The 56,956-nt window shown below is 44.9% G+C and carries 57 protein-coding genes (2 of these 57 cut by a window edge); 19 read left to right on the forward strand and 38 right to left on the reverse strand.

Annotated elements, in window-relative coordinates; translation table 11 throughout:
- Nucleotides 1–589, reverse strand: partial view of a 2-vinyl bacteriochlorophyllide hydratase gene (gene bchF, locus ICN21_RS04085; protein WP_255534197.1) — the 5' portion only. It extends 86 nt beyond the left edge of the window; only the first 589 of its 675 coding nucleotides appear in the window; the start codon lies at nucleotides 587–589; the stop codon falls past the left edge of the window.
- Between the two features lie 295 nt (nucleotides 590–884).
- Between bchF and ICN21_RS04090 the strand changes: the two genes are divergently transcribed.
- The 5 genes from ICN21_RS04090 to ICN21_RS04110 all read left to right on the forward strand — a co-directional run bounded on the left by ICN21_RS04090 (nucleotide 885) and on the right by ICN21_RS04110 (nucleotide 6,265).
- Nucleotides 885–1,724: a B12-binding domain-containing protein gene (locus tag ICN21_RS04090; RefSeq protein WP_215318442.1), complete on the forward strand. Its 840-nt coding sequence runs from the start codon at nucleotides 885–887 to the stop codon at nucleotides 1,722–1,724.
- Nucleotide 1,725: 1 nt separating this feature from the next.
- The gene (gene ppsR, locus ICN21_RS04095; protein WP_216176893.1) at nucleotides 1,726–3,138 is read left to right on the forward strand and encodes a transcriptional regulator PpsR; all 1,413 of its coding nucleotides are present in this window, start codon (nucleotides 1,726–1,728) and stop codon (nucleotides 3,136–3,138) included.
- A gap of 10 nt (nucleotides 3,139–3,148) precedes the next feature.
- Nucleotides 3,149–3,835 carry a spheroidene monooxygenase gene (locus ICN21_RS04100; protein WP_216176895.1) on the forward strand — a complete coding sequence of 229 codons (687 nt, stop codon included), beginning with the start codon at nucleotides 3,149–3,151 and terminating at the stop codon, nucleotides 3,833–3,835.
- Entirely contained in the window at nucleotides 3,798–5,393 is a 1,596-nt protein-coding gene (gene crtD / locus ICN21_RS04105) for a 1-hydroxycarotenoid 3,4-desaturase CrtD (protein ID WP_216176897.1), read from the forward strand. The genes ICN21_RS04100 and crtD overlap by 38 nt, the downstream gene beginning before the upstream one ends.
- A 158-nt stretch (nucleotides 5,394–5,551) precedes the next feature.
- Complete coding sequence (locus tag ICN21_RS04110; protein ID WP_255534198.1) at nucleotides 5,552–6,265, forward strand: carotenoid 1,2-hydratase; 714 nt, start codon at nucleotides 5,552–5,554, stop codon at nucleotides 6,263–6,265.
- Nucleotides 6,266–6,287: 22 nt separating this feature from the next.
- On the opposite strand, the gene ICN21_RS04115 is transcribed toward ICN21_RS04110, so the two are convergent.
- The 15 genes from ICN21_RS04115 to ICN21_RS04185 form a co-directional block, all read right to left on the reverse strand.
- Nucleotides 6,288–7,322 carry a phytoene/squalene synthase family protein gene (locus ICN21_RS04115; RefSeq protein WP_216176899.1) on the reverse strand — a complete coding sequence of 345 codons (1,035 nt, stop codon included), beginning with the start codon at nucleotides 7,320–7,322 and terminating at the stop codon, nucleotides 6,288–6,290.
- Nucleotides 7,319–8,836, reverse strand: a complete 1,518-nt coding sequence (locus tag ICN21_RS04120) for a phytoene desaturase (RefSeq protein ID WP_216176901.1) — start codon at nucleotides 8,834–8,836, stop codon at nucleotides 7,319–7,321. The genes ICN21_RS04115 and ICN21_RS04120 overlap by 4 nt, the downstream gene beginning before the upstream one ends.
- 77 nt (nucleotides 8,837–8,913) lie before the next feature.
- Nucleotides 8,914–9,981 (reverse strand): photosynthetic reaction center cytochrome PufC, encoded by a 1,068-nt coding sequence (gene pufC, locus ICN21_RS04125; protein ID WP_216176903.1) that lies wholly within the window; start codon nucleotides 9,979–9,981, stop codon nucleotides 8,914–8,916.
- A complete protein-coding gene (gene pufM / locus ICN21_RS04130) occupies nucleotides 9,978–11,000 on the reverse strand; it encodes a photosynthetic reaction center subunit M (RefSeq protein ID WP_216861642.1) in 1,023 nt (340 codons plus the stop codon). Before pufM ends, pufC begins: the two co-directional genes overlap by 4 nt.
- Before the next feature lie 18 nt (nucleotides 11,001–11,018).
- Nucleotides 11,019–11,843 (reverse strand): photosynthetic reaction center subunit L, encoded by an 825-nt coding sequence (gene pufL, locus ICN21_RS04135; RefSeq protein ID WP_215295324.1) that lies wholly within the window; start codon nucleotides 11,841–11,843, stop codon nucleotides 11,019–11,021.
- An 83-nt stretch (nucleotides 11,844–11,926) separates the two neighbouring features.
- The gene (gene pufA, locus ICN21_RS04140) at nucleotides 11,927–12,133 is read right to left on the reverse strand and encodes a light-harvesting antenna LH1, alpha subunit (protein ID WP_088524712.1); all 207 of its coding nucleotides are present in this window, start codon (nucleotides 12,131–12,133) and stop codon (nucleotides 11,927–11,929) included.
- Nucleotides 12,134–12,142: 9 nt separating this feature from the next.
- Entirely contained in the window at nucleotides 12,143–12,367 is a 225-nt protein-coding gene (locus ICN21_RS04145) for a hypothetical protein (protein WP_215295326.1), read from the reverse strand.
- A 27-nt stretch (nucleotides 12,368–12,394) separates the two neighbouring features.
- On the reverse strand, nucleotides 12,395–12,547 hold the full coding sequence (pufB, locus tag ICN21_RS04150; protein ID WP_215295328.1) for a light-harvesting antenna LH1, beta subunit: 153 nt from the start codon (nucleotides 12,545–12,547) through the stop codon (nucleotides 12,395–12,397).
- 142 nt (nucleotides 12,548–12,689) lie between these two features.
- Nucleotides 12,690–14,147 (reverse strand): chlorophyllide a reductase subunit Z, encoded by a 1,458-nt coding sequence (gene bchZ / locus ICN21_RS04155; RefSeq protein ID WP_215318457.1) that lies wholly within the window; start codon nucleotides 14,145–14,147, stop codon nucleotides 12,690–12,692.
- Nucleotides 14,147–15,685, reverse strand: a complete 1,539-nt coding sequence (gene bchY, locus ICN21_RS04160; protein ID WP_216176905.1) for a chlorophyllide a reductase subunit Y — start codon at nucleotides 15,683–15,685, stop codon at nucleotides 14,147–14,149. Before bchY ends, bchZ begins: the two co-directional genes overlap by 1 nt.
- A 24-nt stretch (nucleotides 15,686–15,709) precedes the next feature.
- Complete coding sequence (locus ICN21_RS04165; RefSeq protein ID WP_215295333.1) at nucleotides 15,710–16,717, reverse strand: chlorophyllide a reductase iron protein subunit X; 1,008 nt, start codon at nucleotides 16,715–16,717, stop codon at nucleotides 15,710–15,712.
- Nucleotides 16,714–17,679: a chlorophyll synthesis pathway protein BchC gene (bchC, locus tag ICN21_RS04170; protein ID WP_255534199.1), complete on the reverse strand. Its 966-nt coding sequence runs from the start codon at nucleotides 17,677–17,679 to the stop codon at nucleotides 16,714–16,716. Before bchC ends, ICN21_RS04165 begins: the two co-directional genes overlap by 4 nt.
- A 143-nt stretch (nucleotides 17,680–17,822) precedes the next feature.
- Complete coding sequence (locus tag ICN21_RS04175) at nucleotides 17,823–18,941, reverse strand: methyltransferase (RefSeq protein WP_216176906.1); 1,119 nt, start codon at nucleotides 18,939–18,941, stop codon at nucleotides 17,823–17,825.
- A 39-nt stretch (nucleotides 18,942–18,980) separates the two neighbouring features.
- Nucleotides 18,981–19,883: a polyprenyl synthetase family protein gene (locus tag ICN21_RS04180; RefSeq protein ID WP_216176908.1), complete on the reverse strand. Its 903-nt coding sequence runs from the start codon at nucleotides 19,881–19,883 to the stop codon at nucleotides 18,981–18,983.
- A gap of 57 nt (nucleotides 19,884–19,940) precedes the next feature.
- On the reverse strand, nucleotides 19,941–23,759 hold the full coding sequence (locus tag ICN21_RS04185) for a magnesium chelatase subunit H (RefSeq protein WP_216176910.1): 3,819 nt from the start codon (nucleotides 23,757–23,759) through the stop codon (nucleotides 19,941–19,943).
- A 264-nt stretch (nucleotides 23,760–24,023) separates the two neighbouring features.
- Here ICN21_RS04185 and bchI point away from each other — a divergent pair, with 264 nt between their 5' ends.
- Together bchI and ICN21_RS04195 are read left to right on the forward strand one after the other, a co-directional pair.
- Nucleotides 24,024–25,070, forward strand: coding sequence for a magnesium chelatase ATPase subunit I (gene bchI, locus ICN21_RS04190; RefSeq protein WP_215295341.1), 1,047 nt, complete (start codon nucleotides 24,024–24,026; stop codon nucleotides 25,068–25,070).
- A gap of 27 nt (nucleotides 25,071–25,097) precedes the next feature.
- Entirely contained in the window at nucleotides 25,098–27,014 is a 1,917-nt protein-coding gene (locus ICN21_RS04195; protein WP_216176912.1) for a VWA domain-containing protein, read from the forward strand.
- Here ICN21_RS04195 and bchO read toward each other — a convergent pair.
- The gene (bchO, locus tag ICN21_RS04200; protein ID WP_216176914.1) at nucleotides 27,011–27,877 is read right to left on the reverse strand and encodes an alpha/beta fold hydrolase BchO; all 867 of its coding nucleotides are present in this window, start codon (nucleotides 27,875–27,877) and stop codon (nucleotides 27,011–27,013) included. The genes ICN21_RS04195 and bchO overlap by 4 nt on opposite strands.
- 3 nt (nucleotides 27,878–27,880) lie before the next feature.
- A complete protein-coding gene (locus ICN21_RS04205) occupies nucleotides 27,881–28,807 on the reverse strand; it encodes an alpha/beta fold hydrolase (RefSeq protein ID WP_216176916.1) in 927 nt (308 codons plus the stop codon).
- A 62-nt stretch (nucleotides 28,808–28,869) separates the two neighbouring features.
- On the opposite strand from ICN21_RS04205, the gene ICN21_RS04210 reads away from it, so the two are divergent.
- Nucleotides 28,870–29,853, forward strand: a complete 984-nt coding sequence (locus tag ICN21_RS04210) for a protochlorophyllide reductase (RefSeq protein WP_216176918.1) — start codon at nucleotides 28,870–28,872, stop codon at nucleotides 29,851–29,853.
- Nucleotides 29,854–29,862: 9 nt separating this feature from the next.
- Here the strand turns inward: ICN21_RS04210 and bchL are convergent, their stop codons facing one another.
- From bchL to ICN21_RS04235, 5 genes are all read right to left on the reverse strand, one after another.
- Nucleotides 29,863–30,768, reverse strand: a complete 906-nt coding sequence (gene bchL / locus ICN21_RS04215) for a ferredoxin:protochlorophyllide reductase (ATP-dependent) iron-sulfur ATP-binding protein (RefSeq protein WP_215295351.1) — start codon at nucleotides 30,766–30,768, stop codon at nucleotides 29,863–29,865.
- Nucleotides 30,769–30,807: 39 nt separating this feature from the next.
- A complete protein-coding gene (gene bchB, locus ICN21_RS04220) occupies nucleotides 30,808–32,373 on the reverse strand; it encodes a ferredoxin:protochlorophyllide reductase (ATP-dependent) subunit B (protein WP_216176920.1) in 1,566 nt (521 codons plus the stop codon).
- On the reverse strand, nucleotides 32,370–33,653 hold the full coding sequence (locus ICN21_RS04225) for a ferredoxin:protochlorophyllide reductase (ATP-dependent) subunit N (RefSeq protein ID WP_255534200.1): 1,284 nt from the start codon (nucleotides 33,651–33,653) through the stop codon (nucleotides 32,370–32,372). Before ICN21_RS04225 ends, bchB begins: the two co-directional genes overlap by 4 nt.
- 260 nt (nucleotides 33,654–33,913) lie before the next feature.
- Nucleotides 33,914–34,117, reverse strand: coding sequence for a hypothetical protein (locus tag ICN21_RS04230; RefSeq protein ID WP_215295355.1), 204 nt, complete (start codon nucleotides 34,115–34,117; stop codon nucleotides 33,914–33,916).
- 121 nt (nucleotides 34,118–34,238) lie between these two features.
- Nucleotides 34,239–35,216 (reverse strand): NAD(P)-dependent oxidoreductase, encoded by a 978-nt coding sequence (locus ICN21_RS04235; RefSeq protein WP_216176922.1) that lies wholly within the window; start codon nucleotides 35,214–35,216, stop codon nucleotides 34,239–34,241.
- 339 nt (nucleotides 35,217–35,555) lie between these two features.
- Here ICN21_RS04235 and ICN21_RS04240 point away from each other — a divergent pair, with 339 nt between their 5' ends.
- A complete protein-coding gene (locus tag ICN21_RS04240; RefSeq protein WP_216176923.1) occupies nucleotides 35,556–37,328 on the forward strand; it encodes an ABC transporter transmembrane domain-containing protein in 1,773 nt (590 codons plus the stop codon).
- A 35-nt stretch (nucleotides 37,329–37,363) separates the two neighbouring features.
- On the opposite strand, the gene ICN21_RS04245 is transcribed toward ICN21_RS04240, so the two are convergent.
- Nucleotides 37,364–37,897 (reverse strand): Rrf2 family transcriptional regulator, encoded by a 534-nt coding sequence (locus tag ICN21_RS04245; RefSeq protein WP_216176925.1) that lies wholly within the window; start codon nucleotides 37,895–37,897, stop codon nucleotides 37,364–37,366.
- 182 nt (nucleotides 37,898–38,079) lie between these two features.
- Between ICN21_RS04245 and ICN21_RS04250 the strand changes: the two genes are divergently transcribed.
- The 4 genes from ICN21_RS04250 to ICN21_RS04265 are packed head-to-tail and all read left to right on the forward strand — an operon-like array spanning nucleotide 38,080 to nucleotide 41,684.
- Nucleotides 38,080–38,688 carry a hypothetical protein gene (locus ICN21_RS04250; protein ID WP_216125023.1) on the forward strand — a complete coding sequence of 203 codons (609 nt, stop codon included), beginning with the start codon at nucleotides 38,080–38,082 and terminating at the stop codon, nucleotides 38,686–38,688.
- A 10-nt stretch (nucleotides 38,689–38,698) separates the two neighbouring features.
- Nucleotides 38,699–39,790: a two-component regulator propeller domain-containing protein gene (locus tag ICN21_RS04255; protein ID WP_216176927.1), complete on the forward strand. Its 1,092-nt coding sequence runs from the start codon at nucleotides 38,699–38,701 to the stop codon at nucleotides 39,788–39,790.
- Between the two features lie 26 nt (nucleotides 39,791–39,816).
- The gene (locus ICN21_RS04260) at nucleotides 39,817–40,569 is read left to right on the forward strand and encodes a substrate-binding domain-containing protein (protein WP_216176929.1); all 753 of its coding nucleotides are present in this window, start codon (nucleotides 39,817–39,819) and stop codon (nucleotides 40,567–40,569) included.
- 23 nt (nucleotides 40,570–40,592) lie between these two features.
- The gene (locus ICN21_RS04265) at nucleotides 40,593–41,684 is read left to right on the forward strand and encodes an amidohydrolase family protein (protein WP_216176931.1); all 1,092 of its coding nucleotides are present in this window, start codon (nucleotides 40,593–40,595) and stop codon (nucleotides 41,682–41,684) included.
- Here ICN21_RS04265 and ICN21_RS04270 read toward each other — a convergent pair.
- Nucleotides 41,681–42,370, reverse strand: a complete 690-nt coding sequence (locus ICN21_RS04270; protein WP_216176933.1) for a nitroreductase — start codon at nucleotides 42,368–42,370, stop codon at nucleotides 41,681–41,683. The genes ICN21_RS04265 and ICN21_RS04270 overlap by 4 nt on opposite strands.
- A 248-nt stretch (nucleotides 42,371–42,618) precedes the next feature.
- Between ICN21_RS04270 and ICN21_RS04275 the strand changes: the two genes are divergently transcribed.
- Nucleotides 42,619–42,837: a hypothetical protein gene (locus ICN21_RS04275; protein ID WP_215318496.1), complete on the forward strand. Its 219-nt coding sequence runs from the start codon at nucleotides 42,619–42,621 to the stop codon at nucleotides 42,835–42,837.
- A 5-nt stretch (nucleotides 42,838–42,842) separates the two neighbouring features.
- Here the strand turns inward: ICN21_RS04275 and ICN21_RS04280 are convergent, their stop codons facing one another.
- A complete protein-coding gene (locus ICN21_RS04280) occupies nucleotides 42,843–43,226 on the reverse strand; it encodes a hypothetical protein (protein WP_216176935.1) in 384 nt (127 codons plus the stop codon).
- Nucleotides 43,227–43,454 (reverse strand): hypothetical protein, encoded by a 228-nt coding sequence (locus ICN21_RS04285; protein ID WP_215318498.1) that lies wholly within the window; start codon nucleotides 43,452–43,454, stop codon nucleotides 43,227–43,229.
- 140 nt (nucleotides 43,455–43,594) lie between these two features.
- Here ICN21_RS04285 and ICN21_RS04290 point away from each other — a divergent pair, with 140 nt between their 5' ends.
- Nucleotides 43,595–44,266 carry an alpha/beta hydrolase gene (locus ICN21_RS04290; RefSeq protein ID WP_216176937.1) on the forward strand — a complete coding sequence of 224 codons (672 nt, stop codon included), beginning with the start codon at nucleotides 43,595–43,597 and terminating at the stop codon, nucleotides 44,264–44,266.
- On the opposite strand, the gene ICN21_RS04295 is transcribed toward ICN21_RS04290, so the two are convergent.
- From ICN21_RS04295 to pmbA, 4 genes are all read right to left on the reverse strand, one after another.
- Entirely contained in the window at nucleotides 44,263–45,048 is a 786-nt protein-coding gene (locus tag ICN21_RS04295; RefSeq protein WP_216176939.1) for a sulfite exporter TauE/SafE family protein, read from the reverse strand. The two genes, ICN21_RS04290 and ICN21_RS04295, sit on opposite strands and share 4 nt — an antisense overlap.
- Before the next feature lie 28 nt (nucleotides 45,049–45,076).
- Nucleotides 45,077–46,363: an NRAMP family divalent metal transporter gene (locus tag ICN21_RS04300; RefSeq protein ID WP_216176941.1), complete on the reverse strand. Its 1,287-nt coding sequence runs from the start codon at nucleotides 46,361–46,363 to the stop codon at nucleotides 45,077–45,079.
- Nucleotides 46,364–46,465: 102 nt separating this feature from the next.
- On the reverse strand, nucleotides 46,466–47,548 hold the full coding sequence (locus ICN21_RS04305) for a TRAP transporter substrate-binding protein (RefSeq protein WP_216176943.1): 1,083 nt from the start codon (nucleotides 47,546–47,548) through the stop codon (nucleotides 46,466–46,468).
- A 65-nt stretch (nucleotides 47,549–47,613) separates the two neighbouring features.
- The gene (gene pmbA / locus ICN21_RS04310; RefSeq protein WP_216176945.1) at nucleotides 47,614–48,960 is read right to left on the reverse strand and encodes a metalloprotease PmbA; all 1,347 of its coding nucleotides are present in this window, start codon (nucleotides 48,958–48,960) and stop codon (nucleotides 47,614–47,616) included.
- Nucleotides 48,961–48,986: 26 nt separating this feature from the next.
- Between pmbA and mog the strand changes: the two genes are divergently transcribed.
- Nucleotides 48,987–49,610, forward strand: coding sequence for a molybdopterin adenylyltransferase (gene mog / locus ICN21_RS04315; RefSeq protein ID WP_215318512.1), 624 nt, complete (start codon nucleotides 48,987–48,989; stop codon nucleotides 49,608–49,610).
- 5 nt (nucleotides 49,611–49,615) lie between these two features.
- Here the strand turns inward: mog and orn are convergent, their stop codons facing one another.
- Nucleotides 49,616–50,200 carry an oligoribonuclease gene (orn, locus tag ICN21_RS04320; RefSeq protein WP_215295381.1) on the reverse strand — a complete coding sequence of 195 codons (585 nt, stop codon included), beginning with the start codon at nucleotides 50,198–50,200 and terminating at the stop codon, nucleotides 49,616–49,618.
- Nucleotides 50,201–50,215: 15 nt separating this feature from the next.
- On the opposite strand from orn, the gene ICN21_RS04325 reads away from it, so the two are divergent.
- Nucleotides 50,216–51,466, forward strand: a complete 1,251-nt coding sequence (locus ICN21_RS04325; RefSeq protein WP_216176947.1) for a M48 family metallopeptidase — start codon at nucleotides 50,216–50,218, stop codon at nucleotides 51,464–51,466.
- 14 nt (nucleotides 51,467–51,480) lie between these two features.
- The gene (gene rsgA, locus ICN21_RS04330; protein ID WP_216124974.1) at nucleotides 51,481–52,494 is read left to right on the forward strand and encodes a ribosome small subunit-dependent GTPase A; all 1,014 of its coding nucleotides are present in this window, start codon (nucleotides 51,481–51,483) and stop codon (nucleotides 52,492–52,494) included.
- Here rsgA and ICN21_RS04335 read toward each other — a convergent pair.
- From ICN21_RS04335 to rpsP, 6 genes are all read right to left on the reverse strand, one after another.
- Entirely contained in the window at nucleotides 52,439–53,395 is a 957-nt protein-coding gene (locus tag ICN21_RS04335) for a CobD/CbiB family protein (protein WP_215295435.1), read from the reverse strand. The two genes, rsgA and ICN21_RS04335, sit on opposite strands and share 56 nt — an antisense overlap.
- A complete protein-coding gene (locus ICN21_RS04340) occupies nucleotides 53,392–54,129 on the reverse strand; it encodes a CoA pyrophosphatase (protein ID WP_216176949.1) in 738 nt (245 codons plus the stop codon). The genes ICN21_RS04335 and ICN21_RS04340 overlap by 4 nt, the downstream gene beginning before the upstream one ends.
- Before the next feature lie 65 nt (nucleotides 54,130–54,194).
- Nucleotides 54,195–54,590: a 50S ribosomal protein L19 gene (gene rplS / locus ICN21_RS04345; protein WP_215318522.1), complete on the reverse strand. Its 396-nt coding sequence runs from the start codon at nucleotides 54,588–54,590 to the stop codon at nucleotides 54,195–54,197.
- A 136-nt stretch (nucleotides 54,591–54,726) separates the two neighbouring features.
- Nucleotides 54,727–55,473 (reverse strand): tRNA (guanosine(37)-N1)-methyltransferase TrmD, encoded by a 747-nt coding sequence (trmD, locus tag ICN21_RS04350; RefSeq protein ID WP_216176951.1) that lies wholly within the window; start codon nucleotides 55,471–55,473, stop codon nucleotides 54,727–54,729.
- Between the two features lie 27 nt (nucleotides 55,474–55,500).
- Complete coding sequence (rimM, locus tag ICN21_RS04355) at nucleotides 55,501–56,067, reverse strand: ribosome maturation factor RimM (RefSeq protein ID WP_216176953.1); 567 nt, start codon at nucleotides 56,065–56,067, stop codon at nucleotides 55,501–55,503.
- 91 nt (nucleotides 56,068–56,158) lie between these two features.
- The gene (gene rpsP / locus ICN21_RS04360) at nucleotides 56,159–56,404 is read right to left on the reverse strand and encodes a 30S ribosomal protein S16 (protein ID WP_068948964.1); all 246 of its coding nucleotides are present in this window, start codon (nucleotides 56,402–56,404) and stop codon (nucleotides 56,159–56,161) included.
- 224 nt (nucleotides 56,405–56,628) lie between these two features.
- Between rpsP and ICN21_RS04365 the strand changes: the two genes are divergently transcribed.
- Nucleotides 56,629–56,956: the 5' portion of an META domain-containing protein gene (locus tag ICN21_RS04365; protein ID WP_216176955.1), read on the forward strand. It continues 203 nt past the right edge of the window; 328 of the gene's 531 nt are visible here — the first part of the coding sequence; the start codon lies at nucleotides 56,629–56,631; its stop codon lies beyond the right edge, outside the window.

The raw sequence follows: 56,956 nt of genomic DNA on the forward strand, positions 1-56,956 counted from the left end.
TGCGATGCAATTCTTCTGCCTCTGCAATGCTTAAGCCAGTTAACGCTGTCTGAGCACTACTAAGACTTGCTGCTTGTGCAGCTTGTAATTGAATAGTCTGCGCGCCAAGCATAGACTCGCGCGTCTTCTTTTCTTGATCTAGGCGAGCCATCCGTAGCTTCCAGATAAATTGACCTGCATTGATCACATAGGTTGCATAGGCCGCTAAAGCCAATAGCATCAGTTGAATTGGGTCCAGATAACCAGTACCCAGTGCTACAAGATATAAGGTATGAAGCAACAACACCAACATACTAAATACATCTTCCCAGAAAAATGCTGGGGCAAACAAGTAGCAGTTAAAAACAACCTTCTCCCAAATACAACCAGTGATCATGATGGTGTAGAGCGTTAATGTTTTAACCACTACTGAAATATTGGCGGCATGTTCTCCCTCGCCGGTAAATAAAAAACGCAGGACGAGGTAAAGACTAACCAAGAAAACAACAAACTGAATAGGCGCCAAAATACCTTGGACAAGTGTCCACTTGGTTTCGTCTCTTCTTACCCTCTCTTCTGGGGTATAAAGTGGCTTATATGTTTTTTCCATGTACAGTCTGATATATTTTCTGCAACAACCTTAAGACAATTATTAATACACTTTTAAAGCACAAAAGTGTCAATTAAAGTTTACGGTATCTGGAAAAAGAAAGTCCTCGGGATAACCCTATTGGGGGTACTTACCCTATAGCAACTTGCTCAAAAAAAGCGCTAAATAGGATCATTACTAAATGATCAGTTTTGAGAGAAATAGCGCCCTTCTATTTTGCAGTGCAGCATATTTTTCTAGGAGCACTTACAGCCTTTCATTTTGTATTCATTACTAGGCTATTAGGAGATGGGCTTTGTCAGATTCACTGAAAAAAACGTTCCAATCTAATGTAAGTGAATTGGATAACGCAGAAATGAAGCTATGGCTAAATAAAACCATAGAATCAGAGATCATCCCGCGCTTGCTGATGGGGCATAAATTAGAACCAGCAAACGATCAATTTATTCGCCAGATTAATGAAATCAATATTACGCAAGTTGAAATTGTCGACTTTTGCCAGATATTGTTGGATGGCCCCATAGAGGATTCCTTTTCCTTTATAGATAAGATGCAAAAATCGGGGCATACCCTTGTATCGCTCTATATGAATCTGATTCCAGCGTCTTGTAGACGCTTGCAGCATCTTTGGGAAAATGATGAAAACAGCTTTACAGAGGTGACGGTCGCGCTAGGGCGTGCTCAGAACCTCATTCATCAACTTAGCCCTCTCTTTATGAGTCAAGGCAATCTCGCCCATTACCAGGGTAACGCCCTTCTGATTAATGCACCGGGGTCGCAACATACCCTGGGGATCTTAATATTAGGTGAATTTTTCAAGCTGAATGGCTGGAATACGACAGTCGAAATTGAAACTTCTAGTGCAGAATTAAAGGATCGAATCAACTTGCAAGCCTATGATTTATTGGCAATTTCTATCTCATGTGAAGATCAGTGGGATACTATGGAGGCATTGCTAAACGAAGTAAAGAAGGTATCAAAAAATAAGGGGATACTGACCATGGTGGGCGGTCCATTATTTGATTACAAACCAGAATTAGTAAAAGCTTGCTCTGCAGATGCCTGCGCCCTGACAGCCGAAGAGGCTATTAAAACAGTGTCGGATCTTTTAGCCCAAAGAACTAGCCTAAATTAATATGCCTGCCTCACATCATCCAGAGCAACTCTTTTCAGGCCTAAGCAGTAAGGAGCTTAGCCTGATTGCTCAAGCCTCGGCAGATATTTCGCTTCTGTTGGATGATTATGGAACCATAGTCAACATCTATTCTGAAAATCAGAGTCTAGCCAAACAGATCCCAGATGGCCTCATAGGAAAAAAATGGTTAGATATTGTTGTACCAGACAGCGTCAAAAAAATGCACTACTTGATAGAAGACGCTAGCTCAGACAAGATCACTAAGTTTCGACAAATCAATATGGTCGGTAACCATCAAAATATGGTACTGCCAATGATGTGCACTTCCATCAAAACATCATCCAATAAAAAAATTATCGTTATTGGCAGGGATCTTTCGGAAGCATCCAAGCTGCAACAAGATTTAGTTGCTGCCCAAAAAGAAATTAGTAAAAATTATCTGCAAATAAGTCAACTAGAAGAACGCTTTCGGTCGATCTTTGAAATCGGTACTGAATCGGTCATCATCGTTAAGGGAGATGATGCTTATCAGATAGTCGAGATGAATGGCAACGCAATTAGGCAAATGCTACTAGCTAAAAATAATTGCATTGGCAGGTCATTTCTTTCGCTCTTACCTGCAGCAGAATTAAACAAAGCCAAAGCCTTTCTTCAGACCGTACAAAATACTGGCGAACCCAATACTCTAGAAACTGTCATTAACGGCGGGCAAGTCATTCGGATCAAAGCAACTTCTTTTATAAATAGCGGAAAACCCTACTTATTATTTAACCTTACGCAACCCGACTTAGCTAAGACATCCAACCTACTAGATGCTGACTCCTTAACTGTTAAGGCCATTGAAAATAATGCGTATGGTTTTATTGTGTGCACTCCGGAAGGTCAGATCCTCAAAGCAAACAAGGCCTTTATTAAATTAAGCAATGCTAAGACCGAACAAGACTTGATTGGCACTACTATCCAAAATTATCTAGGGCATGACACAACAGATTTTGATCGCATGATGCAGTCCTTAAAAGGAAAAGCAAGTACTCAATCTTGTGTCTCTTCGATTAACGACAATAGTGGTGGTTTTAAACTAGTAGATATTTCAGCGGTATCCGTAGTTCAGCCACGCGCTTGTATTGGCATGATTTTCCGACAAGTAGATTCGAGACAAAATAAAGATAAGCGTATCGACAAGAAACTAGTACGAAATTCTGATGAATTGTCGATGCTGGTTGGAAAAGTCCCCTTGAAGGACATCCTAGCCGAAACCACTGACTTAATTGAGCAACTCTGCATCAAAGCTGCCTTAGATCTGACAAAAGACAATCGTGTTTCAGCTTCTGAGATCCTAGGCTTATCTCGACAAAGTCTTTACATCAAACTCAGAAAGTATGGTCTAGTAGACTCCAATAAGGATATTGATTAGAAAGTCAGTAATGGGCAACCAAGTTGCATTGATGGTCCTTATAGACATTCAATCATCAGCAAAATTCAGCGGAATCTTAAGACTCATGTTTGCAAGACTATGGCTTTGGTCAACGCCAGGACTAGAGTTCTACAAACACATGGGCTCAGGAAGAAACGGGGGCTTTTCATTTCATCCAAGCGCTACCCACCAAGCACTGTTTTGCATCTTCAAAGATATCACTAGCGCCGAAAGATTTTACAAAACCTCTCAGTTGATTCAATGGTATCGGGCGCACGCTAAAGAATTTTTTTCAGTAAAACTCAAAACCTATTCAATTAAAGGTCAGTGGTCAGGCTTTGTACCTCAAATTACTGTCGACGCACCTACATCAGGGCCAATCGTATCGATTACCAGAGCCTCTATTAAGCCGCTCAATTGTTTACAATTCTGGAGTAAAGAACCAGCGGCTGAAAGCTCACTTGAGCAAACTTCTGGCTGCATTATTGCCGCCGGCATTGGTGAAGCTCCCTTTTTTCGCCAGGCTACTTTTACGATCTGGGAATCGCAAGCAGCGATGGATCAATATGCCAGACAAGGCGCTCATCAAGCTGCCATCCGCGCATCCATGAGCGGTAACTACTTTTCAGAATCGATGTTTTCACGCTATCAACCTTTTGATGCCTTCGGTAGCTGGAAGGGTCGTACTCTTGGCTAAGGCACCCGTTGTCATTATTGGTGGTGGCATAGGTGGATTGACCTGCGCACTCGACCTCGCTTCCTCTGGGGTTGAGGTGATCTTGATTGAAAAAGAATCTCAAGTTGGCGGCAAGATTCGACAACTGAATTGCTCAAAGGATCTGATCAAGCCTGCACTCATTGATTCTGGCCCAACCGTCTTCACAATGCGCTGGGTATTTGATGCCCTCTTTCAAAAGGCAGGCACCTCACTGGAGTCTGAGTTAAAGCTTGAAAAATTAAATATCTTAGCAAGACACGCCTGGAGTAAAGATGAAAGGCTCGATTTATTTTCTGATGTAGAACAATCTGCACAAGCCATTGCAGCATTTTCCTCTCCAGCGGAAGCAAAACGCTTTCTACAATTTTCCGATCAATGTCGCAGACTGTATAAGGCGCTAGAAAAGCCTTATATGCTGTCTGCTAAACCAAACTTTGCCGGAATGATTTCGGATTTGGGAATGTCTGGATCCAAAGTCTTATATGAAATTGGTTTGTTTAATAATCTCTGGAAATCACTCGGCAACTATTTCCATGACCCAAGGTTGCGTCAGTTGTTTGGTCGCTATGCTACTTATTGCGGATCCTCACCCTATCAAGCGCCAGCAACCCTCATGCTGATTGCCGATGTTGAGGCACAGGGTGTCTGGGCGCTGGAAGGTGGCATGTATTCATTAGTAAAAACGATTCACAAATTAGCCGAAGCTAAAGGTGTGCAATTTTTAACCGGGCAAGCATGCGAAGAAATCTTATTGGATCACGGTCACATATCAGGCGTCAGGCTTACGGATGGAACTGTTCTGCATACTGAATCTGTCGTTTTTAATGGCGATCTTGCCGCACTGCAAACTGGCTTACTCAATTCTGAGGGAAGCAAAGCGCTGAGTGCAAAAATGATTCCACCTTCACCTGCTAAGAGATCTCTTTCTGCAATTACCTGGTCGATGAATGCTAAGACAGACGGCTTCCCTTTGGTGCGACACAATGTGTTCTTTAATCAAAATTATCATGCAGAGTTTGATGATATTTTTAGTAAGAGACGTCTCCCTGTAAAACCAACAGTCTACGTTTGCGCTCAAGATCAAAGTGATGTTTATCAATCATCCTCAAATACTCAAAGGCTACTTTGTCTGGTAAATGCTCCCGCAAACGGCGATCAATCAGAATTTAATGCTCAAGAAATTGACGCCTGCGAACACGAAACTTTTGGTCTTCTGCAACAATGTGGTCTCAACATCGACTTGGATAGCGCAATATGTCAACGTACAACGCCCTCCCTTTTCAACCAGCTCTTTCCGGCAACGGGGGGAGCCCTTTACGGCCAAGCCAATCATGGTTGGATGGAAACTTTTGGGCGAGCTTCAGCGCAAAGCCCGATTCCGGGCCTCTACCTAGCGGGTGGCAGCGTGCATCCGGGTCCGGGAGTGCCGATGGCCGCGCTCTCGGGACGAATGGCGGCCGCAACACTGATGGATCACCTCGGTTTGATCAAGCTGTCGGGCCGAACGCTTATCTCTGGTGGTACATCGACGCTCTAAGCGATGACGGTAAGCACGGCATAGTCCTGATTGCATTTGTTGGTAGCGTATTTTCACCTTACTATGCGTGGGCTAGAAGAGGTAATGCCACTGTTAATCCAGAAAATCATTGCTCATTGAATGTTGCTATTTATAGCCGAGGAAAAAATCGTTGGGCAATGACTGAGCGAGGAGAAAAACAAGTTTCCCGCAATGCTACCGAATTTGTGATTGGTCCCAGTAATCTGCGTTGGGATGGAGAAAAATTAATCGTTCATATCGAAGAGCGCGCAGTGCCTTTTGGTCAAAAAGTTTCAGGTACGGTTGAACTCTATCCAAATACCTTATTCAACTTTAGTACGCCTTTAGATGCTGCTGGCAAACATCGTTGGGGTCCTCTTGCTCCTTCAGCACGGGTCAAGGTGCGCTTAAACTCCCCAGATTTACAGTGGGCAGGCAACGCTTATTTAGACTCAAATGAAGGTGATGAACCTATCAGTCAATCTTTTCATGAGTGGGACTGGTCCAGAGCGGAGATGAGTGGTGGTCGAACTGCTGTCATTTACGATATACGAGAAAAGAGTGCTCAAGAAAAGATATTGGCATTGACCTTTAATCCTAATGGAACGATTGATCATTTTGAACCTCCGCCAAGACAGGCTTTGCCAAAAACTATTTGGGGTATTCGAGGGCATATGCGCAATCAAAGCTCTAAAGGTTTAGAGGTAGTTCAGGTTTTAGAAAACACGCCTTTTTATACGCGTTCCGTTTTAAATTCTGAACTGCTGGGTGAAAAGGTGCTTTCGTTTCATGAAACCCTCAGCGTGCCAAAGCTAACGCTGACCTCAACTCAATTGATGCTGCCTTGGAGAATGCCTCGGATTACGTGGTAATTGGCAACTGAAGTTAATACGTTTACTGTAAAGCTCTGCCACTCTTGCGAGGATTACGACGACGTTCTTGTCTCTCCATGAGATCAACAAACCACAGTAAACGATCGTGAGCCGTTCCTTCAAAACGCTTTTCATGAGGCACTTCAATTACGGCATCTACTAAATACTGAATGGCTTTATCAGCATCCACTTTCAGCTGTCTAGAAAATATTTTAGAGATTGCCGTAAAGGCTTCGGCCAAAAGGACTACCTTTCTCTTGGAAGGTACGTAGGCTCTTGTCGAAACAGAATCCAAATTGAGCTTTTCTACCTGGCGACCAATCTCCCCATAAATCAGTCGAGCGGCCTGAATAGCGGGACGGCAATCCCATGGCAAATCAGAAATGCCGTTCTCCGCACGAGAATATAAAACATCTGCATGCTTTAAGAGACGCGCAATCACAGAAGCAATTTGATCATTAAACTCTGGCTTACTGAGCCAAGCCTGCGGATCTAGGCCCGCTTCCCTAAGCCAAGCAAGGGGTAAATAGATGCGCCCGTTTGCAGCATCTTCACCAACATCGCGTGCGATATTCGTGAGCTGCATGGCCAGACCAAGTTCACATGCTCTTGCCAAGGTCTCAGGTTCTCGACGATCCATAATGACACACATCATTGCCCCTACAGTACCTGCAACCCGTGCGCAGTAATCGAGTAGATCTTCTAAGGTTTCGTAAGTTTTAAATTGGGTGTCCCACTCATAGCCCTCAATCAATGCGAGAGGCAGACTAATGGGCAAATCAAATTCTTTCACCACAATCGATAAAGCACGATCAGCGGCAATATCATCAGGCATGCCTTGATAGATACGATCAAGGCGTTCACGCAATTTGGGTATCGCATCCGGCTCTGCATCTACCGCATCAGCTACATCATCCGTAATTCGACAAAACGCATAAAGGGCAGTTGCGGGATCTCTCACTCTCTGAGGCAAGATTCTGGAGGCGGCAAAGAAGGACTTGGATCCATCCCGCATGGTTGCAACGCACTCTTGAAGATCTTTAATATTTTGACTCATGTTAGGGCTTTTTTAGGATCGGCTACTACAGACATTAATGCTTTTGCCGAAGATAAAACACCGGGGATACCCGCACCAGGGTGGGTTCCAGCGCCCACCATATAAAGACCTGCAACATCCTCACTACGGTTATGAGGTCTAAACCAAGCACTTTGTAATAAGAGGGGCTCAAAACCAAAGGCAGCACCTTTGACTGACAAGAGGCGATCCTGAAAATCTTGAGGTGTCATACAAAAAGATGTCTTGAGGTGTTTTTCAAAGCCAGGCAAAACACTTTTATCTAGATACTTAGCGATCGCTTGACGATAAGACTCAGTCTCTTTGGACCAGTCCGTACCGCTTGCTAAATTCGGTACTGGAGCCAACACGTAAAATGTATCGCCGCCAGCAGGAGCTAAAGATGGATCCGTAGCTGTTGGTCTATGCAAATACAGACTGAAGTCATCTGCCAAGACGTGTTTCTTAAAGATATCCGTTAATAGCTCTTTATAACGCTTACCCAACAAGATCATATGGTGGGGAACATCAGGATATTGCTTGTCTGTGCCAAAGTACCAAACAAAGAGACTCATTGAATATTTACTACTATTGACCTTAGAGTCAGTCCACACTTTCCGATGCTCTGGGGCGATGAGTTTCTGATAAGTCCAAGCGGCATCCGCATTCGAAACCACAATATCAGAAGGTATAAATTCACCATTGGCAAGTGTGACACCTTGAGCTTTACCATTGACTACTTCGATACGCTTCACTTCAGAGTTAAGCCGAATCTCCACCCCTCTATCAGCCAATAAACCCGCTAAACCTTTAATTAAAGAGCCAGTTCCACCCATAGCAGAATGAACGCCATGGCGTCGTTCTAAGGAATTGATGAGCGCATAGACTGCGGTTACAGAAAAAGGATTTCCGCCAATTAAAAGTGGATGAAAACTCATCACCTGACGTATCTTGTCATTTTTTAAATGACGTGCAACTAACTTATAAATACTCTCCCAAGCCTTCATCTTGATCATCGATGGAATTGCACGAAGTAAGTCGCCAATCGAATCAAATGCAGTGGAACTGAGCTCCTGAAATCCAAGCTTGTAGCATTTTTCTGCCTCCGCTAAAAATCGCTCATAACCTGGCAAGTCTTCTGGTGCAAACTTAGCCACTTCGGCGCGCATTCTGGCGGGGTCACCGGTATAGTCAAAGTGGGTTCCATCATCAAAGCGGATGCGATAGAAAGGATCCATTAAACGAAGGTCAACATCGTCGGTCATTTTCTTACCGCACAACTCCCATAACTCATTAAGCAGGAAGGGTGCAGTAATAATGGTGGGGCCTGCGTCAAAGGTATAGCCATCGCGACGATGAACGTATGCCCTACCCCCTGGAGCATCGAGCTTTTCTAAAACAATGACCTTATAGCCTTTACAAGACAAACGAATGGCGGCTGCTAAACCACCAAATCCACTTCCAATCACAATGGCAGTGGATCCTTCATTTTCCTTAAAGTCAGCTTTTTTTAACATTTCCTCAAACCAACTTTTCTACAAAAAAATAGCGTCATATTGATCGTATTACGCTATTGGTTAGAACGAACTATAGATTACTTCATTGCCACCGATTTTGCTGGTGGAACAGGATCCTTACCCTTCATCACTGGCTTTGCTGGACCAGTTAAGAAAGGATAGTCTGACAACATCGATACTCCATAAAGTGGCTTGTAAGCCCCTTGGTGGCAAGTAGCACAATTGGCTTTGGCAACATCCCCAGTAGGCCCTAAACGATGCTCTGGAAATAGACCTTTAATTGGCTCCATGTAATTATTATTGATATCTTGCGCCATCCGAATGGCATACCAAGCTCTAGCTCTTTGTGGAGGGCTCTCTTCCCAAGATGAGAAATTACGCGAGTTATGGCAATACGTGCAATTAACACCCAATGATTTTGAGAAGTGCATCATCAAACCATAGGTCGCTTCAGTTTCGTTGATGCTGTGTTTATTGCCTGTTGGTAATGCGGTGCCACCCTGCACACGAATGTTGCTCGATTTCGTGAGGTACTGAGCAAAATAATCATTTGGCAAGGATGAATAGCCTGAAGAAGCAACTGGCGTATTTTGTCCGTCTTTATCACCTAGCAGTCCATTGCCCGTCTGTTGCTTCGGCGCTTTGAACCAAACTTGCTCAGGGATATTATTGCCACGATGGCAGGTGTAGCATGTCACGCCCGTCTGCGCTACGTGATCTTGCCATTGAGTATTCACTCGCTGTGTCATCAAAATCATATTGCGCGCAACTTGCTTGGTGTAGAGCGAGTCATCTGCAAAGTTCGCAGGGTTATGACAATAAGTACAACCTTGCTCTGGCGCAACCCAGCTTGTCATGGAAGCCATGAAGGTACCAAATTGAGCTACGCTCAAATTATTCAGAACTTTCACATTTTTATAGACTGCTCCTGCTTTTGGTCCATCTGCTGGAGCAGCGCCATACGAGACAGGTACAGCATTTTTCTCAGCCTGTTCAGCTAAGATACGCGGGTTGTAAATCAAATCCATGCCTGTTCCACGGAAGCCATGCTGGACAGCTTCAATTGGAGGTCTCTCGCAGCCGGACAGAACCAGAACACTTGCCAACAGAGCCGGCAATATCAGAAATTTTCTTAATTGCTTCATGGCTTAACTCCTGTAATAACAGGTGCAGCAGGTGCAGCTGGCGGGACGAATCCAGAAGTGGCTGGATCGGGGATAGGGACTCCAAAAACGTCTGGATAAGAAGGGGCGACATTATGTTTCACTGCCCATAAATACCAGTTATCCACTACGGTACCGGTGAGCAAAATACCAATGCCACCTACTAAAGGTGTTAGTACTGCAAACCACCAAGCCCAACGGTGAATCGATTCCATCGTGGCATTAAAGCCCATGGTCCATCTCCAGAACAAAGCGGCTCTTTCTGAAGCTGTACCACGATCAACGATTTGCTCAATCTCGCGTTCACCACCAAAGCGGCTGACTGCCAAAATCGTTGCGCCATGCATGGCAAATAAGAGTGCTGAGCCATAGAGGAAAACAATCGAGAGCATGTGGAATGGGTTATAGAATAAATTGCCATAGCGCAATGAAAACGCGGCAGTCCAATCTAAGTGCGAGAAGACTCCAAATGGAACCGCCTCACTCCAGCTACCCATCATGATCGGACGAATGAATCCCAAAACAAGATATAACCAGATAGCCGCTAAGAAACCCCAGGCAATGTGAGTACCCATACCTAAAGCGATAGCACGACGATACATTCTTGCCCACCACAATAGAATCGATACTGTTAGGAAGAAGCCTGCCATCATCCACCAGCCACCTTCATTGAGGGGCATAAACAGAGACAAGCCATGTTTAGGTAAAGGTGGATCCAGTGACAGCCAAAATAATTGGCGCACAAATTGAATTGGGCTCCAATTAACTGAGGCCAGCATATTCCAGCCCATAATCTGAATGGCAATAATGCCGAAAAATAAAGAGGCTAAACCAAGACGTCCTAAATAAATTGGTCCTAACTGAGCATTACCCAGTCGGCCAAATAAATGATAGAGCTTGGGCTCGCCAAAGCGCTCGCGCTCATCATAAGGATCTATGGAGACTCCATGATGTGGTGGCGCAACGACTTGAACTTGAGTAAAAAGGTTTTGATATTCCATAATTTTTATATTCCCCTCTTATCGCCAAATCGGCAGGTTCAACCACCAGCCCCACCATTCTGGCCAACCACGAGTCCAAAATGGGCCGCTAATCACAATACAAACGGCGCTCCAGAAAACTGCTGCTAAAGCTAAAAATAATCCGAGACGATGAATGCCTAAAGTTCCGATGGAATAACCGATCGCATCTCTAAAGAAAGTATCTTCATGCTCAGGCGTTTTAACAAACTGCCCTTTTTGTGGATTGGTGGACGATAAGACCAAGCCACCGTGTAATACCAAAGCGAAGGTGGTAGTAAAGAATAAGGACACAGCGATCATATGCGCTGGGTTGTAATGAAAATGTAAGTACTGATAGCCTGTATTCGATACCCAATCGAGGTGACTTAAGATGCCATATGGGAAACCGTGACCCCATGCACCCATGAGTACAGGTCTAATGACTACTAAAGTGAAATACGCAAATACCGCCATTAAGTAGGCGAAGGGAACATGAAGTCCCATACCCAGTTTTCGGCAAATTTCAATTTCACGTAAAGCCCACGAAAAGAATGCGCCTAGAGCACATACTGTGATGAGCTGCCACAGGCCTCCTTTTAATAAGGGGGCAAAGCCTAATCCATAACTGATATCCGGTGGGGCAATGTTAATTTGCCAAGGGTTCCAGGTTGGACCCTGTGAAGCGCCCCATAAAATGAGTGCGGTGCCTAAAAAAGCAAAGAAGACAGTCGTAACACCAAAAAATCCAACATAAAACGGCCCTACCCAAAAATCGAATAAGTCCCCACCAACTAAGGTACCACCTCGAACACGATACTTTCTTTCAAAACTTAGCATGGCCATTTTTATGCTCTCCAATGAATGGATAAATAGGGTTGAGCTAAAAAGCTTTTTAACCTAACCCTATTCACCATTTTTTATACAAATTACTTTGCTGCTGGAACTGATGGTGGCATTGCAGAACCTGTTTTTGCTTCCATCGCCTTGAACTGGGCTTGGCTCAAACCATCCAACCAGTTGAAACGAACGCTGCTCAGCAAAATCAAGTGAATCATTGCTGCAAGACCAAACAGAAAAATACCTTGAACAACCATTGATCGCAACGGATCATACAGTTTCCAAATTCTCCACATAATCTTCTCCTAATTTAAGTAAGACATAAAACCATAAACAGCTGACCTTGTGCCCTCGATAAGCGATTTTTCTTCAGCCCCTGGAAGCCAAGAACTCCACTTATTTGGCAAAATCTGGGTAAACAAAGAAATAACAAAGCACACTAGAAAACACAAAATAAAAATAAGATTGAAAGAAATAGAATCTTCTCTAATCATATTTTTTTCCCTGCTCATAACGTGATCATTTTTCATTTCATCCCCCTAAGATTGAGTCCTATTTCAGTGGAACCAAGGACGCCAAGCCCAAACCAAAATATGGGCTACTACTGCTATCGAAACAAAACCAACTAAACCTTGGACGTACAACTGGTGAAACTCCTTGGCTTCGTCATCAGTAAGGCCGGATATTGAACCTGTTCTGTGGTCGCTCATAACCTAATACCTCCTTCAAAAATAGCCTTGCGGCCGTTACCGCGCTTAACCCGCGCGACATGGGCTGTAGCGTACGGCATGCCACATTCCGTTTTCAACAAATCAATTGATTTGTTGAAGTTAACTTTTGCCAATGAAGTCATCATGCTTCGACCTCTTCAATAATTTCTTTACAGGATGACTTCACTCTGGCAGCGGTGATTCTTTCTTCGCCAGCTTTTTCTGCTTCTTGCTCTACACGATCACGCATCTCTTTAGCGGCAGAAATCTGAACCAACACTGGCCTGGTTTTAATATAGTCAGCCACCAATTTCTGAGCATCCTGGTCCCAAGGCAGAGCATTCGAACGATAAGTTCGCGTTAGCGAAGCATCGACCTTATCCATATCGGTACCCAAGGGCAGGATATAAAAGAGCGCATCGAATAGTCCGTTACAAAACTCTTGAATGATGTAGGTTGCGCCGGCGTATCCCATAAATGGAGTACCGGTATGGCGACGAATAATGGCGCCAGGAAATGATGAGGGAATATAAGAGGCTTTGCTGCCGTTTTCAGCTAAATACATTCTTTCGTTATAGCTACCAAACATGACTAGTGGTGGCTTTTCTTTGGTCAACTTACGTACGTCTTGATTATTGGTTTTCTCACCAGGCTTTCGTGGAACAGCAAAGCTGCAAGGTAGGCCCATCTCATCGGATAAGAAATGACGAATGCCTCTGGTGTAAGTTTCATTAGCGACTACTGCATAACTTGCAGTACTGAAAAAGTCTTGGGTTACTGAACGCCACAAATCCCAGATCGGTTTAATGGTGGTATGTTTCTCGCGTTCAATAAATGGCTCTGGATCTACACCAAGCAATTCACCGAGTTTGCGCAAGAATTGAGTAGTGCTATGCAAACCTAGAGGCGCTTGCAAATAAGGACGCTCCAAAGCTTCGCAAAGCATGCGTCCAAACTCACGGTACATACAGATATTCACATCAGCATTGACTAAGTTCTCAACTTCAGCCAAATGGGATCCCAATGGGAAGACCATATTAATTTCAGCACCAATACCTTCGACCAAACGACGGATTTCTGCTAAATCACTCGGCATATTAAAGGTGCCATAACAAGGTCCAATAATATTGACACGTGGCTTTTCACCTTCTGCTCTGGGTTTACGCTCTGGAATCTTACGAACGCCATACTCGCTCCATAACCAATACATGGCGCGATTAGCACATTGCCATTGATCTTCATCGATGGTTCTTGGTAAGAAACGAGCAATATTCATGCCTTCAGGAGTAACGCCACCGCCAATCATTTCTGCAATGGAACCTGTCACTACGACTGCTGGTAAGTCTGGGTCTAAGGTAGCATGCGCACGCTTCATGGCACCTTCAGTACCTTCACGCCCTAACTGTTCTTCCTCTAAGCCAGTAACGACAATCGGTAACTCGTGAGGAGGTAATGCATCGGTGTAATGCAAAACAGAAGTCACCGGTAAGTTTTCGCAACCTACAGGACCGTCAATAACTACTTGCAGACCTTTGATAGCAGTAAATACGTACACTGCTCCCCAATATCCACCGGCGCGATCATGATCGATGACAAACATTACATCATCTCCTCAGCTTTACGCTTCTTGATTTTCTTCTCTAGTTTGCGACGCACTTCAGCTTTGAACTCTGGATGATCTTGAGGAACATTCTCCCAAACACCAGACTTAAACCCAGATCCAACATCACCAAAGAATGCTTTCATCTCATCAAAACGCGCTTGATTACCAATCGCGGCATTGATTACTTGCGCTAATGAACCAGCACCTGCAGGACCCATCAACGGTCTTGCTGAAATCAAATTCGTAAAATACAGAGAGGGAATTGACGCTTGCTTCGCAGCTTGCACTACTGGGGTAGTACCAATCGCCAAGTCTGGTTTGAATTCTTTCATTGCCGCCAAATCTTGCTCCAATGAAGCGCGGAACTGAACGTGCACTCCTTTGGCCTCTAACCATTCACGATCTTCATCGCTCCATGGCGTGCGAGGACAGGCAGAGCCAACATAACGAACATCGGCACCACTCTCAATCAGTAGACGGGCTACGATGAGCTCCGAACCTTCATAGCCACTTAAGGTAATACGGCCCTTAATTGGTGCCGCAGCAAGCACGCCTTTAATGGCTGGAAGAATCTTGTTTTGTGCAGCAGCGATCAGATCCTGTGGAGTATTGGTTGATTTACCAATGGCCTCTAACCAACGCGCTGTACCTTCATAACCTACTGGAGCTGAGCCAACAATGGAACGTCCTGCTGCTTCAAACTCACGAATACAAGAGGTATAAAACGGATGTAGTGCAGCAACGGTTACACAATCGAGCGCTTGATACATTTCACGCCATTCACGAGTAGGCACTGAAGCACCAACTGCCAAGCCCATTGGCTCAATCATCATACCGATGCCAACAGGATCTGCTGGGAAAATTTCACCTAATAGAGTAATCGTTGGCTTGCTTGAGCGACCAGCACGAGGCGCTTGCACTGGACCCGACATGGCTTCATTGCGAGCGTAATTGAGCATGGCACCGGCTAGAACATCTTTTGCTTCAGCATGGGTTGGCACACCAAAGCCTGGTACATCAATCCCAATAATCCTGACACCATTAATTTCTTTTGGCAGCAACTGAAGTGGAACACCACTGGCTGTTGGTACGCATAAATTAATAATGACGATTGCGTCATATTTTTCTGGATCAGCTTCTTGGTAGACAGAGTCGCGAATATCTTCAAACAACTTACCAGTCACGAGAGTCTCTGAATTAAACGGCACATAACCCACGCTACGACGGGCGCCATAAAAATGAGAAGTGAAAGTTAAGCCATAAACACAGCAGGCAGAACCGGAAAGAATCGTGGCAGTTCTACGCATCCGCAAACCTACACGCAATGCTCCAAATGCAGGGCACATACTTTGTGGTTGGTCATGCGGGCCCTTAGGATAGTCTTTGGCATATTGCTGCAAAGTCTCCGACTTACCCGCTGCCTTAGCAGCAGCGAGCATCTCTGCTTCACCGGAGTGACAGCCCAGACCATCACCTAAAGCAGGATCGGTCTTTAACTTTTCCTCTGGAGTAATCGGAATGATCGTTTTAGTCATAGCAGCAGATTGCTCTCTATCTCTTTAAGCTTGATCGTAAATAACTTCGAGTGTTTTCTTAACGACTTCGTCTTTACCCATCATGTCCTTAACGGTAGCGGGCTTCAAAACAATGTCGCGACCAGTCACTTCTGAAGAGAACAAGCCTAGTAACTCATCTTGACTTAATGGTTTAGGACGAACTGGCGGAGCTTCTGAAACATTGGTAGCCAGCTCTTCGAATAGTGGGGCCCACTGCGTGCCAGGCTGACCAATAATTTCATAGCTAGCACTCTTGCGACGAATATCTTCGTTCGCAGGAATAGCTGCTAGTACTGGAATACCAGCCTTTTCAGCAAACGCCTGAGCTTCACCAGTGAGGTCATCTTTATTGATCACCATACCTGCTACGCCCACGTTACCGCCTAATTTACGGAAGTACTCCACCGCTGAACAAACGTTGTTAGCAACATAGAGAGATTGCAAATCGTTACTAGCAACCACAATGACCTTTTGGCACATATCACGTGCGATTGGCAAACCGAAGCCGCCGCAAACCACGTCACCTAAGAAATCAAGGAGTACATAGTCAAAGCCCCAATCATGAAAGCCCAATTTTTCTAAGGTTTCAAAGCCATGAATAATGCCGCGACCACCGCAGCCACGACCTACTTCTGGACCACCGAGCTCCATCGCAAATACACCATCACGAATAAAGCAAACATCGCCAATCGATACTGACTCACCAGCTAATTTTTTCTTCGAGGAAGTTTCAATAATGGTTGGGCAAGCTTTGCCGCCAAATAGGAGAGAAGTAGTATCGCTTTTAGGGTCGCAACCAATCAACAACACTTTCTTGCCTTGCTGAGCCATCATGTAAGACAGGTTCGCAAGCGTAAAGCTCTTACCGATTCCGCCCTTGCCATAAATAGCAATGATTTGGGTTTCTTTGGTCACTGGACCTGTGGAAACTGGATCGGGCTCAATTGCAGCCTCTTTCTTAAGGTCCATGAATTGCACTGTTGCTGTTGCTGGGATGCTTGATGAACTCATTGTAGATTTCTCCAATCTAGAACCATTTTTAAACAATCAATATTGTTGAAAGCCGTGTGATAGGCCTCATTTGCATCATTAGGTGAAGAGCGATGCGTAATCAAGCCATCTAAACTTAACTTGCCCGACTCCACCAAATCTTTAATTGCAACTAAATCTCCAGGCGCCCACTGTGCTGCAATACGAATACGCGCTTCCCGCATAAATGCTTGCGGAAACGAAAAAGAAATCGTGTCATAAAATCCTGCCAAAACAATTTCACCGCTAGGAGTAAGGCAGCTGATCAATGTATCTACTAATTTGGCATCGCCACTCACGTCCACAATCGTTTTGTACTTCTTAATCTGATCGTCTTTAGGATCTATGGCGTCATAACCTACAGCGCCTTCTCGGCGGCCTGCATTGGTCTCCCAAACTACTGGGCGCTTGCCTTTAGCAACTGCAATCCGCGCAATCAAGCGACCTAATACGCCATGTCCAACAATTAAATCTGGTTGCTCCTGACCAGGACCAGAGGTCACGTGATAACCAGTCGCAGCCAAAGCAAAGAGGATTGCCTCTTCGCCTAAATGATCTTGAATCGCAATCACGCGATTACTATCAACAATCACTCGTGAAGCTGCGCCACCGAACAGGCCTCGAATTTCTCCATAGCATTTAGCTCCTGGAACAAATACTCTTTGTCCCACCTTCAGATTCGAGTCGGTACCTGCTTTGACTACCCTACCTACAGACTCATAACCGGGCACGAGCGGATAACCCATGCCAGGAAAGTTGGGCATTTTTCCGGTCCACAATAATTTTTCTGTACCAGTACTAATGCCGCTCCACTCCATATCTACCAAGACATCGATGGGGGTCATGGGCGTTAATTCAAGATCAGCAAGAATGACACTTTCTGGCTTTTCTAGAACAATTGCCCTGGTTTGATACTTATCGGTCATGTCTCTTGGGTCATTCAATTTTCGATTAAATGTGTAAAAAAATATTTACACTTTAGTTTTTAATCCTTAATTGCCCACTTGTCATCTAGGGGTTTTCTCTACTAAATTGAGTATTTAGAGAGACTTCTATGGATATGTTTTTGAAGTGCGTCTTACGTACCTTAAAGAGTAGGTTTACTGCACTGCAATATTTGTGCATTTAGGGGCATATAGGAATTTAATAGTTGAATACCAGTAAAACCTGCATCGCCCAGTAAGCGTCTTATTTCAATTTCAGTTCTCGGTCTGCCCCTACCCATTGCCAATAAATAAAAACCAAAATAGGCGTGACCCATTGCCTCAAAACCTTTGGTCTCAGCCATTGGCTCTGCTAGCAATAAAGTGCCGCCAGGATTAAGGGCATCAAACACATTGGCGAGTAACTGCTTTACGCGAGCATCATCATGATCAAAAATAACCCGCACTAGGGTGGCAAGATCGCACCCTCTTGGCAAGGGATCTTGAAAAAAGTTGCCGCCAATCGCATGCGCGCGCCCAGAAAGTCCAATGTCTTTGAAGTGAGCATTGGAGAGCTCTGCTACTCCAGGGATATCAAATAATTTGAACTGCAAATGAGGGTAACGTGCGGCCAACCTTTTAATAAAGGCGCCCTGCCCACCACCAATATCAAGAACCGTTTGATGCTTACCCATAGAATAGGCATCGATAATTTCATCTGTTACTAGTGATTGCGTATGCGCCATCAATTTGGAGTAAGCGGCAACCTTTTCAGCAGACAAGTTTTCTGGTGCAGCACCCTTTTCAGAAGTGATATAGGGCCAGTATTCGTTGAGCGAAGCAGAACTGGTATCGCCCTGCAAGAGCGCGATTGGGTCAGCGAGATCACGATAAAAATCGGCATGGTGTTTAACCATATCCAAAATAGCAATATTTCCAACCAATGGGGCGCTCTTCATGCTGAGGGCATAACGATCTTCGCTACGTTTTACGAGCAACTCAATAGCAACAGCTGCATCCAATAAGCGCCTCAGGCCAGCAGGTTTTAATGGGATTTGTTGTTGTAGTTCATCAAAGCTGAGAGCACCCTTCGCCAAAATATCAAACAGGTTGATTTGAGTGCAGGCTAATAGAACTTGGGTATAAACAAACCCCGCCATCAAATCAAAAATATCGGATGCTTGTTTTTTGACTAACCAGCGAGTAAGGGGGAAGCGTGTAGCCCAGCGCTGAAAGCTGGGTGAAGCAATGAGTCGATTTCGCCAATCGAAGAAAATTTCCATGAATGGCAATTCAGAAATTAAATAAGGTTGGTAATGGGATTAAGAATGACTGGTTTGACGAAATAAAATTTTTCTTTTTGCATCTTTAAACCAATCTGAAGGCACAAGACGTTCAGATTCTTGAGTAACAAGAGCACGCAACATCTTCTCACCTTTGCAATGCGGTATAGAGGCAATAGCCTTCCTTACTAATTCATCAAAGCGTTGCACGGCACCACTAAGACCCAAATCCCTAGCAGAGCTCGGACGATCATGAGCTATATCCTGGCCAGCAGGCTTTCCTAATTCTGCTTGATCAGCTACGACATCACGTATGTCATCTGCTACTTGATAAGCCTCACCGAGCCATTCACCAAGTGGCCTCCAGGTGGCGGCATCAGCACCGGCTGCTTGTGCACCAGCAGCAGTTGCTGCCTCGAACAAAGAGCCTGTTTTAGCACGTTGATAGTCGCTCAAATCGACTTTTGGCTCACACTCCCACGCTTGACCTGCAACAATTCCACGGGGTGAACCGACACTCATCGCAATCGTATTCATGAGAGGGCCCAAGCGGAAGATAGAGCGTGTACCAGAACTAGCTAAGCACTGAAATGCCAACACAATGAGTGCATCTCCGGCGAGCACTGCAATACGCTCGCCATAGGCAGCGTGCACAGAGGGTCTCCCACGTCGTAACTCTGCATCGTCAAAGCAAGGTAAATCATCATGCACTAAAGATGCACAATGCAATAATTCAATGGCACTAGCAGCCGCATTTGATAAAGCAGGATCATCATCACCACACGCTGCAGCAACAGCTAAACATAATTGCGGACGAATTCTGGCTCCGCCTGGAAACACTGAGTAATGCATTGCCTCTTGCAAGAGCTGTGGCCCCTGTTTGGATTGAGCTAAATGCATTGCATCCTCAAGACTTTGATTAATTCGTTCTAATATGCTCATATTAAATTTTGTATTCAAGTATTGTGTTTAAGAAAGAGTTTTAGCCACTGAAAATCATTAAGCCGCTAAAGAGTTATTGTCGTAAATGCCCTCTAAGCGATCCTCTAGCTCGTCATTAGCCTCTTGCATCGCTTTGAGCATTTCTGGCTCAGGCTGCCAGTAATTTCTTTGCGACGCTTCAGTCAAACGATTCGCTAAACGAGCAGCAGCAGTAGGATTTAGTTTTGCTAAACGCTCACGCATTTCAGGGTTCAGCATAAAAGTCTCTGTTAACTGCTTATAGACCCAAGGCTGCACTTGACCCGTAGTCGCAGACCAGCCCATGGTGTTGGTGATATGCACCTCAATTTGTCGCACACCCTCATAACCACTTTCCAACATGCCTTCGTACCATTTTGGATTGAGCATCCGAGTACGAGTTTCTAAAGAAACCTGTTCAGAGAGTGTTCTGACTGCACCCTCACCTTTTGTCTGATCACCAATAAAGACTGGGACGTCGGCACCACCCTTGGCACGCTTCACTGCTCTCGTAATTCCGCCCAAGGTATCAAAGTAGTTATCAATTGTTGTTACACCTAACTCCATCGAGTCAAGATTTTGATAAGTCATTTGTACATCGGATAGAACGCTCTTTAACAAAGCGTTATTTTGAATCGGTACACCAGCACGTCCGAAAGCAAAACCTTTTCTACGGGTGTAGGTTTCAGCCAATTCATCTTCCTCTTCCCACACGCTGTTTTCAACCATATTGCTAACGTTAGAACCATAAGCGCCATCGGCGTTTCCATAAACACGCAATGAAGCGGTTTCTAAATCACAACCATGTTCTTTTTGGTAAGCCAAAGCATGCTTACGAATAAAGTTTTGTTCTAGCGGCTCATCTTCTGCAGAAGCTGCCATAAATGCTGCCTCAGCTAGCAACTTAATTTGCAAAGGCAATAAATCGCGGAATATGCCAGACAAAGTAATGACTACGTCAACCCTTGGGCGACCCAGCTCACTTAAGGGAATTAATTGTGCGCCTGCTAGACGACCATAACTATCGAAGCGTGGTTTTGCGCCCATCAATGCAAGCGCTTGACCAATTTGACCGCCTTCAGATTTCAAGTTATCACTGCCCCACAAAACCATCGCAATCGATTCTGGAAGTGAGTTGCCATCTTCTTGGTATTTATCCAAAATGCGCTGAGCCTGTTTAGCGCCATCTTTCACGGCAAATACACTGGGAATACGGAATGGATCAAAGCCATGTAGGTTGCGGCCCGTTGGCAATACTTCAGGATTGCGCATCACATCGCCACCAGCTGCTGGGCGAATAAAGCGTCCATCTAACGCATCTAACATACCAGTCACTTCAGTCTCTGCAGACATCAACTTATTGGACTGCACCATCTTGCCAAACAAATCTTCTAATATCTCGCGAGTACCAAGCTCTAATAGCTCAGGATAAGCATCAATCACTTTGTCAAACTTCTCGCCATTCATCAGGGCTTCTACCACCGTATCTTCAACTGGATGATCCAGAGCTACATCAGCCATCGCTTTTAATAATCCAAAGCGCTCAGCTAAAGGTGGCACAGCACCAACCACATGCAAGCCATGAGGAATTAAGGTGTACTCGAGCTCGAGTAATTCATTAAAGAGATTGCTGACGATATTTTGCAAACCATCTAGGTCTGTTTTATCCCAGACAGGCTCGGCTTTGCATAGATCAATCTCTGCTGCCTGGGCCTGAATCAGATCTCCCAAATCTATCCGCTCCTGATTTGCATCAACATCTAAAGATCTAAAGCGCTCAATCGATGCTTTGAGATCAGCCAAGCCGGCATATAAACCGGCTTGCGTTACTGGCGGAGTAAGGTAACTAATCAGGGTTGCACCAGAGCGGCGTTTAGCAATCGCGCCCTCAGAAGGATTGTTCGATGCATACAAATAAATATTAGGCAGATCATTGATTAAACGGTCTGGCCAACATGCGCCACTCATGCCAGTTTGCTTACCAGGCATGAACTCTAATGCGCCATGCGTACCAAAGTGAATGACTGCTGTAGCAGCAAAGTCTTCCCGCAAGTAACGATAGTAAGCAGAGAATGCATGGGTTGGCGCAAAACCACGTTCAAATAGCAAGCGCATCGGATCACCTTCATAACCAAACGAAGGTTGCACAGAAATCAGCACATTGCCAAACTGCTTACCAAGTACAAAGATGGAGCTTCCGTTAGAGAGTTGCTTACCTGGAGCTGGGCCCCATTGCGCTTCAATTTCTTTTAACCAAGGTTCACGCCGAACATGATCATCTACAGGAATTAAGGTATGCACGTTTGCATCTGCGCCATACTGCTGGGCATTGCCTTTTAAGATTGAATCACGCAACTCATCTACGGACTTGGGAACGTCAACGGTGTAGCCACGCTCCTTCATGCCAACTAATAAATTTTGGACCGATTGGAAGACGCTCAAGTAAGCAGCGCTACCAATATTGCCGGCATTTGGTGGGAAATTGAACAATACAATGCCAACCTTACGTTGCGCACGCTCCGAACGACGCAAGTCAACTAACTTTCCAACCCGTGCGGCCAGCATTCCAACACGCTCGGTGCAGGTAAACATATCCTGTGGATTATGGTCATCTGTAAATGAACACTGCTTATGGCAACCTGTACAGGTGGTACCAGATGCACCGGGTCGCCCACCATACACCATCGGAATGGTTGAGCCATCTAGTTCAGGGATCGCAACCATGATGGTGCTCTCTACTGGGAGCAAACCACGCTCAGAACCTCCCCACTGCTCAAGATTTTGAAACTCAACAGGGTGAGCCGCAATATAAGGAATATCTAATTTAGCCAACACCTCTTCAGCCGCATGAGCGTCGTTATAGGCTGGTCCACCCACCAAAGAGAAGCCTGTTAGAGAAACCATGACATCAATCGTTGGCTTGCCCTCTTTTGTAAAGTAATCATCAATAGCTGGGCGAGCATCTAAACCGGCCGCAAAAGCAGGCACTACTTGTAAACCTTGCGCTTCTAATGCGGCAATGACCGGATCATAGTGACCACTGTTACCAGAGACCAAGTAAGAACGCAGAACCAAAAGTCCGACTCTTCCGCGCGCTTTTGCATCTGGCACTACCTTAGGCAAATCACTTAAATTACTACTCAAGCGATTTTTCATGCGTGGGTGATACACCCCAGAATCAGGATATTCGACTGGATCAAGGGCCTTCGCATTTTTACGCAAGACCTCACGTGAACCAGCTGCATAACGATTAATCAGATTAACCATCATGTTGTACATGTTCTCTTGAGAACCACCCAGCCAATACTGCAATGACAAGAAATAAGCCCTGAGGTCTTGAGCAGTTCCAGGCACAAAGCGCAGCATTTGCGGAATCACACGCAACATCTTCATTTGCTTTGCGCCAGCAGTCGAACTCTTGCTATTGCCATCTTTGTCTTTTGCGCTTGGACGGAGCTTTTTCAGCATGGCCATCAAGCCACTGGCTGGTTGACTCATATCGAGCTTGCCAATTTTCGTTAACTTAGTAACGTCTCCTGCAGACATGGCACAAACCATGGCATCACAATGGTCTCGCCTTGCTTTAAGATCTTCCAAAATTGGTAAATAGTGATCCTCTAGGAACAACATGGTGGCAATCACGATGTCGCCACTAGCAATGTCGTCCTTACAGTGTTGTAAATGCTCTGGATTACCGGCAAATTCACTGGCTGAATGGATGCTCAGCGTTGCTCCCGGAATAGTCTTCTTGAGATCCTCATAGGCACGGTTTGCAGCACTATTTAAATGAGTATCCATAGTCACAAGCACTAACTTAATAGGCTCATGCATATTGGAAGATTTTGTTTTGGTAAGCATTCAATAAGTGTTATTAAAAAGATTAAATTTAAAAAAATTTACTTTTTAGTTTTTACTTTCTATCTCTGATTGATTCTTGAAGAATCCTACAATACTGTCAACCAAATTAGACACCTATTTCGCCTCAAAACTATCCTTTAAGGGTATCTCCTAATAAAAACTCAATACCGGTATATTTAAAGAATTGAGCACTCATTGATTGATTTGCTGCTATGCAATAAATCAATTTATTAGGCTCGTATTAAATAATTTCAAGGAATCTGAATGGCACGTAATTACCCTTTCTCTGCAATTGTTGGGCAAGAGGATATGAAGCTGGCAATCTTGATTGCGGCACTCGATTCCAGTGTTGGGGGAGTGTTAGTAATGGGCGACCGTGGCACAGGAAAATCCACGGCAGTTCGTGCACTTGCAGCATTGCTTCCGGAGATGAGCTCAGTTCAAGATTGTGTATATGCCTGTGATCCGAATGCTGCACCAGGAACCTGTCCTGTATGCGATGAATTAAGAGCCAAGCTCAAGGTTGGTGGAAAACTCAAGGCCATTAAGAAAGCAGTGCCAGTAGTGGACTTGCCATTGGGCGCTACGGAAGATCGGGTTATTGGCGCATTAGATATCGAAAAAGCACTGAGCTCCGGAGAAAAAGCATATGAACCCGGCCTTCTTGCTAAAGCACATCGAGGCTTCCTGTACATAGACGAAGTGAATCTTTTAGAAGATCACTTAGTCGATTTATTAATCGACGTTGCTGCTTCTGGAGCAAACGTGGTCGAAAGAGAGGGTCTCAGTATTCGTCACCCTGCAAAATTTGTTCTAGTCGGCAGCGGTAACCCAGAGGAAGGTGAATTACGTCCACAACTACTCGATCGCTTTGGTCTTGCTGTTGAAGTGAAGACTCCTCAAGAATCAAAGTCTCGAGTAGAAATTATCAAACGACGCGATGAGTTTGAGCGCAATCAAGCGAAGTTCATGGAGACTTGGGAAAAAGAAGATGACATCATTCGACAGCAAATTCAAGCTGGGAAAAAGAAATTGCCTTCAGTCAAAGTGGATGATGCGATGCTTGAAAAAGTAACTCAGCTTTGCAGTCACCTGGGAACTGATGGTCTACGTGGGGAGTTAACCCTGCTGCGCGCAACCCGAGCTTATGCTGCACTCTGCGGAAAAAATCAGGTAACGATCGAGCACCTGAAAAAGATTGCAGTACCTGCCTTACAGCATCGACTCAGGCGCAATCCTTTGGATGACTCTAGTTCTGCCGTTCGAGTCAGAAGAGCTTTAGAAGAATTGTTTCCCGAAAAAAGTAAGTAAAAACACTCAATCAGCAAATACTGTCTTTTGGAAAATCTAGCACAAACGCAAGAGATTAGTAAGAGCGCCAAACTCGAAACTTGGTTGCGGGCGCTCCAGGTTGCCCAACTCTTAGCTATTCATCCGCATGGTTTGGGTGGCGTAATTTTGCGTGCACGCTCTGGACCAGTCAGAGATCGTTGGCTAAGCTACCTTAATACCGTCGCTCAATTAGGAGGTATGCGCCTGCCTTTACGCAAAATGCCTCTTGGCATCTCAGATGAAAATCTGATTGGCGGCATCGATCTCGATCAAACACTACGCACAGGCAAAGCCGTTCTCAGGCAGGGACTCCTCGCGCAATGTGATCAACAGTTATTACTCATGCCAATGGCAGAGAGAGTTGAAGTAGGCGCTGTAGCGAAAGTGGTGAGCGCTTTGGATAATGGATTTATTGCAATTGAGCGTGATGGTCAAAGCCGCAGAATTGAAAGTCGCTTTGGAGTTGTGGCTTTGGATGAAGGTATCGAAGATGACGAACAACCCAATGAAAAAATTCGGCAGAGAACCGCATTTCTGTTGAACCTCGATATTCTCGGATGGAGAGATCTACCAGAAACTGATGATGATTTTCTGCCTGATGCCCAAACACTTCAATATGCACGTGAGAACTTCTCTGTAGTCACTGTGAGTGAAGATAGTCTCAATGCATTGGTTGGTGTTGCTGAACAGTTGGGGGTGATATCGATACGCGCCCTCAATCTGGCTATGAATACCGCGAAGTGTTTGGCAGCTTTTGATAGAGAAGATGAAGTGACTAACATGCATTTGCAACAAGCGATTGCATTAGTTTTATCCCCACGCGCTACGCGACTGCCACAAAGCGCTCCGCCCGAAGAGGAAGAGATTCCACCTGAACCAGAGTCAGACGAACAACCTGAGAGTGAGCAAGATCCCTTAGATCAAGAGCCGCCACCTCCAGAAACACCTCCACCTGATCCGAGTGAAGATCAAAATAGGAATGAAGATGAGGGAGAGGAACAGGAAAATAATGCAGAAAATCCACAAGCGCTTGAAGATGAAATTTTAGAAGCCGCTCAAGCAGCAATCCCTGCAGACCTCTTGGCGCGCTTGGCAGATTTAGCTGACTTAAAAACACCTAAAGGTATGGGTGGCAAAACTGGCGCTATCAAAGTCGGCCGCATACGTGGTCGTCCACTCGGAAATATACCCGGCATGCCCGAGGGTGGCAAAACTCTGAGCATCATCGATACGCTGCGTGCTGCTGTTCCTTGGCAAGCTGTACGCAGAGCAGAAATGAAGGCAGCTGGCAAAACAATCCCTCTTGGGAAAATTTTGATTCGCAAAGAAGATTTTCGGATTAAGCGCTATCAAGAGCGCACTCAAACCTTAACGATGTTTATCGTAGATGCATCCGGCTCCTCCGCGATGCATCGCCTTGCAGAAGCTAAGGGTGCAGTGGAATTGCTATTAGCCGAATGCTACGTAAGACGAGATCAAGTAGCAGTGATGTCATTTAGAGGTAGTGTTGCCGAACTCGTCCTCGCCCCTACGCGTTCATTAGTCAAGGCTAAACGAGCCCTCAGTGGTCTGCCTGGCGGTGGTGGGACCCCCCTGTCTCGTGCGATTGATGAATCTTTTGAAGTTGCTAGCGCATCGATGCGAAAAGGACTTACCCCCGCCTTAGTCTTCTTAACGGATGGCCGAGCCAATATTGCTAAAGATGGCTCTCCTGGAAGACCAAAGGCAATGGAAGATGCGCAGCAGTCAGCACGCGCTGCATCTCATTACTCTTTTAAGTCCTTATGGATTGATACTTCACCGCAAGCTCGAGACGAAGGTAAAGCCATGGCTGCAATGCTGGGGTCTATGTACTTGCCACTACCGAATGCAGGCGCTAATGAGGTTTCACAAGCGATCATGCAGGGCCTGAAAAAGGCTTAATCGCCAAACTCAGTCTTCAAGCCTTCGAGAATCAGTTGTGCCACTTTGTTCGGCTCCAGCTCATGCATGATGTGACCACCTTCCCATTTCACAATCTCTGCAGCAGGAAAATAATCCAGAATAATCTTTTCTAAAGGTTTTACTGGAATCCACGCATCCTGATTACCTAAGACGCAAATTAATTTACCGCGATATAAATTTGCTTCAACCAAAACTTTGTGAATATCTGCCGCCGCCATAAAATTCATGGAGCCGCGTACATGTTCTGAACGCTCAAAGAGTTTACGGTAATAAACTCTGCGAGTCTCCGGCAAAATCGTATTCGTTGAGTCTAGCAGCTTATCGACCATTCCTAAACTAGGTGAAAGTGAAGCAAGCAAGCTAGAGAGCGTTGAGGATCGGGTAATGGGACCTAAGAGTGGTCCAAAGAAACTAGTGTACACAGCTGGCGGCGGTATAAAAGAGGGGTTCAAAGCAATCACTAGCTTAGGTGGCTTTGGTGAACCTACGGCAAAACGCAATGCTAAAGGTGCACCAGCAGAATGGCCGACTACGATCGAGGGTGCTTCAATCCCTAATTGCTCAATGAGTAGCTGTAAAGAGTTTGCTATTTCATCAAGCGTTAAGTCTTCTAGTTTTGCGCCTAAGGTAAAGGCATGTCCTGGCAAATCCGGCACTAAGACTTGTGCATGGGCTTCTAACAGAGGAATCAGATCAGACCAAGAATGGGTTGAGCTGCCAGTGCCATGTAATAACAAAACAACAGGGCCCTTACCAGTGAGCTGCACATGCCAATCTAAACCTCCAACAGAGACGGTACTACTATGTTGTCGATTGGGCCAATCTAAGGGTATTCGTTTCATTGCTTATAAGAACTCTTTGAGTGCCTGAAGTCCAATTGTAGGTTGCTCTTCTTGTGGCAAGTGGCCAATATTAGGCAAGGATACTCTCTTCACATTAGACATTACCTTCAAGTAATCATTTGAATTTGCAATCGGGATAAAAGCATCTTGCTCACCCCAGATCAATAAAGTAGGTGCCTTGATATTGGTCAAAGAGGGCACTGGATCTTGTAAGACAGTTTGCTGCATACGGGCCAAAATGGCACCTCTTACCCCAGGGGCTAACATCAGGTCGTAGTAACGATTCACTAAAGCATCATTTAATGTTTTTGGATTGGCGTAAGCTGGCTCAAGGTTCATTGCTAAAAAAGTTTTAGAAAAGAAATAGCGATAGAGCTGAGCAATTGCAGGGACTTCAGTCTTTTTGCCGTACTCAATTCCTGGGCTAGCATACCCATCCGGTGAGATGAGCACCAACTTCGCAACCTGATCCGGATACCGCGCGGCAAATTGCCAAGCAAACTTGCCGCCCATCGAATTGCCTACCAACACCACCTTTGGAATTTGTAGCGCTTTCATGAAAGCCTCAAGCACCTCTACACTTCTCTCATCGGTATAGACGCCACTTGGATCTTCTCCGGTAAGACCAAATCCTGGCAAGTCTACAGAAATCACACGGTAGTCCTGACTTAAAGCTTCTGACCAAGCATCCCAAGTCTGCAAACTTGCACCAAAGCCATGCAAAAATAGAATGGGTATCGGGTTTTTGGAAGGGCCAGTATCTTGATAATGAATGTTGACTCCCAATGCACTGACATATGCATTTTTAGGAGAGCCATACATTTTTTCTAACTCTGTTTTAGACTTATCGGGAGCCCATAAATAGAGGGCTGCAAAAAAGATGAAGGTTGTTAATACCAGAGCAATGATCTTGAACGCTTTGAGGAGCATCGATTTCTAGCCTTAAAATAACAATGATGAATTTCTACCAAAACTAAGACTGTAATAGAAAAATGCCTGCCAATACTACTCAACCCCTTGCCATTATTACTGGAGCCTCATCTGGAGTTGGCTTATATGCCGCCAAAGCTCTGCTGGCTCGTCATTGGCGACTGATACTGGCAGTCCGAGACCCTCAAAAAATGGAGTTAACCGCCAAGGCACATCAATTTGATCCAAGCCAATATGAAATCTGGCAACTAGACCTTGGAAATCTCGATAGCGTTAAAGCATTTGTCCAACGCTTTAATGAAAGCAGTCAAAAGCTTAACGCTTTGCTCTGTAATGCGGCGACTTATTTACCACTCTTAAAAGAACCTGCCCGCTCTCCTCAAGGATTTGAAATTAGCGTAGCTACGAATTATTTTGGGCACTACGTTCTGAGCAGAATGCTGCTGGACAAGTTAATCCAAACTGCCAAACAACATGAGCATGCACGTCTGATTACCTTAGGCACTGTGACCGCCAACTCAGAAGAATTCGGCGGCAAAGTACCTATTCCTGCCCCCGCAGATATTGGTGCTTTAGAAGGTCTCATGGCTGGCTTTAAAGCACCGATTGCCATGATCAATGGAAAACCCTTTAAACCTGGCAAGGCATACAAAGATAGCAAGCTATGCAATATGGTCATGAATCGAGAGCTACAAAAAAGATATCACGCTAGTACTGGCGTGATCTTTAATACCCTATATCCTGGATGTGTAGCTGAGACGGCACTCTTTAGAGACACTCCGCCACTCTTTCAAAAAATATTTCCCTGGTTTCAGAAAAACATTACCAAGGGTTATGTGAGCCAAGAGCTTGCTGGAGAACGTGTTGCTCAAGTGGTTGCAGATCCACGCTTTACCCAATCAGGCGTTCATTGGAGCTGGGGCAATCGCAACTCGGCTATCAGAGAGCCTTTCGCCCAAGAACTTTCTATGAAAGCCAAGAGCGAAAAATTAAGCAACGATCTCTGGGAAATTACAGCCAAGCTCGTTGGCATGCCCAGTGATTAATTAAGCAGATTAATCAAAGCCAAGTAAATCAAATATATCTCTGTCCTTCATTGGTATTGAAGGCAAGGGATCTGCTCCGGCCCAAAGTGCTGCAGCCAAACGCATGTACTCTTGCTGGACTTTTTCAAGCTCAGGAGAGTACTCCATCTCAAATAAAGTTGACTTTTTAAGACGACTACGACGAATCACATCCAAGTCAGGGAAGTGAGCCATCGTTTTTAATCCGACCTGTTCATTGAATTTATCGATTTGATCGGTATCCTTACTGCGATTTGCAATCACGCCACCTAAGCGAACGTTATAGTTTTTGGCTTTTGCACCAATAGCTTGAATAATGCGATTCATCGCAAAAATAGAATCAAAGTCATTGGCAGTAACGATAAGCGCGCGATCAGCATGCTGCAGTGGCGCAGCAAAGCCGCCACAAACTACGTCGCCCAACACATCAAAAATCACGACATCGGTATCGTCCAGTAAATGATGTTCCTTCAGGAGTTTCACAGTTTGCCCAACCACATAGCCCCCACAACCTGTTCCTGCTGGAGGTCCGCCCGCTTCTACACACATTACGCCGTTATAACCTTCATACACAAAATCTTCGATGCGCAACTCTTCGGAATGAAAATCCACTTTCTCCAGCACATCAATTACCGTAGGCATCAGCTTTTTGGTGAGGGTAAATGTTGAATCATGTTTAGGATCGCATCCAATTTGGATGACGCGTTTTCCTAATTTAGAGAAAGCAACCGATAAGTTAGATGAGGTAGTGCTCTTACCAATCCCACCCTTACCGTAAATCGCAAAGACCTTCGCTTTACCAATTTTCAAATTGGGATCTAGCTGAACTTGAAGGCTTCCTTCACCATCAGGTGGTGGACTGCGAAAATCTGAAACGGGTATGTTAATTGCTTTCATTTTGGATTGCTTTCACTGTTTTTGACTAGATGTCACTATTTAACTTTTAAAGTGTGCCTTTGCATCATACAAAGTTTCTAAGGTAATACTCAAGAGTCCTTGCTCAACTGCATAACGCTCTGTATTTCTTCTGGCCTTGCCTCTCACAAAAAATGGGATTTTATTGAGCTCTTTTTCAGCGTCATTTTCCCAGGAAGGTGCTCCATTCTTGACAGTAATCATCGAAGGGGCATGCTCTGAGGCCTCTTTTGCGGGAGTCGAATGTCCAAGATGGGATGGCATCGCGCCATCATGAAACTCAAAGTCTCCTTTGAACATGCCAATTAAATGTTCTTCGAGACCCATCATGAGAGGATGAACCCAAGAATCAAATAATACGCAGGCACCTTCAAAGCCCATTTGCGGAGAATAACGAGATGGAAAATCTTGGACGTGCACTGGAGAGGAAATGACCGCACAAGGTATTTTTAAGCGCTTGGCAATATGACGCTCCATCTGGGTTCCTAAGATCAACTCTGGCTGAAGTTCAGTAATCTTTTCTTCAACTTCTAAATAGTCGTCAGAAATGATTGCCTCAAGCCCGAATTCAGCAGCAGCCTCACGCACTTCACGCGCTAATTCACGGCTATAGGTGCCTAGTCCAACTACTTTGAAGCCCATTTCATGAGCGGCTACTTTTGCTGCAGCAATTGCATGCGTTGCATCACCAAAAATAAAGACTCTCTTGTTGGTGAGATAGGTTGAGTCTACCGATAACGCATACCAACGTGCTCTAGATGATTGACTTAATTTTTCAACATCACACTCAATATCTGCTAACTGGCAGACTTCAGTAATAAAAGCTTGAGTACCCTTAAATCCAATCGGAATCGTTTTAGTCGAAGGCTGACCAAAGCTTCTACTCATCCAAGTGACTGCAGTATTTGCTGTCTCTGGGTATAAATTGACATTAAAGTCGGCTTCATGCAAACGCGCGATATCTGCAGGGTTAGCGCCTAAAGGTGCAACCACATTGACTTCAATTCCTAAATCGCGCAATAAACGAGAAATTTCTTCGACATCATCGCGATGCCGGAAACCGAGAGCCGTAGGCCCTAAAATATTACAACTCGGCTTTGCATTGGCTGCACGGGCTGGACGTTGTTGGCCTGGAGGCAGAATAAATGACTGCCCCAATAGGCGAACCATCTGATAAAAGGTTTCTGCTGCGCCCCAATTCTCTTTCTTTTGATATGCCGGCAATTCCAGCGGCAAGATCGGCACAGGCAAATCAAGCGCGGCGGCTAAGCCGCCAGGATCATCTTGAATCAACTCTGCTGTACAGGAAGCGCCCACCATTAATAAATCAGGCGTAAAACGGGCATAAGCTGATCTAGCAGCATCTTTGAATAACTCTGCAGTATCGCTACCTAAATCGCGCGCCTGGAAAGTGGTGTAAGTGACCGGCGGTCTCTTTTTCATCCGCTCAATCATGGTGAAAAGGAGATCGGCATAAGTATCGCCTTGCGGAGCGTGCAGAACATAATGCACCTTCTCCATTGCGGTAGCAATGCGCATCGCTCCAACATGGGGTGGTCCTTCATAAGTCCAAAGCGTTAATTTCATACGGTCTCCGCCATCATGAGCTTATGTTTTCTCGTTAAAGGGCGAGCAAATAATTCCGCAAGATCAGCTGCTTGGTTAAATCCTTGAATAGGTGTGAAGACAAGCTCAATCGACCACTTTGTAGTAAAGCCCTCGGCTTCCAAGGGATTCGCTAATCCCAAGCCACAGACAACCATATCTGGCTGTTGCGCGCGACAACGGTCTAATTGATTTTCTACATTTTGACCTTCAGATAATTGCGTCTGAGAATCCAACATAGTTAATTCTTCCGCCATATGCTGACGATGCAAATAGGGAACGCCGACTTCCATCAATTTCATGCCAAGCTCTCTATTTAAATAACGAGCCAAGGGTATCTCTAACTGTGAGTCAGGGAAGAAGAAAATAGATTTTCCTTGCAGGATCTCACGATGCGGCGCAAGTGACTTATTGGCACGATCACGTTGGGGTGCAATGACCTTCTCAAAGATATCTTTAGGCACACCTAATTCTTGGGCGGCGGCTGCAAACCATTTTTCTGTTCCCTCTACACCCAATGGGAAAGGTGCAGCAATTCTCTGAGCCCCTAAATTTTCCAAGAATCTAGCGGTATCGGTCAAAAATGGCTGAGCCAATAAATACTTTGTCTTTGGACCAACAACGATTTTTTGCGTCGACTCCCTAGGTGGGAAAAAAGCAAAAGACTTGAGACCCAGGTCTTTAAAGATGCGACTAAATTGATCTTCAACCACATCAGCCAAACAGCCGACCACCAATAAATCAACTTCATCAGACTGATTAGACTTGGGTAGATCTTGCACTAGCGCAGCTAAACAAGCGTCTTCCCCTTGGGTAAAAGTTGTCTCAATACCGCTGCCAGAATAATTCAGAATGCGTACATTTGGCGCAAATGTTTTACCAAGACGTTGTGCTGCCCGCGACAAATCTAACTTTATGACTTCTGACGGGCAAGAGCCCACTAGAAATAATAGTTTGATATCAGGACGACGCTCTAGCAATTGCTTTACAACCTTGTCTAACTCATCATTAGCATCTGCAAGACCAGCTAAATCACGATCATCAATGATTGCTGTTGCAAAACGTGGTTCGGCGAAAATCATCACCCCAGCGGCAGACTGAATTAAGTGTGCGCAGGTTCGAGAACCAACCACCAGAAAAAATGCATCTTGAATTTTTCGATGCAACCAGATAATCCCAGTCAGGCCACAGAAAACTTCTCTTTGGCCACGCTCTTTTAAGGGCTGGAAATCCATCTTCACTTCATTGGCTATAGAATTCAATTCTTACCTCAGACTTTGATGAACGAATTGAATTGGGAATGGAGGACCATCGAACCAATTTCAGACGGGGCACAGAAAAAAGTAGTCATACAGTCATACGCAAATCAATAGATGCCTTAGTAAAAGGCTCTTGAGGGCTTTTAGATATAAGTGTTTATACCCATAAAAAGCCTATCCCTAAAAGGGGAATATTGCCAAGCCAAAGAAAAAGCCCCAAATATTAAGCAACTTGGGGCTTTTAATTGAGTGAAGTTTGAACCTTATCGTTGCGACTTTAGCAATGCTTTAAAGGTAAGCACGCTGAGAGATACCGCAATTCCTAGCGAAACTAAAAACATGGCAAATTTAGACTGGGTCTGGCCCGCAGGAAAGATCAAGTAGAAAGCAACGGTAATGCTGACGACCATTCCAAAAAATCCTGCAATTTTAGAAATCCGGTCTTTCATATCATGGAATTTAAACATGCTCTGTATCCTTTCAGGTTTTATATCTTGTGCGCATAAGAACATCAATGGATGATTGCTAATTGATGTCGAAAACTTTAAACCTCGTTTTTGGTAGAGTCAAGACACTAGGGTAAACCCTCTAAAAATTAGCAGCTTTCTCTATCTCAAGAATGCCATCTTCGATGGAATAGATTGGTTCATAAGCTAACAGATCTTTGGCTTTCTGAATCGAGACAGAAAAAGGGTACGCCATTAAATGGACCATCTCCCTAATTAACGGGGGTTCGCCACGAAGCGGTAAGTATTTCCAACCATTTTCTGTAAACCGAGCCAACGGCCTAGCCAAGGAGCGAGGTATCGATAAAGATGGCACCTTGTAATGACCGGCTTTGAGTCTCTTGGTCATCCATTGCCTAAATGGAATTGCCTGCCCATCGCTGATAAAAAAACTCTCTTGAGTTGCTGCTGACAGCAGCGCTTTATTTACTGCTTCGCAAAGATTTTGAATGTAGCAAGTTGAGAAGGGGTAGTCACCCTGATCAAACCAGCCAAACTGATTCAGATTAGCAGCCTTGCCCAAGCTTTGGTCAACCAAATCACCTTTACCCCAAATGGATGCAGGTCGAAGGCTTATCGTTCGGAACTCTTCATTTCCAGCATCAAGCACCAACTGTTCTGCTTGGGACTTGCTATGACTATAGGGAAAGTCATGCAGCGCTGGTAAAGATTGAAATTCTGAAAGATTCAGATTTTGCCTCAAGGGATCTTTAGCGATCGATGCATCACTCATGTAAATAAACTGCTTTACACCGGCCAGCTTGGCTGACTCTAAAACATTTTTTGTCATCAGCACGTTAGTCTCAAGCAAAGCTTGCTCTGAATTCCAAAGCCTCATCTCTGCGGCACAATGAATCAGGACATCAAAATCCTGAAGTCTCTTCGTTAAGCTTTGGATATCGTTTAAGTCCCCCGACCAAATCTCAAGATTCTGCGAAGGTTTGCTAGCGACGGCATGCGGCGCACGAAAGTGGCAGAGGATTTCGTGCCTGGCAGCATTTAAGGACTCAAGCAAATGACTTCCAACAAAACCACTAGCTCCAGTTAAAAAGATCTTCATAGAACGAAAGAGTTAGTCACTTACTAAACCTTTGCCCAAGAAATAGAGCTGATTTTCCATAGCAATAGGCGGTGGCCAACAATATCTTTGGTGAGAATGTGATGATAGAAACCAGAAGCAAGGGAATGAAAGACCAATGCTGAGTTGATCCATAAGCACCCAATATGATGAGTGCTAAAAAAATGATCTTACGCACTCCACCGCGAGGTAGCCAGGGACTTCTTTTATATATAGGTTCTTTATGAGTCGCGGGACTGTCGTCTGCCATCTTCCTAGTATCACTAAAAATACACATCCAATCTAAGTGAACTATCATAGATAATTATTAGGGATTCTTCAATGACCAAGCTAAGCAACAAGACAAATCCCCATGGGTTGCGTACCTTAGCAGCACTTCTTCCCTTTTTGAAGCCGTATAAAAAACAATTTATATTGGCAATCTTTAGCCTAGTTCTTGCCGCTAGCGCAACTTTAGCTGCTCCCTTCTCTTTTAGGCAAATCATTGATTTAGGTTTCAACACGGATAGTGGTAACCAAATCAATATCACTTTTTTAACCCTATTTATTGTTGCTGCCTTAGTAGCACTGGGAACCTCTCTCCGTTTTTATATGGTGTCCTGGTTGGGAGAAAAAATTACGACTGATATACGCTCAGCTGTCTACAGTCACGTCATCAAACAAAGACCCGAGTTCTTTGAATCCACACATAGCGGCGAAATACTCTCGCGCCTCAATACAGATACCGTTCTGATTCAGACATTAATTGGTACTAGTGTCTCTATGGCGATCAGAAACATTCTTTTACTAGCAGGCGGTCTGGTGATGATGTTTATCACTAGTCCAAAATTATCTGTGCTGATTTTTGCAACCCTACTACTCACAATTATTCCAACGATGATCATGGGCAGGCGAGTCAGAAAGCTCTCCCGAAACTCGCAAGATAAGATTGCTGATGCCTCAGCTTTGGCAGGAGAGAAATTAAATGCCATCCCCACTATTCAGTCATTCACCAATGAAACAATAGAAATTCAACGATTTGATCAATCCATTCATACCGCTCTTGATGCGGCTATCCATCGATCACAAGCCAGAGCCTTGCTGACATTTGTTGCTATTTTGTTTGGCTTCACCAGCATTATTTTGGTTCTTTGGCTTGGCGCCTATGCAGTGATGGACAAGCAAATTACTGCTGGAGAATTATCGCAATTCATTTTGTATGCTGTGATTGTTGCGGGAGCAATCGCTGGCATCTCAGAAGTAATCGGTGACACCCAAAGAGCGATTGGTGCAAGTGATCGCCTGCTAGAACTCTTAAACGTTCAATCTTCTATCCAAGCCTCAGTAATTATGGAATCAGTACCTCAGGTCAATGCCGCGGGTATTGGCGTAGAAATACAAAATCTCTGCTTTCAGTATCCATCCAATCAAAATCAGGTTTTATCAGACGTTTCTCTAGAAATTAAACCTGGGGAAAGAATTGCCATTGTTGGCCCATCAGGCGCCGGCAAGACGACGCTCTTTCAACTCCTGCAACGCTTCTATGATCCCACTAGCGGAGAAATTCTTTTTAATAACATCAACATTCGCAATCTGCGACTTGAAGCACTTAGAAAAATGATCGGTGTTGTTCCGCAGGATATTGTCATTTTTTCAGACAACGCTATGGAAAATATTCGTTTTGGCAGAATGGATGCGACTGATGAGGAGGTGATATCAGCAGCGCGTCTTGCCATCGCTGATGAATTCATTTCTAAATTACCAGAAGGTTATCAAAGCTTCTTGGGAGATCGAGGTATCCGCTTATCTGGTGGGCAAAAACAGCGAATTGCGATTGCTAGAGTATTGTTAAAGAATCCAGCCTTATTACTCTTAGATGAAGCTACTAGCGCCTTAGATGCTGAGTCTGAATTACTTGTTCAGCGCGCGCTTGAAGCTGCGATGGACCACCGAACAACGATTGTGATTGCTCATCGACTGTCTACCGTAAAGCAGGCAGATAAAATTCTTGTGCTGGAAAATGGACGGATCATAGAAACTGGAACCCATGCCGACTTGATTCTACGAAGTGGTCTTTATGCCCGCTTAGCGAAACTGCAATTTACTGACCAATAATTGAGAATCCATCAGACTCAATAAATCAGCATCAGTCATGCTTTAGATTTTAAATACTCGCCAAATGCAAATACTGAGTTAGGGCCTAAGCGAGGCTTCAGCTTCTGAGGTTCTTTCTTGGATTTTGCTGCCACAGGAATTTTAGGGGCTGCATTAAGTCTTACTTGACCAAGACCTTGTGTAGATTGCTCAAGAACAATGGATGATCTTTGAAGAGCGTCAGATAATGTAATTTGCTTCATCTGCAGATCCATGTAGGCATCAAGGTTAGCCCAAAGAGACACACCTAAATCCTCATAAAGTGGCTCTTGTCCGTTCATCAGACTAAGCACATCATATAAAGAAATATCTTCAGGCTTTTTGGCTAAAGAATAGCCTCCCCCAGGACCGCGATGACTACGAATGAAACCCGCGTCTCTCAGCTGACCAAAGATGACTTCTAGATAGGAGTGAGAAAGCTGATGCCTGCGACAAACTAAAGGCACAGAAATGGCGCGACCTTGGGCTGTGTGAGCGGCAATGTCTAATAAGATATTAAATGCGATTTTGCTTTTGCTGAAAATCCTCATAGCTTTAATGTACAGCCAAAGATTCCGAAATGAAAGTACCCGCCCCTTTTTACATTAAAAAGGCGTTTTTTGAGCGAAATTATTGGCTTTGGGTCTAGGGAATAACCCATAGAACAGGCTTTATCTCAAGCGATCAAGAGTAAGCTCTTCATGGCAATAAAAGCTAAAAATATGGAGACAAAATGAAATTCCTATACGTTGCTACCGCATTTTTTATTTGCACCTCACTGGCAGCGCAGCCAAAAGTGAACCCTACAGATCCTCAGCCAACTTGCTACATGTGTCCGGGCACCTTTATTCCCGTGGATGAGCTGAATGCCTATACCAAAAAAGCCATCCAAGAACGTCACATTGATCAACAGGTGCGTGATATTGATATTGGTAAAGCAAGGGTGGGAATTGGCATGGTTTATCGCGGCAAGCTTGATGCCCCAAATCCAGACTCAGTAGCAGAGCATGATCAGATTAGCGAGGTCTATCACATCATCTCTGGCTCCGGAACATTAGTTCTTGGACCAGACATCACCAATCGTCAACGTAGACCAGCCACCCAAAAAACCGTGGTTGAATTTAACGGCCCAGGAAATAATGGCAGCGAAATTCTAAATGGCATCTCACGCAATCTCCAGCCGGGAGATGTGGTGGTGATACCCGCAGGAACAGGGCATTGGTTTACAGAAATTCCAGACCATATCAATTACCTGATGATCCGATTCGATCCAGATAAAGTAACACCGCTAAAAAGCGAAGCTCAGTCACTTAATTACCTCTCAAAACCAGCAAGCCGTTAAGGAGACTACTATGAAAAAAATGATTCGTTGCGGACTTGTCATCGCGTTAGTAGCTGTAAGTTGCAGCACATTCTCGCAGAGCCAATCATCTGCGAAGGCCCCAGAATATAAGGTGGATGCATCCTGGCCAAAAGCATTACCCAATAATTGGATATTGGGTCAAGTAGCTGGCGTAGCTACCGATAAAAATGATCATGTATGGATTATTCATCGCCCATTAACTATTACGGATGATGAAAAAGGTGCAACGCTCACTCCTAAAAGATCAAAATGTTGCATCCCAGCCCCACCCGTTCTTGAGTTTGATAAAAAAGGTAATTTATTGCAAGCCTGGGGTGGTCCTGGCAATGGCTACAACTGGCCAAAAAATGAACATGGAATTTATATCGACCCAAATGGGAATGTTTGGGTTGGTGGCAATGATCAAGCTGACCATATGATTTTAAAATTCACCCAACAAGGGAAATTTCTTCTGCAGATTGGGTCACCTGGTGCAAGTCTTGGTAGTAACGACACAACTCAGCTTGGTCGTCCTGCACACATGAATGTAGATCCGATTGCAAATGAAGTCTATATTGCTGATGGCTACTTAAACAAACGAGTGATTGTATTTGATTCCAATACTGGCAACTATAAGCGTCATTGGGGTGCTTATGGCAACATGCCCAGTGATGAAAAGATCCCAAACTTTAATCCGACATCAACGCAATTTGCAAATCCAGTTCATTGCGTTCGCCTCATGAAGGACAACACCCTATTTGTTTGCGATAGAGCAAACAATCGCATTCAAGTTTTTGAGAAAAGTGGAAAATTTATTCGAGAAATGGCGTTTGAGACTGACACTAAAGGATCTGGCTCTGTATGGGACCTCATCCCTGCAGATAGTAATCAAAAGTACATCTTAATTGCTGATGGCACCAACAATGAAATCACAGTGATTGAGCGCGATACTGGCCGCAAGCTCAGTTCATTTGGAAGAAGCGGTAGAAATGCCGGTGAATTTCATTGGGTGCATAACATTGCCGTTGACTCCGAGGGTAGCGTCTATACCACTGAGGTAGATACTGGAAAACGTGCCCAAAAATTTATGAGAACTAAATAAATTTGAGACCTCGCTTGAGACCTTACTTGAAACTTCTCTTGGTATGCGCACTTTCTTTCCTACTGAGCACTCCCGCAATGGCCCAGCTTGAGGTTTTAATTTCGGGAGGCTTTCAAGGTCCTTACAGCCAAATGCTGCCCTCTTTTGAAAAGATGACTGGCATTACAGTCATCACTAAATCAGGCGCCTCACAAGGCTCCGGCCCAAAGACGATCAAAGCACAACTAGCCACTGGTGTTACTGCTGATGTGGTCATATTGTCACGCGAGGGTTTAGCCGAACTCATTGCAGAAAATAAAATCGTGCCAAATTCAGATGTTGATTTAGCACAAGCCCCACTTGGCTTGGCTGTACCTACAGGCAATGCTAAGCCTGACATCTCCAGCGCCAAAGCGTTTGCAGATGCTTTAGTCAAGGCTAAAAAAATTGTTGTTCCCGGAAGTACCAGTGGCATTTACTTAAATAAGGAACTCTTTCCTAAGCTTGGCATTAGCGAGCAAATCTCAGTAAAGATCACCGAGCGAGGCTCTCAGGCCACCGCCGCCTTAGCTGCGCGCGAAGCCAATATTGCAGTCCAGCCCAGCAGCGAACTCGTGAATATTTCAGGCATTGATTATGTTGACCCCCTACCCAATAGCATTCAACTCATTCAAACCTTTGCTGCAGCAAGAGTGATGAACTCACCCAATTCTGAGGCTGCAAAAAAATTGATTGAATATCTAAGCTCACCAAACGCAGCCGAATCCATTAAAAATGGCGGCATGAATCTAGTTCGCTAGCAAAATTCATTGGAATATTACCTATGAATAATCGTAGATCATTTTTAAAAACCTCTGGTAAAGCACTGGGTGGATTATTTTTTTGCGGCTGCGGTCTTGCACATGCTGCAGAGAATCAAACAAAACGGGTAACCCCTGTTTTGATTAACGGTAAACGCATCAAAACAATTGATGTGCATGCCCATTGCATGTTTCAAGATGCGATTGACTTAATGGGCGATGAGGCTATGTCAGTTCCACCTCCAACTAAAGGTGTACCAGAACATTTCATCAAAATTAATGGGCGCATTAAGGCAATGGAAGCTCAGGGCATTGACATGCAAGTTCTCAGCATAAACCCCTATTGGTATCGTAAAGATAAGGAAACCGCTGCAGAAATCTGCCGCCTGAATAACCTGCATTTAGCCGAGCTATGTGCGCTAAGACCAGATAAGTTTGCAGCCTTTGCTTCACTCAGTATGCAATTTCCAGAACTTGCCGTGGAGCAACTAGAATACGCTGTAAAGCATCAAGGTCTACGCGGTGCCGCCATTGGTGGGAGTGTTGTAGGACAAGATTTTTCAGATCCTAAATTTCACCCAGTATTAGCAAAGGCTCAGGAACTCAATGTCACACTCTTCATTCATCCTCAGAGCACCCCTCAACTTGCGCAACGCTTCAAAGGAAATGGCTGGATGTCCAATGTCATTGGCAATCCACTCGATACAACCATTGCACTCCAGCATCTCATCTATGAAGGGGTGTTAGATAAATACCCACAACTCAAGGTACTAGCAGCTCATGGTGGAGGCTTCTTGGGATCCTACGCACCCCGCATGGATCACAGTTGCTTTGTCTCTCCACAAAATTGTGATCCCAACATTGTGCTCAAGAAAAAACCTTCTGAATACTTAAAGCAGCTTTATTTTGATTCTCTTGTTTTCACGCCGGAAGCCCTAGGATATTTAGTCTCGCAGGTAGGCGCCAGTCAAGTGGTCATTGGAACCGATCATCCTATCCCGTGGGAAGAATTTCCGGTAGAACGAGTCATGCAGACTAAAGGATTGAGTAACGCTGATCGTGTTGGAATTTTGGGTGGAAATGCGGCGCGCCTACTCAATCTAAAACTGAGTTAAGCAAGCCAAGTTGTAAATTCTTCTGCAGCTACTCGGGGTGTCCGGAAGGTGTTAACAATCTCTTGTTTATCCGCATAGCCGAGCGCCATGCCACATACCAACATCTCATGATCTTGAGCCCCAATGAAGGGCAAGATGATTTTGGTATAAGCATTCCAGGCAGCCTGTGGGCAGGTATCTAAACCCTCCCCCTTTGCTGCAACCATGAAATTCTGGAGGAACATCCCATAGTCCAGCATGGAGCCCCTACCCAGTTCTTTGTCGATGGTAAAAAAGATTCCCACAGGTGCACCAAAAAATTGAAAGTTTTTGCGATGCTGTGCATGCATCTTATCCTTATCGCCTTTAGTGATACCAAGCAATCCATATAAGCTCCAGCCGTTCTCACGACGTCGATCAATGTAAGGGCTAAACCATTTGCTGGGGTAATAGTCATAACCTGGTTGGTATTCTTTTTCTAATTCGGGATTAGCTGCAATGCTGTCATAAGTAGCACATACTTGTTTGCAGAGGCCTTCGAGTTTTGCACCCTCGAGTACGTAAGCTTTCCAAGGCTGAGTATTGGTTCCTGAGGGGGCTCTAGCTGAGAGATTGAGAATCTTCAAAATCTGCTCTTTTGAAACCGGTTCTTTTGTAAATGCGCGCACTGACATTCTTGACTGAATAGCGTCTGCTACAGAATTCATATTCCCTCTTTTTATCTTTCAATACTATTGAGCCATGATATTTTGATGCAATAAGAAATTGTCTTTCCCATCCAACAATAATGCACTATCAAGGTGCGTGAAATACCCAATACCTATATAGGATTCCCCTAAAAATCAGCTTTCGAGGCACTCTGAGCGCTATTCCCAAAACACCCAAATGGTGCATCTGATTTTCTAAATTGTGCAGGGTGGTAATTACTACTAAATTTTGGAACCTATGATGAGGCATGCGTATCAAAATTACAAAAAGCTTGGTGCTCAATGCCCAAATTCATAATACGGAGACCGTTCCGGAAGCCTTATTTCCGGAGGGGGAGTATCTCGCCAACCTGACTCCAGATGGCAAGATTGAGGTCGTCAACACCAAATCTATTAAGGCGCTATTTTCCTTTTCTCAGTTCAGAGAAAAAGTATCACAGGGCGACTTTGTGGTCATGGAAGCTTAAGGCGTTTAGTGATCGAGATCTAAGCTCTGCACTAGACTCGCCATCTTCACAACCGATTCAAATGCATTAGAGTCACTAGCCTCTACATCTACATCTACATTCTCCCAATTAAATTCCAAGGAGAAATGTGCAGACTCAACAATCAACTCATAACTGGAAGAGGCCTTATTACTTGGATTGGCTTCCATCTCCTCAGTCACTGGAACCTTCAATATCTCAATGGCCTTTAGGAGCAGTTGTGTCTCTGCTGCCGAGAGCTCTCTAGTGTGCAGCACATCATCTGTCCTCTTCACCGAAATCTTAGAGACGCCATCAATAGTGACCTCATATTGATTGAGACCCAAATCAAACCAGACAGTTAATTCAATTGCGATAGGATATGTTTTCATTTAATCGACCTCGTCAGCGTGGGGCTCATCAAAATGTTCGGTATGGGGCTTGAGCTTAGCTTCCAATTGAACCCATTTACTCTGCTGTGTACGGTATGTGCAATCCTCGGCATGATTTTCTAATAAACCAAAAATGACCGTGGTTGGAATTTTGCAATACGCACATCGATAGGCATGTTGGTGCTCTTCTATTTTTTCCTGTGGATAATCAATATAGAACGGCTTCACCATCAACTCCTTTGACTTTTAGGTCTTACTACTTCAATAAATATCTTACACCCCATCTATTTCAACTGAGGGTCAAATATCGCCAAAAAGGGCAGATGAGTTGATAATGGGATATTCCATTTAATAAAGTCTTGAATCTGATGTTGCCCTGCGTCGAACTCGAAACCTCCCCCAATCCAAGCGCTGCTGTTATTTGGCTCCATGGCCTAGGCGCTGATGGCAATGATTTTGTACCCATCATTCCAGAGTTACGCCTCGAGGGATGTCCTGGAATTCGGTTTATTTTTCCAAGTGCGCCCAGCATGCCGGTCACCGTTAACGGTGGCTATGTGATGCCAGCCTGGTACGACATCATTGGCAGAGATCTCATGGACCAAGAAGATGCCGCAGGCATCCATCGCTCAGCTGCAGCGATTAGTGAGCTGATTGAGCGTGAGGCGAGTCGCGGCATTGCTTACGAGAATATTGTTCTAGCGGGTTTCTCACAAGGCTGTGCAATGGCTCTGCATATTGGCCTGCGCTTTCCGCATCGTTTTGCAGGCATCATCGCTCTTTCTGGATATTTGCCTTTAGCGATATCGCTCCATACTGAAAAACAAGCAGCTAACCAGAAGACACCCATCTTTATGGCGCATGGTTTATATGACGCAGTAGTGATTCCTGAAAGAGCCGAAGCATCCTATGCCATGTTAGAAAAAATGGGTCATCAAGTCAGCTGGCATGAATATCCAATGGAGCACTCAGTCAATCACGAAGAACTTATGGATATTTCGCGATTCTTACAAAGCGTCTTAATTAAAACTGAGAGCTAGATGAGCCCATCAATCAATAATTTAACTCCAGCCACTAGCAAGAAAAATCGCACGATACGGTAATACCACCGAACAGGGATATGTTTTGCCAGGTAAAAGCCAAAATACACACCAACAGGTACACAGGGAAAAATTAAAACAGAAGTAGTCAAATAATCTAATTTGATTAAATCCAAATAGGCATATGGGCCTAACTTCGCAAAATTCATGCAAGCGAAAAAAATTCCCAAAGTAGATGTATAGACTATTGGCGACAGTTTTTCTCTCAACATATAAGCGGTAATAGGAGGTCCTCCGTTATGGGCAACAAATGAAGTCACCCCTGAAAGTAAGCCCATTAACATCCCGACCCAAGGCGATAACTTCGCTTCTTTTGCATCTAAATAACTCATGACTAAATCTTGGAGCAAATAAAGCAAAATAAAAATGCCAATGCAAAGTGTTAACACTTTAGGTTCAATCACTGTGAAAAAGACCATGCCAACCAGAATCCCACAGATAGCAGGTGGCAATACGAGGGTCAAAATTTTCCAATTGGCATTCCGCAGAAAACGTCTTAAACCGACCAAATCAATTGCAATCAGCAGAGGCAACAAAATAGCTAACGCTTCAGCAACACTCACCTGACTCGCTAACAAAGGTAACGAGAGGGTTCCTAAGCCAGCACCAAAACCGCTCTTAGAGATACCCACCAGCAATACACTAACAATGGCGACAATAAAAAACGTCAATGTATGCGCATGAAAAGCTTGGGTTAATGGGGCTAATAATGAATCAGGCATCTATCAATCTTACCAAGATGACATTACCTTAAGCTGCAAACATATAGACCGCGGCTATTGCCATAAACAGTGTTGCAAGCCAACCCAGTATTTTCAGAGGCCATGAAGCTACATGCGAGCCCATCACAGATGACCTACTTGAGAGAATCATGATCGCCACCATTAAGGGAACTGCAACTACACCATTGAGCACCGCACTCCAGAACAGCGCTTTCATTGGGCTAATGGGAGAATACTGAATTGCTAAGGCGCCAAGGACACTGAGAGTAATAATTAAATAAAACTTGCCAGCCTGCCGTGCACTATCTTCAAGACTAGAGCGCCAACCAAAGACTTCGGATAAGGCATATGCTGCCGAACCCGCTAAGACTGGAACGCCCATTAAGCCTACACCCAGAATACCTAAGGCGAACAAGAGAAAAGCAAATTCTCCTGCTAGCGGCCTTAAGGCAGATGCAGCCTCTGCAGCAGTATTGATATCGTGAATTCCAGAAGCATGCAAAGTAACTGCGGTAGCCAAAATAATGCAATACGCCGCTATATTGGAATACAACATACCGCTCCAGGTATCCCAAGAAATTCTACGTAACTCAGAGTGAATTTCCCGCTCTCCCGCTTCGCCAACATCTTTCAGCAAACTGAACTCATGACGCAAATTCATATCTTCCACTTCTTGAGAAGCTTGCCAGAAAAATAAATAAGGGCTGATCGTTGTACCAAAGACACCCACTACTACTGCTGCCGAATCTGCATTCAAAGTAACCCGGGGAAAGAAAGTACTCCAAACGACCTCTGTCCAAGGAACATGAACGGTGAATAAAACAGCCCCATAGGCCAGCAATGAGAGTGACAACCACTTTAAAAAAAATACGTAATGTCGATAAGGAATCAATATTTGCAATGCCAGGGTAAGCAGAACAAAAAAGCCCGTCATGATATGCCAATTAATTCCTGTAATCAGTTGTGCAACCTCGCCCATTGCTGCAATATCAGCGGCAATATTGAGAATGTTCGCAATCAATAAAATGCTGACTAATAGGATCAGCACCAGCGGAGGAAAAGCTAACTTCATATTGGCAGAGAGGCCTCTGCCTGTTACTCTACCAATACGCGCGCACAATACCTGAATGGTAGACATCAATGGATAAGCAAAAGGCATTGTCCACAACATATTGAAACCAAATTGCGCACCGGCCTGAGAGTAAGTCACGATTCCACTTGGATCATCATCTGCGACACCTGTAACTAAGCCAGGCCCCACTCTAGATAATGGATGCCGTTTAATACGCACCCAAATGGCAGAGAGACTGATCATATTTGCAAATAGCTCTTAATCATCACCTTAGTGTAGTGCGTATAGAGATGTAAAAAGAAAAAGGGCTCTGCTGAGCCCTTGATCGGAGAGCGCGGTGAATACTTACAGCTTTTTATTGAAGCTATATTGAGCAAAAGCCTGCTCTGCAACCCCAAACCACTGGGCTTCCATGTTTCTAAAAACGCGATAGTCATCAAAGATCTTTTTAAACTGAGGATTCTTAGTAGACTCTTCTGCATAAGTTTCCTGACTGGCTTTAAAGCAAGCATCCATGATGGAAGTGTTGAACTTGCGTAAAACAGCGCCATTTTGAATGAGACGCTGCAAAGCAGGTGGATTGAGTGCATCGTATTTTGCGCACATGTCAGTATGAGCTTCATAACAAGCCGCTTCCCATGCGGCTTGATAAGAAGATGGCAGTGCATCCCATTGTTTCTTATTGACTAAGAAGGAGAGTCCAGCAGCGCCCTCCCAAAATGCAGGGTAATAGTAGTTTTTGGCAACTTTTGCTAAGCCCAACTTTTCATCATCGTAGGGACCAACAAACTCAGCCGCATCGATCGTACCTTTTTCTAATGCAGAGTAAATTTCACCAGCAGGCAATTGTTGTGGCACTACGCCTAATTTGGCAAGTACTTGGCCAGCAAAGCCAGCAATACGGAATTTCAAACCCTTTAAATCTTCTGGTGATTTAATTTCTTTGCGGAACCAGCCGCCCATTTGCGTTCCAGTTTGACCGCCAAGAAAGTTGACGATGTTGTAACTTGCATAAAGCTCGCGCATTAACTTCATACCATTGCCATGAAGCATCCATGCAGATTGCTGACGCGCAGTCATACCAAATGGCGCTGCAGTATCAAAGATGAAAGCGCTATTTTTCCCTAAGTAGTAATAGCTAGCGGTATGTCCACACTCAACCGTACCATTTTGAACGGCATCCAATACCTGCAATGCCGGAACCACTTCACCCGCAGCAAATACTTTGACGTTGAACTTACTATCAGTGGCCTTACGCAATGAATTTGCAAAAACTTCAGGGGTGCCAAAGAGCGTATCTAAAGATTTAGGAAAGCTAGAAACCAAGCGCCAGTTGAGCGTAGGTAAGTTTTGCGCAAGCGCTGGTGTACTCAGGGCAGCTACTCCAGCACCTACAGTTGCCTTCTTCAGAAATGAACGTCTTTGCATCACCATCCCCCTCTAGTATTAATAGATATGTATACAGATTCTGTCATTGAATTCTATAGCGAGGTTTATTTTCCGCCAACCGTCATAGAACCGAGCAGAATCGAGCCAGTTTCTTTGGTACCCCGAATTAAGGAATCACTTCCAATCAACTCAATATCTAAGAGCATATCGCGTAAATTACCTGCAATCGTTACCTCTTCCACTGGATATTGAATCTCACCATTCTCAACCCAATAACCAAATGCGCCACGTGAGTAATCTCCCGTTACATAATTCACGCCCTGCCCCATCAACTCAGTTACCAATAAACCAGTACCCATTTCTTTTAATAAAGCAGGTAGACCGCCTTTAGGTGTTTTCTTGCTTTGCAGAGTCAAGTGGTGTGAGCCGCCTGCATTACCAGTAGTTTTCATTCCCAACTTACGCCCTGAATAGGTCGACAGAAAATATCCCTGCAAAATACCTTTATCAACTACAGTACGCGCGCTAGTCTTCACACCCTCTTCATCGAATGGTGCACTACCGGACATGGCTTTGAGATGGGGATTCTCAAACAGACTGACGTGCTTAGGCAATACCTGCTTACCTAAACTATCGAGCAAAAAACTAGAGCGACGATACAGAGCACCCCCAGATACTGCCTGCACCAAGCTGCCTAACAAACCTGCAGCCAAAGGAGCCTCAAAGATGACCGGGCAGCGCCGCGTAGTCAGTGATCTCGCCTTTAAACGCGATAAGGCGCGCTGGGCAGCATACTGACCGATAGCTGCAGGATCAGCTAACTCTGTTGGTATACGCGAACTCGAATACCAATCGTCTCTTTGCATAGGAGATTTTTTTCCGCCCTCACTTGCAATCGGTGCACATGAAATATAGTGGCGTGAAAATGGATAACCTCCCATAAATCCAAGAGAGGTACCCATCATGAAATGTGCGTGATGTGCAGACACTGAGGCGCCATCACTATTTTGAATTTGTTTGCTCACTGAAAATGCCGCGCCCTCCGCAATCCGTGCAATTTCTACAGCGCGTCCTGCATCAAGATCCCAGGGATGAAATAAATCAAGATCAAGTGGATTTTTTTCTAGTAACTCTGCTTCGGCTGGTCCAGCGCAATTGTCTTCTGCTGTGTGTTGGGCAATGTGATACGCAGCATCAACGGTCGCCTTCAAAGACTCTTTTGAAAAATCACTCGTACTGGCATTGCCGCGATGGTGCCCCAAAAATACCGTCACCCCGACTTGTTTGTCCAAGCTTTGTTCAATGGTTTCAACTTCGCCTTTACGAACGGTTACCGAGAGGCCTTGACCCTCCGATACTTCGGCTACTGCATCCGAGGCGCCCCTTCTTTTGGCCTCTTTGAGCATGAAATTGATAATTTCTTGAAACTGGCTAGATGAATATGTAAACATGCCCTAATAATAGCTAGAATAGAAATATGAAGCATACCGAAACCTCGAAGCGTAATACCCCAAACGAAGTCAAAATTGGTCTAATCTCGATCTCAGATAGAGCCAGTAAGGGTGTTTACCAAGATGAAGGCATTCCAACCCTGCAAACCTGGCTGATGAAAGCCATGAGTAATCCCTGTGTTTTTCATGAACGTCTGATTGCCGATGAGTCTGAGATCATTACTGAAACCATTGTGGAGTTGGTTGATGAGATGGGTTGTGACCTAGTCCTCACCACCGGTGGCACCGGCCCTTCTCGTCGCGATGTCACCCCAGAGGCAACCCTAGAGGCGGGAACCCGAGAAATGCCTGGATTTGGTGAGCAAATGCGTCAAATAAGCCTCAAGTTTGTACCAACGGCTATTTTGTCTAGACAGACAGCGGTCCTGCGTGAAATCGAAGGACATGCGGCTCTCGTGATTAACTTACCAGGGCAACCTAAGGCGATTGCTGAAACCCTAGAGGGCCTCAAAGATGAGAACGGCAAATCAATCGTGCCCGGAATCTTTGCTGCGGTGCCTTACTGTATCGATCTGATTGGTGGACCGTATATCGAGACCAATGAAGAAGTCATTAAAGCCTTTAGACCCAAGAGCGCTATTAAAAAATAAATTTCTTAGGGTAGCGGTACGATAAATTTATCGCGGTAATACTTCAGCTCTTCAATCGATTCTTCAATATCCGCTAAGGCAGTATGAGCCTGTTGCTTGGTGAAGCCTTTCACCAACTCTGGATGCCAACGTTTACATAACTCTTTCAGAGTGGAGACGTCGACATTTCGATAATGAAAGTAGGCTTCTAACTTGGGCATGTACTTCGCCATAAAGCGACGATCTTGACCAATAGTATTTCCGCACATCGGAGCAATACCCGCTTTGATGTACTGCCTCAAAAAGGCAATGCATTCTGCCTCTACTGTCGCCTCATCCAGTATCGATGCCTTGACCTTATCAATCAGCCCCGAGCGCCCATGGGTACCTTTATTCCAAGCATCCATGGCATCTAAAAGTGCATCATCCTGATGCACCACCCAAACAGGTGCCGTAGCAATGGTATTGAGGTGGGCATCGGTCACAATAATGGCGATTTCTAGGATACGCTCAGTTTCTGGATCTAATCCAGACATCTCCATATCCACCCAGATTAGGTGCTCGCTAGCTGGTGCCGTCTTTGCTGCAGCAGTATTCGTTTGTTCGCTCATATCTATAATGATCTCATGACATTCACAATTATTTTCCTAATCGCTTTTATTGCCAGTTTTGGCCTGCGCCACTGGCTCTCCCAACGTCAAATTCGCTATGTTGCCCAGCATCGAGATGCGGTCCCGACAGAGTTTGCTGAAAAAGTCACTCTAGCCGAACACCAAAAAGCTGCTGACTACACGATCGCAAAATTGCGCTTAGCGATTTTAGAAAACGGGGTGAGCGCCGTCATTTTAATTGCCTTCACATTGTTGGGCGGATTAGAAATCCTCAATATTGTTCTTCTACAATTACTTGGTGAAGGTATTGCACAACAAATTGCACTGCTAGTATCGATTGTCATCATCTCCGGAATACTGGATCTACCTTTCTCTTGGTACAAACAGTTTTATCTTGAAGAGCGCTTTGGCTTTAATCGCATGAATAAAAAATTGTTCTTTAGCGACATGATCAAAGGTTTGTCGGTAGGTGGCGCCATTGGCATTCCCTTGCTATGGGTCATCCTCACACTCATGCTCAAGGCTGGCGATCTTTGGTGGCTCTGGGCGTGGGCCGTGCTTTCGACATTTAGTCTGTTGATGCAGTGGATCTTCCCAACCTTCATTGCACCCTTATTTAATAAGTTTCAAGCATTAGAAGAAGGTCCACTCAAAACCCAAATTGAGGCCTTACTAAGCCGTTGCGATTTTGCTAGTCAAGGCTTGTTTGTCATGGATGGTAGTAAACGTAGCGTCCATGGCAATGCATTCTTTGCTGGTATGGGCAAAGCCAAGCGCATTGTGTTCTTTGACACCCTCATTGAAAAACTCAATCCAGGTGAAGTAGAGGCAGTGCTCGCCCATGAGTTAGGTCACTTCAAGTGCAACCATATTCGTAAGCGTCTCATCGTTTCCTTTGCCTTAAGCTTTGCTATGTTTGCATTACTCGGCTGGATCAGCACGCAGGTTTGGTTCTATACCGACCTGGGTGTAATGCCTAATCTGAATGGCTATAACGGCGGTCTGGCTTTAGCACTATTTATGTTGGTCTCGCCCGTATTTAGCTTCTTCTTTACCCCACTAGGAAGTCTTGCTTCGCGTAAACATGAATATGAGGCCGATGGCTTTGCCGCAGAAAAATCTTCGGCAAAAGATTTGATTTCTGCCCTAGTAAAGTTATATCAAGATAACGCTGCAACACTGACGCCAGATCCAATCTATACCGCCTTTTATAGCTCGCATCCACCTGCGCCGCTGCGTATCGCAAACCTACAGCGCTTTAGCTGATTGCAATTATCGGCATGGAACAATTTCGCGCGCTACTGACTGCTTCCTACGGAAGACATTATTTAGCGCAGCGCCTAGTAGCAGATACCGCAGGGAAAGAATCCCCAAGCGGTCCTTTAATTCAAGTGAGCACTCCCGCTAAGCAGCATATTGGTGCTGTGGGTGATCGTATGTTGCTGGAGATGACATCTGCAGATCAAGCGCGCATTATTGAAATTGAGCCTCGTGAAAATATTCTTTACCGCTCTGATGCTTTTAAAAGCAAAATCATTGCCTCTAACGTCGATCAAATTCTGGTAGTACTAGCAACCCAACCCGCCTTCTCTCCTGACCTCCTGGGCAGAGCGGTCGTGGCGGCTGAGGCTAATCAAATTGGCTTGCATATTCTGCTCAATAAATCTGATCTCCAAGATAACTTAGCGCAAGCGCGCAAAATCATTGAACCCTATGCGCGCATGGGCTATCCCGTCAGTGAGGTCTCCGCCAAATTTGACCCCGCTTCGATTGATGCACTTCGTCCTGCCTTAGCCGGTAAGGTATCCGTCTTTGTTGGTCAATCCGGCATGGGTAAATCTAGCCTGCTCAATGCCTGGGTACCCAATGCTGCTGCACTTACCCAGGAATACTCCGTGCGCTTAGATACCGGTAAACACACCACCACCGCCTGTCGTTATTTTGAATTACCGGAATCTTGGGGGAGAGATGGGGTCGGCAAATTGGGTGCATTAATTGATTCACCAGGTTTTCAGGAGTTTGGTTTAGCACATATGTCTGTGAGCGAGTTACAGCATGCCTTTAGGGAATTTAAAGACTTGCTCGGTAAATGTCGCTTTCATAACTGTGCTCATCAATCCGAACCTGATTGCGCGGTACGTGATGCGGTAGACAGAAATGAAATAGCGCCAGAAAGATTGGCGCTATTTAGACAGTTGCGTTCAGATTCGAAAACAGCAGATACGCAAATTCAGGGAATTAGCCAAGCCAAAGAGCGATGGTCAGCATTAGCAACAAAGCCATCCAAGCGATAACTAAGCGCCATACCAAGCCAACCGCGGAGCGCATCGTGCGCTCAGTAGGCTCAAGACCCACTTCATAGATTAAAGGTTCACCGGCCTCAGCCATACGCAGTGCCTCATCACTTTCAGGCTCGCTTAAGGGCTCACCGAGTCGCACGCCTAAGGCACCACTACCTGCAGCCAAGATCACAGCCGATAATGAATCAGACCATTTTTGGGTGAGATAGCGCCAACCATATACTGCACCCTCAAAGTTTCCAACAATCGCAAAGCCCATTGCCGTGATACGCGCTGGAACCCAATCCAATACATAAAAGAAATGACGCGCTGCTTCACTTAAGTTGAAGTCACGCTCAGACCAACGCTGAGCAGCAATATCAGCCAAACGATACAGCACCACACCTGCGGGACCCATTGGCATCATGAACCAAAACAGCACACCAAACACATGGTGATGTGAACCAATAATGGCTCGCTCTAGCGCTAATGAAATCACTTCTGTCTCAGAAAGATTGGCAGTATCTAACTCTGGGCCATACCATTCACCCAGTGCTGCCCGCGCAGCTGGTAGATCATGCGCTTCAATTGCTTCATGCACCAAAGTAAATGAGTGGCTGAATTGACGGAAGCCGAAAAATAAATACGCAATGACGACGTTCCATAAGAAACCAAGAATGGGATAAGTCAACATGCAGGTGACATACACCATAAATACCAAAAAGGTAGGTAGCACAAAAGCAACCAAGCAAGCCATGCGTGCGCCAATTGGACTTGCACCTTCTTCAGACTTGCCACCGAATTCACCAGCGACCCAATCTAACCAACGAGCGCTCATACGCGCAATCCAATGGCTAGAGGTTACTGGGCGATATTGCTCAGCAATGAGGGCGAAGAGAATAGAAAAGAAAGTCATACTTTTAATAAATGATATAGGTTCCGCAACATTCCCGCAGTAGCGCCCCAAATAAAGCGATTCTCATAAGGAATCGAATAAAAACGACGACCACCCTGCTCGCTTTGCCACAGCCTGATCTGATGGTTCGCTGGATCTAGTAAAAAATGTAGCGGCACTTCAAAAACATCTGCCACCTCAAACTCATCAAGGACATATTCTTCTTGAGGTTGCACCAACCCCACTACTGGTGTGACGCTATAACCAGAAACAGTCAAATACTGCGGAAGATAGCCAATAATTTCTACCCGTTTAGGATCAAGGCCAATCTCTTCCTGACTCTCCCTCAATGCAGTGTCATCGGGACTAAGATCTTCTGGATCCATCCGTCCACCCGGAAAGCTAATCTGCCCTGCATGATCACGCAAATGATTCGTTCTTTGCGTCAGCAATACTGAGAGGCCATTCTCTTTTAATAACAAAGGGATCAATACCGCTGCTCGCGTTATCTTGCCAGCAGCTTGGCGCTTAGCGATGATATCGGTAGCAATCACATGACGATTCTCATCGGTAATCTCTGGTTGCCACTCCGGTGGATATTGAAGACGGGTCTTTAAGCCCACTGGCTCGAGAAATTCAGGCGCTACTTTTTTGTCATTGACGCAAACCTCATGAATCGGAATGGCTTCGGCATTAAATCCTGGGGGCGCAGCGACATTGATTACGTCTTCTTCAGGCTGAGAGGTCTTTGGCATAGTCATATTTTAAGGCAATAAAAAAGGCGACCTAGGCCGCCTTTCTATTTGCATCAAAGCAGCAATTATTCAGCAGCTGGAGCAGCCACTGCCTTAGTGCGAGCCTGAAGCTTTTCTTTAATACGTGCAGACTTACCAGAACGATCACGCAAGTAGTACAACTTTGCACGACGGACATCACCACGACGCTTTACTTCAACGCTAGCGATCAATGGTGAGTATGTTTGGAAAGTACGCTCAACGCCTTCACCAGAAGAAATCTTACGCACGATAAAGCTAGAATTTAGTCCGCGATTGCGTTTAGCAATCACAACGCCTTCAAAGGCCTGGGTACGCTTACGTGTACCTTCAACCACGTTTACACTAACAACCACTGTATCGCCAGGCGCAAAGCTTGGCAAAGTTTTGTTAGCACTTAAGCGAGCAATTTCTTCTTGCTCAATTTTTTCAATTAAATTCATTTTTAATCCTTAAACATCGTATTAGCGTTTAATCCCGAGACCTAAATCAACGGACCTAATAGAGGATGTAGTTAAAACAATTTCACTAAACCAAAAACCAAACCACTCATTCACAACTGCGCACCACTAAAAGTATTCACAGCGAGCGAAGAAATTGTTCATCTTCTCGGGTTAGCAACCCATTGGCTCTAGCCGATTCAATTAAATCCGGCCTTAACCTGAACGTCAGCTCTAAAGACTTCTGCCGACGCCAATCTGCTATTTTAGCGTGATGTCCGCCTAAAAGCACGTCCGGCACCGATAAATTTTCATAAATCTCAGGCCTGGTGTAGTGCGGATAGTCCAAAAGACCATTCATAAAGCTATCCTGGGTGGCAGATTCGCCATCTCCGAGAGCCCCAGGAATAAGCCTAATAACCGCATCCATGATGGCCATAGCAGGGATTTCGCCCCCAGACAGCACAAAATCGCCTATGGATATCTGTAAATCGACATTGCGATCCACAAAACGTTGGTCTATGGCCTCATATCGACCACAAACCAAGCTCAGATTGCCGTCATTTAAGATATCTGAGGCCATTTTTTGGGAGAAGCGCTCTCCTTGGGGCGCCAACAAGCAAATAGGGCCCGCTTGAGTTCCAGCAGCCTGATGAGCCGCCTTAATCCCTGCAATAGTGTCTTCGAGGGGCTTTGCCATCATGACCATGCCTGGACCGCCCCCATAGGCACGATCGTCCACTGTTTTACGCGCATCAGAACAAAAGTCTCGTGGATTCCACAAATGAACACTCGCTAATGATTGCTCACAGGCACGACCAGTGACACCCCACTGCGTGAGTGCAGTAAACATCTCGGGAAATAAGGTCACGACATCAAAGCGCATGGGTTGTTTCTTGAATATGGTTTAGTTTTATTGCCAGTCTAATTGCCAATCGAGCGTAATCACTTGATTTGGCAAGTCGACGTTTTGCACCACTTCTTTGACAAAGGGTACAAGATATTTGATTTCTTTAGAAACAGGATCACCAATAGCAATCACACCATGAGCACTATTTTCAGTGACATCGAGCACTTCACCTAGCGCCTCATGTTGCAAATTGATTGCCTGGCAACCAATCAGATCGACCCAGTAATAAGAATCACTATCCGCTTTTGGAAATGCATCACGGGCCACTAATATGCGCGCACCTTTTAATGCCAAGGCCTGATCACGATCAGTAACACCATCAAATGCAAGCACGACATTACCGCTATGCATCTTGGCGCTCTTTACTTTATATTGCGTCAACGAGGCTTGTTCTACAGACGCAGAAACGCCAGTATCCCGACGTGGGATCAAGGACAACCAAACTGTCTTAGAAGAGAGAAGTGCTACAGGGTCTGATGAGTGAGGTCTAACCTTCACTTGCCCCTGCAAACCTTGCGCCTCAGAAATGGCGCCAAGTTCAATCAAATCATTTAGGGAAGGTGTACTCATTTGCAAGTCACCTTATTTTCCCAAAATAAACCACCAACAATTTCGCCACTAAATGCATCATCTCAAAGATGAAGCATTTAGCAACAGAATATTAAGCAGCAGGATTGTTCTTAATTAAACGAACAACCGTTGGAGATACTTGCGCACCAACGCCAGTCCAATAAGTCAAACGATCTTGAGCAATGCGCATGGCTTGCTCAGATTCAGCTGCTTGTGGATTGAAGTAACCAATGCGTTCGATAAAGTTCGAGTCGCGACGGTTGCGCTTATCAGTAGCAACAATGCTGTAAAAAGGGCGCTTCTTAGAGCCGCCGCGTGCCAGTCGAATGACGACCATACTTATTCCTTAAAATCTAAAAATGAAAACAGGTTGATTACAACCCAATGAAATTTCTACAAAAATCTTGGGCTCCAGCTCACCAACTAAACGTACGGTAAAGCGGAAAACCTCATATTCTAGACGAAAACCCCTACTTCTTCCACCTATTTAAGTACCCAAGACAGTAGAATAGAATCCAAATCAATATAAAAAATACATATAAATCAATTACTTATACCGATATGTCCGATAAAACAACACGATCCACCCACAATCGCGGCTCTTTAAATCGCCTCTGGATCGCACTTTCTTGCGTGGGACTAGGGCTTTTGAGCGCTTGCGGAAATGTGATTACGCCTTGTGGCGCCAAAATTAGTCCTCCGAGCAGCGAACTGCGCAATACCCGGTGGGAACTCACTCGCTGGAACTTACCCCCCAATAGCAATGGTGAAGTTCGTGCACGCCAAATTCCACAGGGAGAAGCGAGCAACCCTATTCAAATGAACTTTGATGCGAATGGGCAAAGGGTTAGCGGATCTACTGGATGCAATCGCTTTACTGCGGAGCTGA

The sequence above is a fragment of the Polynucleobacter sp. AP-Feld-500C-C5 genome, assembly GCF_018882265.1.
In the GTDB taxonomy this organism is placed as follows: Bacteria; Pseudomonadota; Gammaproteobacteria; order Burkholderiales; family Burkholderiaceae; genus Polynucleobacter.

Excerpts from the sequence above, each read along its gene's own strand:
- ICN21_RS04275 (WP_215318496.1), top strand. The coding sequence starts at position 42,619 with ATGCGTATCAAAATTACAAAAAGCTTGGTGCTCAATGCCCAAATTCAT.
- bchO (WP_216176914.1), bottom strand. The coding sequence starts at position 27,877 with ATGAAACGAATACCCTTAGATTGGCCCAATCGACAACATAGTAGTACC.
- pufB (WP_215295328.1), bottom strand. The coding sequence starts at position 12,547 with ATGAGCGACCACAGAACAGGTTCAATATCCGGCCTTACTGATGACGAA.
- pmbA (WP_216176945.1), bottom strand. The coding sequence starts at position 48,960 with ATGTTTACATATTCATCTAGCCAGTTTCAAGAAATTATCAATTTCATG.
- ICN21_RS04230 (WP_215295355.1), bottom strand. The coding sequence starts at position 34,117 with ATGTTTAAATTCCATGATATGAAAGACCGGATTTCTAAAATTGCAGGA.
- ICN21_RS04295 (WP_216176939.1), bottom strand. The coding sequence starts at position 45,048 with ATGCCTGATTCATTATTAGCCCCATTAACCCAAGCTTTTCATGCGCAT.
- ICN21_RS04210 (WP_216176918.1), top strand. The coding sequence starts at position 28,870 with ATGCCTGCCAATACTACTCAACCCCTTGCCATTATTACTGGAGCCTCA.
- mog (WP_215318512.1), top strand. The coding sequence starts at position 48,987 with ATGAAGCATACCGAAACCTCGAAGCGTAATACCCCAAACGAAGTCAAA.
- trmD (WP_216176951.1), bottom strand. The coding sequence starts at position 55,473 with ATGCGCTTTGATGTCGTGACCTTATTTCCCGAGATGTTTACTGCACTC.
- bchZ (WP_215318457.1), bottom strand. The coding sequence starts at position 14,147 with ATGTTTGTCATCGATCATGATCGCGCCGGTGGATATTGGGGAGCAGTG.
- ICN21_RS04245 (WP_216176925.1), bottom strand. The coding sequence starts at position 37,897 with ATGAGGATTTTCAGCAAAAGCAAAATCGCATTTAATATCTTATTAGAC.
- ICN21_RS04145 (WP_215295326.1), bottom strand. The coding sequence starts at position 12,367 with ATGAAAAATGATCACGTTATGAGCAGGGAAAAAAATATGATTAGAGAA.
- pufL (WP_215295324.1), bottom strand. The coding sequence starts at position 11,843 with ATGGCCATGCTAAGTTTTGAAAGAAAGTATCGTGTTCGAGGTGGTACC.
- pufM (WP_216861642.1), bottom strand. The coding sequence starts at position 11,000 with ATGGAATATCAAAACCTTTTTACTCAAGTTCAAGTCGTTGCGCCACCA.
- ICN21_RS04250 (WP_216125023.1), top strand. The coding sequence starts at position 38,080 with ATGAAATTCCTATACGTTGCTACCGCATTTTTTATTTGCACCTCACTG.
- rplS (WP_215318522.1), bottom strand. The coding sequence starts at position 54,590 with ATGAATTTAATTGAAAAAATTGAGCAAGAAGAAATTGCTCGCTTAAGT.
- rsgA (WP_216124974.1), top strand. The coding sequence starts at position 51,481 with ATGGAACAATTTCGCGCGCTACTGACTGCTTCCTACGGAAGACATTAT.
- bchI (WP_215295341.1), top strand. The coding sequence starts at position 24,024 with ATGGCACGTAATTACCCTTTCTCTGCAATTGTTGGGCAAGAGGATATG.
- bchY (WP_216176905.1), bottom strand. The coding sequence starts at position 15,685 with ATGACTAAAACGATCATTCCGATTACTCCAGAGGAAAAGTTAAAGACC.
- ppsR (WP_216176893.1), top strand. The coding sequence starts at position 1,726 with ATGCCTGCCTCACATCATCCAGAGCAACTCTTTTCAGGCCTAAGCAGT.
- ICN21_RS04335 (WP_215295435.1), bottom strand. The coding sequence starts at position 53,395 with ATGACTTTCTTTTCTATTCTCTTCGCCCTCATTGCTGAGCAATATCGC.
- ICN21_RS04290 (WP_216176937.1), top strand. The coding sequence starts at position 43,595 with ATGTTGCCCTGCGTCGAACTCGAAACCTCCCCCAATCCAAGCGCTGCT.
- ICN21_RS04205 (WP_216176916.1), bottom strand. The coding sequence starts at position 28,807 with ATGCTCCTCAAAGCGTTCAAGATCATTGCTCTGGTATTAACAACCTTC.
- rimM (WP_216176953.1), bottom strand. The coding sequence starts at position 56,067 with ATGAGTACACCTTCCCTAAATGATTTGATTGAACTTGGCGCCATTTCT.
- ICN21_RS04175 (WP_216176906.1), bottom strand. The coding sequence starts at position 18,941 with ATGGAAATTTTCTTCGATTGGCGAAATCGACTCATTGCTTCACCCAGC.
- ICN21_RS04325 (WP_216176947.1), top strand. The coding sequence starts at position 50,216 with ATGACATTCACAATTATTTTCCTAATCGCTTTTATTGCCAGTTTTGGC.
- pufA (WP_088524712.1), bottom strand. The coding sequence starts at position 12,133 with ATGTGGAGAATTTGGAAACTGTATGATCCGTTGCGATCAATGGTTGTT.
- ICN21_RS04235 (WP_216176922.1), bottom strand. The coding sequence starts at position 35,216 with ATGAAGATCTTTTTAACTGGAGCTAGTGGTTTTGTTGGAAGTCATTTG.
- orn (WP_215295381.1), bottom strand. The coding sequence starts at position 50,200 with ATGAGCGAACAAACGAATACTGCTGCAGCAAAGACGGCACCAGCTAGC.
- ICN21_RS04265 (WP_216176931.1), top strand. The coding sequence starts at position 40,593 with ATGAATAATCGTAGATCATTTTTAAAAACCTCTGGTAAAGCACTGGGT.
- ICN21_RS04340 (WP_216176949.1), bottom strand. The coding sequence starts at position 54,129 with ATGCCAAAGACCTCTCAGCCTGAAGAAGACGTAATCAATGTCGCTGCG.
- ICN21_RS04115 (WP_216176899.1), bottom strand. The coding sequence starts at position 7,322 with ATGAGTCAAAATATTAAAGATCTTCAAGAGTGCGTTGCAACCATGCGG.
- ICN21_RS04165 (WP_215295333.1), bottom strand. The coding sequence starts at position 16,717 with ATGAGTTCATCAAGCATCCCAGCAACAGCAACAGTGCAATTCATGGAC.
- ICN21_RS04120 (WP_216176901.1), bottom strand. The coding sequence starts at position 8,836 with ATGTTAAAAAAAGCTGACTTTAAGGAAAATGAAGGATCCACTGCCATT.
- ICN21_RS04185 (WP_216176910.1), bottom strand. The coding sequence starts at position 23,759 with ATGCTTACCAAAACAAAATCTTCCAATATGCATGAGCCTATTAAGTTA.
- ICN21_RS04100 (WP_216176895.1), top strand. The coding sequence starts at position 3,149 with ATGGGCAACCAAGTTGCATTGATGGTCCTTATAGACATTCAATCATCA.
- rpsP (WP_068948964.1), bottom strand. The coding sequence starts at position 56,404 with ATGGTCGTCATTCGACTGGCACGCGGCGGCTCTAAGAAGCGCCCTTTT.
- ICN21_RS04255 (WP_216176927.1), top strand. The coding sequence starts at position 38,699 with ATGAAAAAAATGATTCGTTGCGGACTTGTCATCGCGTTAGTAGCTGTA.
- ICN21_RS04180 (WP_216176908.1), bottom strand. The coding sequence starts at position 19,883 with ATGAGCATATTAGAACGAATTAATCAAAGTCTTGAGGATGCAATGCAT.
- crtD (WP_216176897.1), top strand. The coding sequence starts at position 3,798 with ATGCCTTCGGTAGCTGGAAGGGTCGTACTCTTGGCTAAGGCACCCGTT.
- pufC (WP_216176903.1), bottom strand. The coding sequence starts at position 9,981 with ATGAAGCAATTAAGAAAATTTCTGATATTGCCGGCTCTGTTGGCAAGT.
- ICN21_RS04305 (WP_216176943.1), bottom strand. The coding sequence starts at position 47,548 with ATGCAAAGACGTTCATTTCTGAAGAAGGCAACTGTAGGTGCTGGAGTA.
- ICN21_RS04280 (WP_216176935.1), bottom strand. The coding sequence starts at position 43,226 with ATGAAAACATATCCTATCGCAATTGAATTAACTGTCTGGTTTGATTTG.
- bchL (WP_215295351.1), bottom strand. The coding sequence starts at position 30,768 with ATGAAAGCAATTAACATACCCGTTTCAGATTTTCGCAGTCCACCACCT.
- ICN21_RS04300 (WP_216176941.1), bottom strand. The coding sequence starts at position 46,363 with ATGATCAGTCTCTCTGCCATTTGGGTGCGTATTAAACGGCATCCATTA.
- ICN21_RS04270 (WP_216176933.1), bottom strand. The coding sequence starts at position 42,370 with ATGAATTCTGTAGCAGACGCTATTCAGTCAAGAATGTCAGTGCGCGCA.
- ICN21_RS04240 (WP_216176923.1), top strand. The coding sequence starts at position 35,556 with ATGACCAAGCTAAGCAACAAGACAAATCCCCATGGGTTGCGTACCTTA.
- bchB (WP_216176920.1), bottom strand. The coding sequence starts at position 32,373 with ATGAAATTAACGCTTTGGACTTATGAAGGACCACCCCATGTTGGAGCG.
- ICN21_RS04110 (WP_255534198.1), top strand. The coding sequence starts at position 5,552 with ATGACTGAGCGAGGAGAAAAACAAGTTTCCCGCAATGCTACCGAATTT.